Source organism: Glaciimonas sp. OK215 (assembly GCF_057787885.1).
On record NZ_CM173544.1, the window covers coordinates 5,287,481 to 5,344,834 of the forward strand.

The 57,354-nt window shown below is 55.8% G+C and carries 55 protein-coding genes and 1 tRNA gene (2 of these 56 only partly in view); 24 read left to right on the top strand and 32 right to left on the bottom strand.

Features of this window, described 5'->3' with window-relative positions; all coding sequences use genetic code 11:
- Positions 1–399 carry the 5' portion of a hypothetical protein gene (locus AC3CHX_RS24315; RefSeq protein ID WP_488630535.1) on the bottom strand. Its footprint begins 27 nt before the window's first position, so only the first 399 of its 426 coding nucleotides appear in the window; its start codon is at positions 397–399; its stop codon lies beyond the left edge, outside the window.
- A 536-nt stretch (positions 400–935) separates the two neighbouring features.
- Positions 936–1,244, bottom strand: a complete 309-nt coding sequence (locus tag AC3CHX_RS24320; RefSeq protein ID WP_488644922.1) for a hypothetical protein — start codon at positions 1,242–1,244, stop codon at positions 936–938.
- A 569-nt stretch (positions 1,245–1,813) separates the two neighbouring features.
- On the opposite strand from AC3CHX_RS24320, the gene AC3CHX_RS24325 reads away from it, so the two are divergent.
- The 3 genes from AC3CHX_RS24325 to AC3CHX_RS24335 all read left to right on the top strand — a co-directional run bounded on the left by AC3CHX_RS24325 (position 1,814) and on the right by AC3CHX_RS24335 (position 3,032).
- Positions 1,814–1,957 carry a hypothetical protein gene (locus AC3CHX_RS24325; RefSeq protein ID WP_488630536.1) on the top strand — a complete coding sequence of 48 codons (144 nt, stop codon included), beginning with the start codon at positions 1,814–1,816 and terminating at the stop codon, positions 1,955–1,957.
- Positions 1,958–2,029: 72 nt separating this feature from the next.
- The gene (locus AC3CHX_RS24330; RefSeq protein WP_488630537.1) at positions 2,030–2,632 is read left to right on the top strand and encodes a nucleotidyltransferase domain-containing protein; all 603 of its coding nucleotides are present in this window, start codon (positions 2,030–2,032) and stop codon (positions 2,630–2,632) included.
- A 58-nt stretch (positions 2,633–2,690) separates the two neighbouring features.
- Positions 2,691–3,032, top strand: a complete 342-nt coding sequence (locus tag AC3CHX_RS24335; RefSeq protein WP_488630538.1) for a hypothetical protein — start codon at positions 2,691–2,693, stop codon at positions 3,030–3,032.
- A 669-nt stretch (positions 3,033–3,701) separates the two neighbouring features.
- On the opposite strand, the gene AC3CHX_RS24340 is transcribed toward AC3CHX_RS24335, so the two are convergent.
- From AC3CHX_RS24340 to petA, 6 genes are all read right to left on the bottom strand, one after another.
- Positions 3,702–3,777, bottom strand: a tRNA-Thr gene (locus AC3CHX_RS24340).
- Positions 3,778–3,802: 25 nt separating this feature from the next.
- Complete coding sequence (locus AC3CHX_RS24345; RefSeq protein WP_488644923.1) at positions 3,803–4,312, bottom strand: ClpXP protease specificity-enhancing factor; 510 nt, start codon at positions 4,310–4,312, stop codon at positions 3,803–3,805.
- Positions 4,313–4,478: 166 nt separating this feature from the next.
- Positions 4,479–5,090 carry a glutathione S-transferase N-terminal domain-containing protein gene (locus tag AC3CHX_RS24350; protein WP_488630539.1) on the bottom strand — a complete coding sequence of 204 codons (612 nt, stop codon included), beginning with the start codon at positions 5,088–5,090 and terminating at the stop codon, positions 4,479–4,481.
- 84 nt (positions 5,091–5,174) lie between these two features.
- Entirely contained in the window at positions 5,175–5,939 is a 765-nt protein-coding gene (locus AC3CHX_RS24355; protein ID WP_488630540.1) for a cytochrome c1, read from the bottom strand.
- A 20-nt stretch (positions 5,940–5,959) separates the two neighbouring features.
- Positions 5,960–7,366 carry a cytochrome b gene (locus AC3CHX_RS24360; protein WP_488644924.1) on the bottom strand — a complete coding sequence of 469 codons (1,407 nt, stop codon included), beginning with the start codon at positions 7,364–7,366 and terminating at the stop codon, positions 5,960–5,962.
- Positions 7,366–7,986, bottom strand: coding sequence for a ubiquinol-cytochrome c reductase iron-sulfur subunit (gene petA / locus AC3CHX_RS24365; RefSeq protein WP_488630541.1), 621 nt, complete (start codon positions 7,984–7,986; stop codon positions 7,366–7,368). Before petA ends, AC3CHX_RS24360 begins: the two co-directional genes overlap by 1 nt.
- A gap of 299 nt (positions 7,987–8,285) precedes the next feature.
- On the opposite strand from petA, the gene mscL reads away from it, so the two are divergent.
- The 3 genes from mscL to AC3CHX_RS24380 all read left to right on the top strand — a co-directional run bounded on the left by mscL (position 8,286) and on the right by AC3CHX_RS24380 (position 10,258).
- Positions 8,286–8,693: a large conductance mechanosensitive channel protein MscL gene (mscL, locus tag AC3CHX_RS24370; RefSeq protein ID WP_488630542.1), complete on the top strand. Its 408-nt coding sequence runs from the start codon at positions 8,286–8,288 to the stop codon at positions 8,691–8,693.
- A gap of 261 nt (positions 8,694–8,954) precedes the next feature.
- The gene (locus AC3CHX_RS24375) at positions 8,955–9,542 is read left to right on the top strand and encodes an RNA polymerase sigma factor (RefSeq protein ID WP_488630543.1); all 588 of its coding nucleotides are present in this window, start codon (positions 8,955–8,957) and stop codon (positions 9,540–9,542) included.
- Positions 9,539–10,258, top strand: coding sequence for an anti-sigma factor (locus AC3CHX_RS24380; protein ID WP_488630544.1), 720 nt, complete (start codon positions 9,539–9,541; stop codon positions 10,256–10,258). The genes AC3CHX_RS24375 and AC3CHX_RS24380 overlap by 4 nt, the downstream gene beginning before the upstream one ends.
- Positions 10,259–10,350: 92 nt before the next feature.
- On the opposite strand, the gene AC3CHX_RS24385 is transcribed toward AC3CHX_RS24380, so the two are convergent.
- The 11 genes from AC3CHX_RS24385 to ubiE form a co-directional block, all read right to left on the bottom strand.
- Positions 10,351–11,514, bottom strand: coding sequence for a phospholipase D-like domain-containing protein (locus tag AC3CHX_RS24385; protein ID WP_488630545.1), 1,164 nt, complete (start codon positions 11,512–11,514; stop codon positions 10,351–10,353).
- A gap of 87 nt (positions 11,515–11,601) precedes the next feature.
- Positions 11,602–12,420 carry an endonuclease/exonuclease/phosphatase family protein gene (locus AC3CHX_RS24390; protein ID WP_488630546.1) on the bottom strand — a complete coding sequence of 273 codons (819 nt, stop codon included), beginning with the start codon at positions 12,418–12,420 and terminating at the stop codon, positions 11,602–11,604.
- Positions 12,421–12,469: 49 nt separating this feature from the next.
- Positions 12,470–12,937, bottom strand: a complete 468-nt coding sequence (gene nudB / locus AC3CHX_RS24395; protein ID WP_488630547.1) for a dihydroneopterin triphosphate diphosphatase — start codon at positions 12,935–12,937, stop codon at positions 12,470–12,472.
- Positions 12,938–13,070: 133 nt separating this feature from the next.
- Complete coding sequence (gene aspS, locus AC3CHX_RS24400; RefSeq protein ID WP_488630548.1) at positions 13,071–14,876, bottom strand: aspartate--tRNA ligase; 1,806 nt, start codon at positions 14,874–14,876, stop codon at positions 13,071–13,073.
- A 90-nt stretch (positions 14,877–14,966) separates the two neighbouring features.
- Complete coding sequence (locus tag AC3CHX_RS24405) at positions 14,967–15,602, bottom strand: DUF502 domain-containing protein (protein WP_488630549.1); 636 nt, start codon at positions 15,600–15,602, stop codon at positions 14,967–14,969.
- Between the two features lie 78 nt (positions 15,603–15,680).
- Positions 15,681–16,016, bottom strand: a complete 336-nt coding sequence (locus tag AC3CHX_RS24410; protein WP_488630550.1) for an FmdB family zinc ribbon protein — start codon at positions 16,014–16,016, stop codon at positions 15,681–15,683.
- Positions 16,017–16,101: 85 nt separating this feature from the next.
- Entirely contained in the window at positions 16,102–16,746 is a 645-nt protein-coding gene (locus tag AC3CHX_RS24415; RefSeq protein WP_488630551.1) for a methyltransferase domain-containing protein, read from the bottom strand.
- A gap of 50 nt (positions 16,747–16,796) precedes the next feature.
- On the bottom strand, positions 16,797–18,377 hold the full coding sequence (gene ubiB, locus AC3CHX_RS24420) for a ubiquinone biosynthesis regulatory protein kinase UbiB (protein WP_488630552.1): 1,581 nt from the start codon (positions 18,375–18,377) through the stop codon (positions 16,797–16,799).
- Positions 18,374–18,985, bottom strand: a complete 612-nt coding sequence (locus AC3CHX_RS24425; RefSeq protein ID WP_488630553.1) for a ubiquinone biosynthesis accessory factor UbiJ — start codon at positions 18,983–18,985, stop codon at positions 18,374–18,376. The genes ubiB and AC3CHX_RS24425 overlap by 4 nt, the downstream gene beginning before the upstream one ends.
- A 126-nt stretch (positions 18,986–19,111) precedes the next feature.
- Entirely contained in the window at positions 19,112–20,056 is a 945-nt protein-coding gene (locus tag AC3CHX_RS24430) for a Tim44 domain-containing protein (RefSeq protein WP_488630554.1), read from the bottom strand.
- 20 nt (positions 20,057–20,076) lie between these two features.
- Positions 20,077–20,811 carry a bifunctional demethylmenaquinone methyltransferase/2-methoxy-6-polyprenyl-1,4-benzoquinol methylase UbiE gene (gene ubiE, locus AC3CHX_RS24435; protein WP_488630555.1) on the bottom strand — a complete coding sequence of 245 codons (735 nt, stop codon included), beginning with the start codon at positions 20,809–20,811 and terminating at the stop codon, positions 20,077–20,079.
- A gap of 94 nt (positions 20,812–20,905) precedes the next feature.
- Here ubiE and AC3CHX_RS24440 point away from each other — a divergent pair, with 94 nt between their 5' ends.
- Positions 20,906–21,628, top strand: coding sequence for a hypothetical protein (locus AC3CHX_RS24440; RefSeq protein WP_488630556.1), 723 nt, complete (start codon positions 20,906–20,908; stop codon positions 21,626–21,628).
- Here AC3CHX_RS24440 and AC3CHX_RS24445 read toward each other — a convergent pair whose 3' ends face one another.
- The 5 genes from AC3CHX_RS24445 to AC3CHX_RS24465 all read right to left on the bottom strand — a co-directional run bounded on the left by AC3CHX_RS24445 (position 21,629) and on the right by AC3CHX_RS24465 (position 27,155).
- Positions 21,629–23,017: an FAD-dependent oxidoreductase gene (locus AC3CHX_RS24445; protein ID WP_488630557.1), complete on the bottom strand. Its 1,389-nt coding sequence runs from the start codon at positions 23,015–23,017 to the stop codon at positions 21,629–21,631.
- Between the two features lie 72 nt (positions 23,018–23,089).
- Positions 23,090–23,641, bottom strand: coding sequence for a phosphonate degradation HD-domain oxygenase (locus tag AC3CHX_RS24450; protein ID WP_488630558.1), 552 nt, complete (start codon positions 23,639–23,641; stop codon positions 23,090–23,092).
- Between the two features lie 4 nt (positions 23,642–23,645).
- Complete coding sequence (gene phnY, locus AC3CHX_RS24455) at positions 23,646–25,103, bottom strand: phosphonoacetaldehyde dehydrogenase (RefSeq protein ID WP_488644925.1); 1,458 nt, start codon at positions 25,101–25,103, stop codon at positions 23,646–23,648.
- A 97-nt stretch (positions 25,104–25,200) separates the two neighbouring features.
- Positions 25,201–26,430, bottom strand: coding sequence for a phosphonoacetate hydrolase (phnA, locus tag AC3CHX_RS24460; RefSeq protein WP_488630559.1), 1,230 nt, complete (start codon positions 26,428–26,430; stop codon positions 25,201–25,203).
- Positions 26,430–27,155, bottom strand: coding sequence for a phosphonate utilization associated transcriptional regulator (locus AC3CHX_RS24465; RefSeq protein ID WP_488630560.1), 726 nt, complete (start codon positions 27,153–27,155; stop codon positions 26,430–26,432). The genes phnA and AC3CHX_RS24465 overlap by 1 nt, the downstream gene beginning before the upstream one ends.
- Positions 27,156–27,466: 311 nt before the next feature.
- Between AC3CHX_RS24465 and AC3CHX_RS24470 the strand changes: the two genes are divergently transcribed.
- The 4 genes from AC3CHX_RS24470 (at position 27,467) to AC3CHX_RS24485 (ending at position 32,665) form a co-directional block, all read left to right on the top strand.
- Positions 27,467–28,525, top strand: a complete 1,059-nt coding sequence (locus tag AC3CHX_RS24470; protein ID WP_488630561.1) for a putative 2-aminoethylphosphonate ABC transporter substrate-binding protein — start codon at positions 27,467–27,469, stop codon at positions 28,523–28,525.
- A gap of 88 nt (positions 28,526–28,613) precedes the next feature.
- Positions 28,614–29,741: a putative 2-aminoethylphosphonate ABC transporter ATP-binding protein gene (locus AC3CHX_RS24475; RefSeq protein WP_488630562.1), complete on the top strand. Its 1,128-nt coding sequence runs from the start codon at positions 28,614–28,616 to the stop codon at positions 29,739–29,741.
- Positions 29,738–31,474, top strand: a complete 1,737-nt coding sequence (locus AC3CHX_RS24480; protein WP_488630563.1) for a putative 2-aminoethylphosphonate ABC transporter permease subunit — start codon at positions 29,738–29,740, stop codon at positions 31,472–31,474. The genes AC3CHX_RS24475 and AC3CHX_RS24480 overlap by 4 nt, the downstream gene beginning before the upstream one ends.
- Before the next feature lie 60 nt (positions 31,475–31,534).
- The gene (locus AC3CHX_RS24485) at positions 31,535–32,665 is read left to right on the top strand and encodes a 2-aminoethylphosphonate--pyruvate transaminase (RefSeq protein WP_488630564.1); all 1,131 of its coding nucleotides are present in this window, start codon (positions 31,535–31,537) and stop codon (positions 32,663–32,665) included.
- 71 nt (positions 32,666–32,736) lie between these two features.
- Here AC3CHX_RS24485 and AC3CHX_RS24490 read toward each other — a convergent pair whose 3' ends face one another.
- On the bottom strand, positions 32,737–33,876 hold the full coding sequence (locus AC3CHX_RS24490; RefSeq protein WP_488630565.1) for a sugar-binding domain-containing protein: 1,140 nt from the start codon (positions 33,874–33,876) through the stop codon (positions 32,737–32,739).
- 250 nt (positions 33,877–34,126) lie between these two features.
- Here AC3CHX_RS24490 and AC3CHX_RS24495 point away from each other — a divergent pair, with 250 nt between their 5' ends.
- The 5 genes from AC3CHX_RS24495 to AC3CHX_RS24515 all read left to right on the top strand — a co-directional run bounded on the left by AC3CHX_RS24495 (position 34,127) and on the right by AC3CHX_RS24515 (position 40,040).
- Positions 34,127–35,185 (top strand): sugar ABC transporter substrate-binding protein, encoded by a 1,059-nt coding sequence (locus tag AC3CHX_RS24495; RefSeq protein ID WP_488630566.1) that lies wholly within the window; start codon positions 34,127–34,129, stop codon positions 35,183–35,185.
- A gap of 144 nt (positions 35,186–35,329) precedes the next feature.
- Positions 35,330–36,874 (top strand): sugar ABC transporter ATP-binding protein, encoded by a 1,545-nt coding sequence (locus AC3CHX_RS24500; RefSeq protein WP_488630567.1) that lies wholly within the window; start codon positions 35,330–35,332, stop codon positions 36,872–36,874.
- A 6-nt stretch (positions 36,875–36,880) separates the two neighbouring features.
- Positions 36,881–38,002, top strand: coding sequence for a sugar ABC transporter permease (locus AC3CHX_RS24505; RefSeq protein WP_488630568.1), 1,122 nt, complete (start codon positions 36,881–36,883; stop codon positions 38,000–38,002).
- 190 nt (positions 38,003–38,192) lie between these two features.
- Positions 38,193–39,176, top strand: a complete 984-nt coding sequence (locus AC3CHX_RS24510) for a carbohydrate kinase family protein (protein WP_488630569.1) — start codon at positions 38,193–38,195, stop codon at positions 39,174–39,176.
- A gap of 171 nt (positions 39,177–39,347) precedes the next feature.
- The gene (locus AC3CHX_RS24515) at positions 39,348–40,040 is read left to right on the top strand and encodes an HAD family hydrolase (RefSeq protein ID WP_488630570.1); all 693 of its coding nucleotides are present in this window, start codon (positions 39,348–39,350) and stop codon (positions 40,038–40,040) included.
- 25 nt (positions 40,041–40,065) lie between these two features.
- Here AC3CHX_RS24515 and AC3CHX_RS24520 read toward each other — a convergent pair whose 3' ends face one another.
- From AC3CHX_RS24520 to AC3CHX_RS24535, 4 genes are all read right to left on the bottom strand, one after another.
- On the bottom strand, positions 40,066–40,497 hold the full coding sequence (locus AC3CHX_RS24520) for a gamma-butyrobetaine hydroxylase family protein (RefSeq protein ID WP_488630571.1): 432 nt from the start codon (positions 40,495–40,497) through the stop codon (positions 40,066–40,068).
- A 155-nt stretch (positions 40,498–40,652) separates the two neighbouring features.
- A complete protein-coding gene (locus tag AC3CHX_RS24525) occupies positions 40,653–41,078 on the bottom strand; it encodes an HIT family protein (RefSeq protein WP_488630572.1) in 426 nt (141 codons plus the stop codon).
- Between the two features lie 2 nt (positions 41,079–41,080).
- Positions 41,081–45,097, bottom strand: coding sequence for a DUF3683 domain-containing protein (locus tag AC3CHX_RS24530; RefSeq protein ID WP_488630573.1), 4,017 nt, complete (start codon positions 45,095–45,097; stop codon positions 41,081–41,083).
- 321 nt (positions 45,098–45,418) lie between these two features.
- A complete protein-coding gene (locus AC3CHX_RS24535) occupies positions 45,419–45,910 on the bottom strand; it encodes a YqaA family protein (protein ID WP_488630574.1) in 492 nt (163 codons plus the stop codon).
- Positions 45,911–46,139: 229 nt separating this feature from the next.
- Between AC3CHX_RS24535 and ilvA the strand changes: the two genes are divergently transcribed.
- The 7 genes from ilvA (at position 46,140) to AC3CHX_RS24570 (ending at position 52,695) form a co-directional block, all read left to right on the top strand.
- Entirely contained in the window at positions 46,140–47,666 is a 1,527-nt protein-coding gene (gene ilvA, locus AC3CHX_RS24540) for a threonine ammonia-lyase, biosynthetic (RefSeq protein ID WP_488630575.1), read from the top strand.
- A gap of 108 nt (positions 47,667–47,774) precedes the next feature.
- Complete coding sequence (gene queF / locus AC3CHX_RS24545; protein ID WP_488630576.1) at positions 47,775–48,611, top strand: NADPH-dependent 7-cyano-7-deazaguanine reductase QueF; 837 nt, start codon at positions 47,775–47,777, stop codon at positions 48,609–48,611.
- 159 nt (positions 48,612–48,770) lie between these two features.
- Entirely contained in the window at positions 48,771–49,349 is a 579-nt protein-coding gene (locus AC3CHX_RS24550) for a hypothetical protein (RefSeq protein WP_488630577.1), read from the top strand.
- Between the two features lie 117 nt (positions 49,350–49,466).
- Complete coding sequence (locus tag AC3CHX_RS24555) at positions 49,467–49,943, top strand: PTS sugar transporter subunit IIA (protein ID WP_488630578.1); 477 nt, start codon at positions 49,467–49,469, stop codon at positions 49,941–49,943.
- A gap of 135 nt (positions 49,944–50,078) precedes the next feature.
- Positions 50,079–51,029: an HPr(Ser) kinase/phosphatase gene (gene hprK / locus AC3CHX_RS24560; protein ID WP_488630579.1), complete on the top strand. Its 951-nt coding sequence runs from the start codon at positions 50,079–50,081 to the stop codon at positions 51,027–51,029.
- A 131-nt stretch (positions 51,030–51,160) separates the two neighbouring features.
- Complete coding sequence (gene rapZ, locus AC3CHX_RS24565; RefSeq protein WP_488630580.1) at positions 51,161–52,024, top strand: RNase adapter RapZ; 864 nt, start codon at positions 51,161–51,163, stop codon at positions 52,022–52,024.
- A 44-nt stretch (positions 52,025–52,068) separates the two neighbouring features.
- On the top strand, positions 52,069–52,695 hold the full coding sequence (locus tag AC3CHX_RS24570; protein WP_488630581.1) for an LON peptidase substrate-binding domain-containing protein: 627 nt from the start codon (positions 52,069–52,071) through the stop codon (positions 52,693–52,695).
- 33 nt (positions 52,696–52,728) lie between these two features.
- On the opposite strand, the gene mutY is transcribed toward AC3CHX_RS24570, so the two are convergent.
- Genes mutY through mutM form a run of 3 tightly spaced genes read right to left on the bottom strand, consistent with a single transcriptional unit; the run spans position 52,729 to position 56,680 of the window.
- Entirely contained in the window at positions 52,729–53,862 is a 1,134-nt protein-coding gene (mutY, locus tag AC3CHX_RS24575) for an A/G-specific adenine glycosylase (RefSeq protein ID WP_488630582.1), read from the bottom strand.
- Positions 53,863–55,800, bottom strand: coding sequence for a dynamin family protein (locus AC3CHX_RS24580; RefSeq protein ID WP_488630583.1), 1,938 nt, complete (start codon positions 55,798–55,800; stop codon positions 53,863–53,865).
- Positions 55,801–55,858: 58 nt separating this feature from the next.
- On the bottom strand, positions 55,859–56,680 hold the full coding sequence (mutM, locus tag AC3CHX_RS24585; RefSeq protein WP_488630584.1) for a bifunctional DNA-formamidopyrimidine glycosylase/DNA-(apurinic or apyrimidinic site) lyase: 822 nt from the start codon (positions 56,678–56,680) through the stop codon (positions 55,859–55,861).
- A gap of 208 nt (positions 56,681–56,888) precedes the next feature.
- Here mutM and AC3CHX_RS24590 point away from each other — a divergent pair, with 208 nt between their 5' ends.
- On the top strand, positions 56,889–57,354 hold the start of the coding sequence (locus AC3CHX_RS24590) for a tetratricopeptide repeat protein (protein WP_488630585.1). Its footprint extends 1,322 nt past the window's final position; 466 of the gene's 1,788 nt are visible here — the first part of the coding sequence; it begins with the start codon at positions 56,889–56,891; its stop codon lies off the right edge, out of view.

The window sequence follows — 57,354 nt, forward strand, 5'->3', positions numbered from 1 at the left end:
CCGCGATTGCTGATCAGCTGCCGCCGTGGCCGCCATGCTTTCGCAATACAATTTCAAGGCCATGATCTCCCGCGACACTTCCACAGGAAAACCTTTGCGCGTCCCTCTTTGATCCAGCAAGAGTTCGACGAACAACTTCTCGCAGACCGAAGGTCTCATCCAGACTTCAGCAAAATGGTTGGCGATACGCGGAAAATTTTTCACTAGCCACAGGGGCCAGACCTCGGTCGGCAACGTCAGCAGCCAGTTATAGGTTGCCTCCTCCAATTTCAAATCGGAGGGACCTACCAAACGACGCAGGTGCTCCCAGTTTTTTTCTTGTCTGGCACGTAGGTCATCTTCATCGAGTACGGCTCTTGCTTCCCATATCGCGACTTTTTCGAATGGAATTAAGTCCATAGTGCCTCCCCAAAAATTGTGGGCGGTCGAGCCGGATGTGGCGCACCTGACGCAACAATAAGTCGCGAGGCATCCCATTCAGCACACTCGACCACCGCTGAGATTGTATTGCCCTACGGAATCATATTTTACACCGGTCTAGTTGCCCTACGTCGACCGAATCCGTTGGTTTGCATTTTCATCGCATGGTCCATTTGCGGCTCCCCAATTTATGCGTACCGAGCAGAAAACCCAGACTATCATCTCGGCACTCTTGGCACCCCATTTTCTCAGTAGCCGCCAAGACATAAGTTTGCTGCAGAAAAGGCGATGTGAGTGCCAATCAATGACGGCCTGCCTCAGTTTTCAGGGCAAGCATTGTTTCAGCAACCACCACGAGCGGTGACATATAAGCTGAATTCCACTAACTTCGGCAGACACTTCTGACCGACTTGGGGCCGATTTGAGGCATTCGCAATCGGACATATCCGGCCCTAAAACCGAGGGCGTGGTTAGCGTCCTCGTTGTAGCTCTCATGCCAACTATAGGGTGTCGATTTATTTGCCGATTTGCTTACTGACGGCGTTTTCCTGCTGGTTCAAAGTCCGTTGTTCCTGTTTTGTGATGTGTCCGCCGTTTTGCGCCGCCATGTCGCGTTCTTCCTGGCGAATCCGCTTATCGTCTTTATGCAATGTCTTCGCTTGGCCAGGGGTCAACTCCCCTTCCTTTACTTCGTTGTGAATGCGCTTGTTCTGATTTTGAAGACGATTGTTGACCTGCTCACGGCGCGGATACTTTTTTTGCCAGGCAGTATCAGCGAAGCTGCTGGTAGTGGCTGTGGCCAATACACCCAACACGGCGATCATGGCGGCGGCTTTACTCAGATCTTTTGTATTCAACATGATTATTTCCCTAATTTTAAATGGCGATGGTTGCATGGCTCTGATTTGACTGGTGCCATGGTTCCCTTAGCGTTCAAATCCGATGACAAGTTGACGCATTAGATGTGTCAACTGTATCGAATTGTTTCAGCTTTCCAATCCTCGCATCGCGGGTATATCTGCAACTTAACCAAAATCGGATTACCAAATTTGTTTAATTTAACCGAAAGACTTAGCGGCGTGCCGTAGCGCCTCCCGGTTCACGTCCAGACCGCGTCCACGTCGCACATATTTGGCCAGCGCGCGATCCCCAGTGGCAGCGTCACATCGATGCAACTGGTCGTACGGCGAAGGGCATTTGTTGAATAGTTCTGCGATGTAAAAAAGAAGGGAGGCATTGCCCAGACGGCGCGTCTTGAAAGACTCTGCAAGGGTTTCCCCGGATTCCGTATGTTCGGAAATTTTGTTTTTTGCCGGCGATGCATTCCGCTTAATTCGCGCCAGCGTGGGCCAATTCCGCACATAACACCATCCGTTTTCCGATTGGCGTTCTAATGCAATACGACAGCGACGCCCACGGCATCACCATGCGCAAAGTAAAGAGATTGCAGCAGCACAGGGACAAGCTAGTTAAACCAACGATGAACTTTGATGAGACGCAATGGAAATTTACTATTGATAAACACATTGCTCAATAATAAATTTGTGTGTCATCTACTTCACGGATGATTGGTTTGACAATACCTATAGTGGGTATTAATATACCCGTTATGGGTATTTATGCAGACGCACTATTTACGAAGACGCAACAGCGGGTGCTGGCCGTGCTATTTGGCCAGTCGCAGCGGTCGTTTTATGCCAATGAAATTATTGGGTTGGCGGCGTCGGGTTCTGGTGCAGTGCAGCGGGAGCTAGCGCGGCTGGAAGCGTCGGCCCTGGTGACCGTGCGGCGGGTAGGAAATCAAAAGCATTACCAGGCCAACCACGAAGCACCGATATTTGAAGAGCTGCGCGGTATTGTTCTGAAAACGTTCGGTGTGGCCGATGTATTGCGCGCAGCACTTCACTCACTGTGGCCGCTGGTGGATCTGGCGTTTGTCTACGGTTCGCTGGCCAAGGGCACCGAGCATGCCGGAAGTGACGTTGATTTGATGGTGATTGGAGCAGTGCCATCGAATGCGGAATTACTTGAAGCGCTATTGCCAGCTCAGGCGCAGCTGGGACGCGTGGTGAACCCGACGCTCTACACACCGGACGAGTTTACGCAACGCGTGCGCGATGGCAAGTCTTTCATCGTCAGGGTGCTAGAGCAGCCTAAAATCTTTGTCAAAGGATCCGAACAGGACATTACCCGACTCGGCAGCGCTGGCTAATTTAGCGCGCATTGGTAAGCTCAAGGCGGAACCGCCTGATGCACGGGAGCGGGCTGGCTTGTTGCGCTCTGCCAGCGTGCGACTGCAGGATGCCAGACAACCCATCCTTTCATTGGAAAGCCGTTTTGATCTTGCCTACAATGCCGCACATGCTGCCGCGTTGTCTGCCCTGCGTGTCCATGGCTACCGCAGCGAAAACCGTTACCTAGTCTTCCAGTGTCTCGAGCATACGCTGGGATTCAAGCCGGAGCAGTGGTTGTTGCTTAATCAGGCGCACAAAAAACACAACCTGCCCGAATATGAAGGTAACCTCGATGTCACAGAGAGCTTCGTCGAGGAGCTGATCGAGCATGTCGCATACTTGATTGTTGCAGCGCAGGCGCTGGAGACTACATCATGATGGAAAACGCATCATCCCAGTCGGTAGCCGTGGATAGACTTACTAAGATTTTTCCCGCAACAAGGTGACAAGTGAGGACCGCAATTTCGTCATGACGAAATGAGGACCGGTTAAGGTGGGCCACCTTGACTACGCTCGTCTATCCTGCATTAGCTACAACGTACTCCAATTTTTTCGTCATGACGAAAAAACGCACCCACTTCTACGGAAAACAAATATTCAGAGGGGGCACTTTTAGCGGCCAATTTATATTGGAATTTTACGCACTGTATCGGTACGTAAGCGGTCCCGGCGGCACACAACATGCATGACCCTGTTGATGTGGCTATGTTTTTTTATTCAATTCCACATTTCCAGATCTTGTTGCCGGCGCTGGTACGAATTGACCGCTGCGCCGGTTCTGGCTGACCTTCTGTGCAGGCCCGCGCGGACCTATCCTGATGGCATTGACCTCACGGTTCGTGAATGACCGACTGAACCGTGTCTCGACAGGCAGCAAATGTTAAGGGTTGTACGATGGCCGATAGCAGGCTGTTTACGAGCGGCCAAAACCGCAATTTGTCGAAGTGGTATTCGGAGGAAATTCTAATGCTAATAGCGAATTGCGGAGCAAAACCTAGATTGCGGAGCACAAGAAAAAGGCCCACAGAACTGTGGGCCTTTTAGAATTGGTGCTGGCTGCAGGACTTGAACCCGCCACCCCCTGATTACAAGTCAGGTGCTCTACCAGATGAGCTAAGCCAGCAAAACTGCGAGAACAGAATTATACATTACTTAATTCGCGTTAGGGTAGGTCTTCCACCTTTTTTTGGTGGTTCCGGATCTTTTTCTGGATCCGCACCACTTCCTTTATCCCCCGCATTCGCGCCTGGCGATGGTACCGAGGTCAAGGTTGGTACTGCGGCAATCGCTGGCCCCTTGGTCGGCGCACTTTGCTCGTCAACGTCAGCGGACTCTGCTTCAGCATGCTTCGACACTTCGAATGCCATACCCTGGCCATTTTCACGCGCGTAAATTGCGATGACGTTTTCTACCGGCACCGAGATTTCACGTGAGACACCGCCAAAACGTGCGTTGAAATTGACAAATTCATTGTCCATTTTTAGACCGCTGGTCGCTTCGAAACTGATGTTCAGCACGATCTCGCCATTTTTGACGAACTGCTGAGGCACCCGCGTGTGCGCATCTACCTGGGCCGCCAGATAAGGAGTGAAGCCGTTGTCGGTACACCATTCGTAAATGGCGCGTAACAAATAGGGTTTGGTAGAAGTTTCAGACATCATCAATACGAAGGAAATGCAAATGTGAGCTTGAGGTTTGGTGTGCGCATGAAGCCGCATGCGTGGCTTGCAATACTGAGACACAGCAAATCGCGGTAAAACCTGAACAATACACGCTATACAAAATCGTGCAGCTGCTTACCCAGCAACTGCACGCTACAAACGATTAACGACGCATGACCTTTTCGGATGGCGTCAGCGCTTCGATGTAGGCTGGACGCGAGAAAATACGTTCAGCATATTTCATCAATGGTGCGGCAGTCTTTGACAGCTCGATGCCATAGTGATCCAGACGCCACAACAACGGTGCAATGGCGACATCCAGCATCGAGAATTCGTCACCCAGCATATATTTGTTCTTCAGGAACAAAGGTGCCAGAGTCGTCAAACGATCACGAATTTCTGCACGCGCGGCTTGATGACTTTTTTCTGCGCTCTTGGTTTTTTCATTTTCCAGGACGTGCACGTGAACAAACAATTCTTTTTCGAAATTGAATAGCATCAGACGCGCACGTGCGCGCATCAGCGGATCTGCCGGCATCAATTGCGGATGCGGGAAGCGCTCGTCGATGTATTCGTTGATGATGTTCGATTCATACAAAATCAGATCGCGCTCAACCAGAATCGGCACCTGGCCGTATGGGTTCATGGTTGAGATATCTTCCGGCTTGTTGAACAAATCGACATCACGGATTTCAAAGTCCATGCCTTTCTCGAACAAAACGAGACGGCAACGTTGCGAAAATGGGCAGGTTGTACCTGAATAGAGAACCATCATTTTATAGTTCCTTAAAAACAAAAGGGTGAGGCTCGATACGGCTCACCCTGAAACGCATGCCCGCAAAGACGCGGGCATGAAATATTATTTGACGTCTTTCCAGTACGACGCATTCAAGCGCCATGCCAAAACGAAGAACAGACCGAGGAACAGCAGAACCCACACCCCCAAACGCTTACGGGTATTTTGTGTTGGCTCGCCCATCCACTCCAAGTAAGACACCAGATTTGCAACAGCAGTCTCGTACTCCAATGGCGTCATTTTTCCTGGCGTCACTTGTTCGAATTTGACAAATTTATGCTCCACTTTGTCTTCTTCGTGCGGATCCTTGACGTCTTCAAACTTGGCAGTACGAACACCTTCCAGCTCCCACAACACATGCGGCATGCCTACGTTCGGGAATACCAAGTTGTTCCAACCAGTCGGACGGGTGTCATCCTTGTAGAAGGTACGGAGATAAGTATACAGCCAATCAGGACCTGAGCCAGCCTCGGACGCTTTGGCACGGGCGATCACCGACAGATCCGGTGGTGCTGCGCCAAACCAGGCTTTGGCATCCTTCGGCGACATCGCGACGTGCATCAAATCGCCCACTTTATCACTGGAGAACAACAGGTTGGCTTTGATCTGGTCTTCAGTCAAACCGATGTCCCGTAGACGGTTGTAACGCATCGACGCCGCCGAGTGGCAGTTCAAGCAATAGTTAACAAACAGCCTGGCGCCACTTTGCAAAGCCGACAGGTCTTTCGTGCGATCCGGTGCATGATCCAGCGGAAAACCACCTTCACTCGCAAAAACAAGCGCTGGCAGCAGTACAAGAGTCGCAATCAAACTTTTTAGCAATTTCATGTTTATGTCCTCTTCGCGGCTTAATGCGGGTGATAAGTAACGCGATCAGGCACTTGCTTGAACGTGCCCATTGCGCTCCACCATGGCATCAACAAGAAGAAGCCAAAGTAAATGAAAGTGCACACCTTCGAGACGATCCCGCCGATAGCCGATGGCGGTTGCACGCCCAGATATCCGAGAATCACGAAAGTGATCCCAAACAAAATGTAGACGTATTTGTGCCAGCTTGGGCGATAGCGAATCGACTTCACTTTAGAGTGATCCAACCATGGCAAGCCTGCCAGGATCATGACGGAAACACCCATCATTACCACACCAAAGAACTTCGCATCAAACACAAACATCGCCGCAATAATGACCAGACCGACAACTGTTGCAATCATTTTCACAAAAGCACTCAGGTTGGATTTCAACCACAGCAGTGCAACAAAAGCGGCAACAGCGGCTTGCAAATAGATAATGAAGTCCGACGTTACAGCACGCAAAATCGAGTAGTACGGTGTGAAGTACCAAACCGGCGCGATATGCGGAGGCGTTTTCAGCGAGTCAGCTGGAATAAAGTTGTTGTACTCAAGGAAGTAACCGCCCATTTCCGGGCCGAAGAACAGCACTGCACTGAACACGATCAGGAACACGGCAACCGCCATGACATCATGTACCGAGTAGTAAGGATGGAAAGGTACGCCATCCAGCGGAACGCCCTTGGCATCCAGCTTTTCTTTGATTTCAATGCCGTCAGGGTTGTTCGAACCGACTTCATGCAACGCGACGATGTGCGCTACAACCAGGCCGATCAATACCAGCGGAACGGCGATCACGTGGAATGAGAAGAAGCGGTTCAAGGTTGCATCGGACACAACATAGTCACCACGAATCCACAGCGACAGATCAGGACCGATGAAAGGAATCGCGCCAAACAGGTTGACGATAACTTGTGCGCCCCAATATGACATTTGGCCCCATGGCAACAAATAGCCCATGAACGCTTCGCCCATCAGGCACAAGAAAATGCCGACGCCGAACAGCCAGACCAGTTCACGCGGTTTGCGGTAAGAGCCGTACAACAGGCCACGCACCATGTGCAGATAGACCACGATGAAGAATGCCGATGCGCCGGTCGAGTGCATATAACGCACCAGCCAGCCCCAAGGCACATCACGCATGATGTATTCAACCGACGCGAATGCCAGCGTTGCTTCCGGCTTGTAATGCATGACCAGGAAAATACCGGTAACGATCTGAATCACCAACACCAGCAGCGCCAGCGAACCGAACGCGTACCAGAAGTTGAAATTCTTCGGTGCGTAGTATTCGGAAAGGTGTGCCTTCCAGGTGGAAGTCAGCGGGAAACGGGCATCGACCCAGTTCAGCGCTTTATCGGCCATCGGCGCATTGGCCGGCAGCTTCTTTTCTTGGAATGCCATGATTAAGCCTCACCTTTCTCGTCTTTACCAAGCAGAATCCTGGTGTCCGACAAGTACATATAACGCGGAACATCAAGATTGTTTGGTGCAGGCTTGTTCTTGAAAACACGACCGGCCAGATCGAAAGTCGAGCCATGGCATGGGCACAGGAAACCGCCTTCCCAGTCATCCGGCAAAGAAGGTTGCGGGCCGGGCGTAAACTTCGACGATGGCGAGCAGCCCAGATGCGGGCAAATACCAACCAGCACCAGCGTTTCCTCGTGGCCTACGTGGCCACGGTTATTCGACTTGTTCTTGCAATAGTCAGGAAGATCCATGGTGTATGGCTTGAGCGACTCCGGATCGGCGACTTCGGAAGCGGTATGCTCCAGTCCCTTCAATTGCTCCGACGTACGTTTCATGATCCATACTGGCTTACCGCGCCATTCAAAGACCTGCATTTCTCCGGGTTTAATGCCGGAAATATCCACTTCCACTGGCGCTCCCGCAGCTTTTGCGCGCTCGGACGGCTGGAAGGTAGACACAAAGGCCCCCGCTGTGGCCAATCCGGCCACGCCACCCGCCGCACACGTAGCGACGAGCAAACCACGTCGACCTGAATCGACCTGCTTTTCGATACTCATACCAACCCCAATCAGTCAAAATACGAAACCTGCGTGAAACTTCTAGCAACCCTAGATTATATCGAAGCTGCACGCTGTTTTAAAGGAAATAGATACTCTCCTGCTTAAAATCGCGGAGTTTTTTGGCCGAAGCGTCCAGAAATTGGAACAATCAAGCGATTTTTCTCCTATCCCGGCCATAAATCTTGACGGCACCCCGGTTTCAGCATATATAAAAAACCACATCGCAATCTCCATATCAATCAAGGCGCGATATAAAATAATGTTTTATTGACACATTCACCTGGAGAAAACCCATCATGAGCATGCTGAACGAATTCAAGACCTTTGCGACCAAAGGAAACGTCATTGATCTCGCCGTCGGCGTAATCATTGGCGCTGCCTTCGGTAAAATCGTCGACTCCCTGGTGCAAGACATCATCATGCCGATTGTCGGCAGGGTTTTTGGCGGCCTTGATTTCTCGAATCACTACTTTGCGCTAAATGGGCAAGCTACGACATTAACCCTGGTCGAGGCGAAAAAAGCCGGTGCGGTATTGGCATACGGCAACTTCCTCACCATTTTGCTGAATTTCCTGATCCTGGCCTTCATCATTTTTCAGATGGTGCGCCTGGTCAACAAATTCAGAACTGCGGCAGCACCAGCTGCAGATCCTGAAAGCACTGTGTTGTTGCGTGAAATTCGCGACTCCCTGAAAAATAAGTAACCGGCGACAAAGCTTTCACATTCGTCAAAGCCCGTTTCGATAACGGGCTTTTTGTTTGGTCGGCATAAAGAATGCGGCAGGTAAAATCGATAGTAAAAAGTTGCCCCAACAACAAGCATGCGTTAATCTGTTCTTGTGTAGCATTCAGCAACACCTGCGCCAAAACCTGCTTGCTCCGTACGTGCCATCCATGACTGCAGGCGACCGCCCGGATGTTAAGCAAGTGTTGAATCACTCGGCACCCACGCGAAGGAGATTGAATTGTCTTCCTCTGATCTGCAACCGGCACAACTGAAAATCTGGCTTGCCGCGGTTGCCCACAAAGACACCAGTGCCTTTCGTGCCCTCTATGACGCCACATCGTCGAAACTGTTTGGCTTCGCGCTGCGTATATTGGTTAAACGCGAGGCGGCCGAAGAGGCCTTGCAGGAAAGTTTCATCAATATCTGGAACAACGCGGGCAGTTATCAGGCTAGCCTTGCGGCGCCGATGACCTGGATGACCACGATCGTGCGCAACAAGGCATTCGACATCCTGCGTCGCACCGACCATGATGTTGAGATCGATGCCGACACTTTTGACAAGGAGGTCGTGAGCGCCATGGAAAGCGCCGATCCGACACCATTGGAAGCATTACAGTTGAGCGCAGATTCGAAGGCACTCGCGACCTGCCTGGCGCGGCTGGAAGGCTTGCATCGACAAGCCATAGCATTGTCTTTTTATCACGACCTGTCTCACAGCGAAGTCGCAGATCAAATGAAACTCCCCATCGGCACCATCAAAACATGGATCCGGCGCGGATTAGAGCGATTACGGACCTGCCTAGGCAAGCTGGAGCGAATTTCATGAATATTCTTCACAACCAGGCATTGATGGACAAACTGGCAGCAGAGTATGTGCTTGGCACGCTGCGTGGCGGCGCTCGCCGGCGTTTTGACAACTATCTGCTCCAAAGCGCAGCACTGCGCCTGACTGTCGCTGAATGGCAGGATCGCTTGCATCCGATGGCTGAACTGGCGCCCGTTGCCCAACCATCTGTCGCTGTCTGGCAGGCCATCGAAAAACGTCTGGACTTGCAGATCATTGCAGCGCGACACCGCAAAGCTGCGTTCTGGCTGTCGTTACGCGAAGACCTGAGTTTCTGGCGTGGGCTGGGCCTGGTATCAACAACGGCGGCTTTGATTTTGGTATCGCTGCTACTGACCAAACAATTGGCTCCGATCCCGGTCGCCCCTGCTTACATCGCCATGTTAAGTGACGACAAAGCAACACCTGTCGCGGTCGTCACCGCTGCACAAGATGGCCGCATGGTCGTAAAAGTCGTGGCGCCGCAACAGGTGGCGGCCGACAAGAGCCTCGAATTGTGGGCAGTACCGAAAGATGGCCCGCCGCGCTCCTTGGGCCTGCTTGTTGCAAATGGCAGCGTGACCTTACCTTTGCCGGCTAACGCCACACCGCAATCAATACCGTTACTGGCGGTAACGCTGGAGCCAAAAGGCGGTTCGCCGAATCCAAATGGACCAACCGGACCGATAGTATTCAAGGGCGCCTGGGTGCAAATTTAGCTTGCGTGTTGCCGCACGCAGCGTGCCGGTGCGTCGCGGCTTGCCAAGTTCCCTGGCGTGCCGCCTGCAGAATGCACAGGCTCCCGGATAGCTTAATGGTGATTGCCCATCGTAATAATCCGCATCGCAAATCGATAGATGAAAAAAGCCAAGCCGTACCAAAGCCGTCGGCGCCACGGGATATTGACGAATTCCTCCGACTGCACCTCTACGCCATCGGCAATTCCCGCTTCGATTTTCCGGCGCAGCGCCTGGGAAAATCCCGCATCCCGGATCACCACGTTCGCCTCCTGATTCATCAACAGGCTCAAACCATCGTAGTTACTGGAGCCGACCGTGGCCCACTCCTCATCCACCACTGCTACTTTGGCATGCAACGCGGTCTTGCGATATTCGACGATTCTGATCCCGGCCCTGAGCAGCTTAGGATAATAGGAATGCGTAACAGCGTCCTGCAGACGGTAATGCCCGACCCCAAGCAGCAAGGTGACCTTGACGCCACGCTGAGCGGCGGATACCAGCGCCTGGCGTAATTTGCGGCCCGGCGCAAAATACGGATTCGCCAGCAACGCACTTTCACGGGCATGCCCCAGTGCTTGCATGTAAGCACGCTGGATCGTCCGCCGATTGCGCAAATTGTCGCGGATCACCAGACCCGCCAACGCCGGCCCGTGTACTGCGATGAGGACACCAAAACGCGCACGTTTGAATGCACGCCAACGGGCCCGTAATTTCATCCCGCCCATGCGCATCCACTGGGCCTCCAGCTCGGCATGCACTAGCGGCGCCAACGGTCCGGTAATGCGTACCGCGAAATCCCAGCGCGGCGCCGGCAATGGCAGATGCAGGCCGTCATCGGTGAACATGTCGTCGTTAATGTTGATACCGCCGACAAAAGCTATTTGCCGATCCACCACACACATCTTGCGATGCGTGCGTACCATGCCGCGGCGGAACCAGGGATTGAAGACCCGATGCCTGATGGGCGTATGAAGAAATTCCTGACCCAGCAATGTGGAATGGGCGCGGCCGGTGCCAAGCCAGTCGGTCACCACTCTGACGGCCACCCCCCTTTTCGCAGCACTCTTAAGTGCTTCCTTAACCTGTAAGGCGGTCTCATCGGCGGCAAAAATATAGGTTTCCAGATACACCTCATCGCGCGCTGCATCGATGGCGGCAATCAACGCCGGGAAAAACTCTGCGCCGTTTTGCAATAGAGCGATGTGGTTGTCGGCGCTAAAGCTTACCGGGCGCATAGGCGCAACAAAAGACGGATCGTCATTGGAAAAATCGGTTAGGGGTTAGCGCCTGGAGCGCCACTGTATGGCGTAGCGGCGCGTTAGCTATTTCAGCTGCAAGGTTGCCACGATCGGGGCGTGATCCGATAACTTGGCCCACGCAGGACCGTGTAATACCTCGGCTGATTCTACCGCAAAGCCGCGCAGATAAATCCGATCCAGACGCAGCCACGGCAACGCGGCAGGAAATGTGCGCGCAGGTTTGATGCTGGGCGACAGATTCGCTTTGGTACCCGGTTCACGCCCCATCAGCTTGCGCAAATAATACCCAAGACCATGTATCGCAATCCGCTCGTCAAAAATTTCGGCGACACCCAGTCGCTCCCGCAATAATTCACTAAGGCGATTTCCCCAGTCGTTGAAGTCGCCGGCGATAATCAGCGGAGCATCCGGTGGCGACGAACTGCGCACCGCTTCGATCAGCGCCGCCGTTTGCCGCCGCCGGCCGCCACCGAACAAACCCAGATGGACCACATAACAATGCACCTCCGCCTCGGGTGTTTGCAGCACGCAGTGCAAAATACCCCGCGCCTCATAAGAGTGATCCGAGACATCCTGGTTGGTCTGCGAGGCAATCGCAAAGCGGCTCAGCAACGCATTACCATGATGACCATGGTCGTACACCGCGTTCATGCCGTACGCCACATGATGCGAATCACCGGCAAGAAAGTCCTGCTGCGACTGCTCCGGCCAATGCGCCGAATGACGTGCCGCCATCAAATCATGGCGCCCTTGCACTTCTTGTAAAAAAAACACATCCGCTTCCATCAGCGCCAGCGCCTGCTTCAACGCATGCACGCGCGGACGACTACCGAAGGAAGAGACGCCTTTGTGAATGTTGTAGGTCGCAATGCGTAGCTTCATGGGTTCTGCTCTGAATGGAATAACAGCGCTGTCCCTGAGGAATGATCAACTAAGTCTTCAGGTCACGCAAATAATGTGGGAGTTGCAAAATCGCTTCAGCATTCGACGGCGAGAAACATAGATCCGCCGCCGCCCGGTGGGGCAACCAGCGATATTGCACATGTTCACGCGGCGCCAATACGATGCGGGTGTCCGCCAGCACCAGCAAACTGAATACATGCTCGGTGTTTTTGGTTACTCCCGGCGCATACCGATGACGCCACGTGGGATAGATGTCGTAGACGTTGGAAAGTTGCCAGTCATGCAGATTCGACAACGGCACCTGGTCATCGCTGACAACGATGCCGGTTTCTTCTGCCACTTCACGGATCGCAGTCTGTATCAGGGGCTCATCCGGGTAGTCTTTGGAGCCGGTGACGGATTGCCAAAAATCGGCTCTATCGGCACGCTCAATCAATAAGACCTGCAAATCAGCGGTATGGATGACGACGAGAACGGATTCGGGAATTTTATACATGCACAGGCTAAGCGAATATCGACTATCTGGTTAGAAATAAGGCTGGCAGCCAACTGCCCTCAACTATAAACCGATTTCTCGCCGCAATAAAAAAGCGCGGTTTCCCGCGCTCTTTTTGATGTCGGCCGCTACATTACGACACGACTTTAGCTTCTGGCATACGCAGGCGAATATGCAATTCTTTCAACTGCTTTTCGTCGACTACCGATGGCGCCTGGGTCAACAAACATTGCGCACGCTGGGTTTTCGGGAAGGCGATCACGTCACGAATCGACTCCGCACCAGTCATCATCGTCACGATACGATCCAGACCGAAGGCCAGGCCACCGTGCGGCGGCGCGCCGTATTGCAATGCGTCCAGCAGGAAACCGAACTTGAGCTGCGCTTCTTCAGCATCGATCTTCAACGCACGGAATACCTTGCTTTGGACTTCAGCGCGGTGGATACGGACTGATCCGCCGCCCAGCTCCCAACCATTCAACACCATGTCGTAAGCTTTGGCGATGCACTTGCCTGGATCGGTTTCCAGGTAGTCTTCATGACCGTCCTTTGGTGCGGTGAATGGATGATGACAAGCATTCCAGCGCGCGCCGTCTTCGTCGTATTCGAACATCGGGAAGTCAACCACCCAAAGCGGACGCCAGGTATCGTCGAACAAGCCAGCTTGCTTGCCGAACTCGCTGTGGCCGATCTTGACGCGCAATGCGCCGATGGCATCGTTGACAACTTTAGCTTTGTCGGCACCGAAGAAAATCAGGTCGCCGTCTTGCGCGCCGGTTTGTTCGATGATTTGCGCCAATGCTGCATCGTGCAGATTCTTGACGATGGGCGATTGCAAGCCGTCACGGCCCTTGGCCTTTTCGTTAACCTTGATGTAAGCCAGGCCGCGCGCGCCGTAGATCGCGACGAACTGGGTGTAAGCATCAATTTCGGAGCGTGGCATCGCGCTGCCGCCCGGGACGCGCAGACCGACCACGCGGCCGTTTTCCATGTTCGCGGCACCCGAGAACACCTTGAAATCGACATCCTTCATCACTGCGGTCAGATCGGTGAATTCAAGCTTGACGCGCATGTCCGGTTTGTCGGAACCGTACATTGCCATCGCCGTTGCGAAGTCCATCACCGGGAACGGATTCGGCAAGTCGATATCGAGTGCATTCTTGAACACCAGACGAATCATGCCTTCAAACATGTCGCGGATTTCCTGTTCCGACATGAACGATGTTTCGCAATCGATCTGGGTAAATTCCGGCTGGCGATCAGCACGCAAATCTTCGTCGCGGAAGCATTTGGTGATTTGATAATAACGATCGAAGTTGGCCACCATCAGCAATTGCTTGAATAATTGCGGCGATTGCGGCAGCGCGAAGAAATGACCGGCGTTGACACGCGAGGGCACCAGATAATCGCGCGCACCTTCTGGCGTCGACTTGGTCAGCATCGGCGTTTCGATATCGATGAAGCCGTTGGCATCTAGGAATTTACGCACTTCCATCGTTACCTTGTAACGCAAACGCAGATTGTTTTGCATCTGCGGACGACGCAGGTCCAGCACGCGATGGGTCAGACGTGTGGTTTCCGAGAGATTGTCGTCATCCAGCTGGAACGGTGGCGTCACCGATGGGTTCAGCACTTCCAGTTCGTGCGCCAGCACTTCGATCTTGCCGGATTTCAGATTATTGTTGACGGTACCGTCCGGACGGCTGCGCACCACGCCGGTGATACGCAGACAGAATTCGTTTCGCACCACTTCGGCATTCTTGAAGACGTCAACACGATCCGGATCGCAGACCACCTGCACCAGACCTTCACGGTCACGCAGGTCGATAAAAATCACACCGCCATGGTCGCGACGACGATGTACCCAACCACACAGGCTGACGGTCTGGTCGAGAAGTGCCTCAGTGATGAGGCCGCAATATTGGGTTCGCATGGACATATTCAGTTCTTCCGAAGTTCAGGTGTTAAGTTCAATGAGTCTATAAATTTGTCTGTTCGTTGCTAGCGGCTCGCTTATGCATAGGCAAGGCTAGCGTGTTGTCTGAACAGGATCGGTAACGAGTTTTTTATCCAGACGCTCGGGTGGCGCCACGACACCCATCGATATGATGTATTTCAATGCTTCATCGACACTCATGTCGAGTTCCACCGTATCCGCGCGCGCCACCATCAGAAAAAATCCCGAGGTCGGATTCGGCGTCGTCGGCACATACACGCTGACGTAATCGCCCAGCAGATGATTGGTCACATCACCACCGGGAACACCGGTCAAAAACGCGATCGTCCATGATCCCTGACGCGGATATTCCACCAGCAACGCTTTCCGGAAGGCATTGCCAGACGATGAAAACAACGTGTCAGACACTTGCTTGACGCTGGAATAGATCGAATTGACTACCGGAATGCGCGTCACCAACGCTTCCCACAGCAACACCACCTGGCGACCGATGAGATTGTGTGATGCCAATCCTGTAAAGAAAATGATCAACAAAGTCAAAATGGTGCCGAGACCCGGGATATCAAACCCGACCAGCGCTTTTGGCCGCCATTGCACAGGGAGGAACAACAACGACTGATCCATCGTGCCAATGATCAGATTAAGAACCCATAGCGTAATCGCCAGAGGAACCAGAACCAGTAGACCGGTGATGAAATATTTACGCATGGCTTTCTTTATCGGGTGCGGCTGGCAATGCCAGCCTTGCCCACGATGGTTTGGGTTACGTAACTTAGCGCAGCGCTGTCAGGTTGCTGCGGCAGAAGTCGTGGTACTGGGCGCGCTCGCGGTGCTCGGCGCCGCTGGTGTGCTCGCCGTCGTGGTTGCTGCGCCAGCGCTCTCGGCGGCAGGCGCAGGCGCAGCATCCGTCGCGCCTGCCGGCGGTACTGTAGCGCCGGCACCGCCACGGAAATCGGTGACGTACCAGCCGGTTCCCTTGAGTTGAAAACCGGCGGCAGTCAATTGCTTCTTGAAGGTATCTTTATGGCACGTCGGGCACACTGTCAGCTGCGCGTCGGACATCTTTTGCAATACATCTTTAGCGAAGCCACAGGCTTCACAGCGATATGCATAAATTGGCATGGTAAAACTCCGCGAAAAGCGTACAAAACCCTGAATTATAAAGGTTTTTTCGGAAGTTACATCGTAGCGGCTGCGACGTCCGCAGTCAGTCTTCGGAAAGAAGGCGCCTGCGCCACACTTGCCAACGCTCGTTACCGGCAAATACTGGAATCGAATCGCTCACAGGCTGATCCTCAAGCAATTCAAAATACGGTCGCAATAACTGTTCCAACGCAGATCGCTCGATGCCGAACGGCGGCCCTTTCGGATCCGCGCCGAAAAAGAAAAATCCAGCCAGCGTCGCCCCCGGCGCCAATAGCGCGGCCCAGCGCTGAACGATGGCCGGGCGCATTGCCGGTGGTAACGCACACAGGAATGCCCGTTCGTAAATCAAGCCGAGCGGCCTGGCCGGCACAAACGTGAAGAAATCAGCCTGCTGCACCCGCGCCGCCCATGGTCCCAGGGCAGCCTGTGCCGCGCTGACCGCAGCCGCAGAAAAATCAATCGCTGTCACATCCCAACCGGCATTCGCCAGATAGGCCACTTCGTGACCGGCCCCGCATCCGGGAATCAAGGTCACGGCAGGCGCACTACGATTGATATAGTCCTGCAACGCCAGCGGCACACCACCCTGATCCCAAGGGGTAAAAGCCTGCTCGAAGCGTTCGTTCCAAAAGTCGGGCTTGACCGGATCGCGCGTCGAAAACGACGGTATCGGCGTGGCTGCCGGGTCAGGTATTGGTGCAGTCATGATGAGATAGAGTGCCTAAGATCAATCAAGAACACGCGCTGCGGATATTCTTATCCGCCGGAAAACAGGTAGCCCCAACGCTGAAAAATCAGCGTCAGCAACACCCCGCCCAATAATCCACCGCCAAAATACACCAGCACGCCGAGCAAATGATTGGTCCTCTTTTGCTCCGCAATCGCACGCAACATCAGTTCGCCCTGCTGATTCTGAGGACCCTCGACGACTTGCGTCAGGACCTGATGCACCAGACGCGGCAACTGCGGCAGCAATTTGCTGTAACGCGGCGCTTCGATTTTCAGATGCTGTATCAATCCACGCCAGCCAATCTGTTCGCTCATCCAGCGTTCCAGATACGGCTTCGCGGTTTTCCATAGATCCAGTTCGGGGTCCAGCTGGCGGCCCAGGCCTTCGACATTGAGCAGGGTCTTTTGCAGTAATACCAGTTGCGGCTGCACTTCCACATTGAAGCGGCGCGAAGTCTGGAACAGCCGCAGCAGCACCTGACCGAAGGAAATATCTTTCAGGGGGCGATCAAAAATCGGCTCGCAACAAGCGCGCACTGCCGATTCGAGTTCGTCCACGCGCGTCTCTTTCGGCGCCCAGCCAGACTCGATATGCGCTTCAGCGACGCGCTTGTAATCGCGCTGAAAAAAAGCCAGGAAGTTTTGCGACAGATAGTCTTTATCAAAGTCATTCAAGGTGCCGACGATACCGAAATCCAGAGCGATATAGCGGCCAAACGTGGCAGGCGCGACCGACACCAGGATGTTCCCCGGGTGCATATCGGCGTGAAAGAATCCATCCCGGAATACCTGGGTGAAGAAAATCTCGACACCGTCCCGCGACAGCTTCTCCAGATCGACGCCGGCAGCGCGCAAACGCTCCAGATGCGAAATCGGAATCCCATGCATGCGCTCCATCACGATCACCGACGATGAGCAATAGTCCCAGAACATTTCCGGCACCAGCAACAATTCGGAGTCGAGGAAATTACGGCGTAGCTGGCTGCCGTTGGCAGCCTCGCGCATCAGATCGAGTTCGTCATGCAGATATTTATCAAACTCGCCGACCACCTCCCGCGCCTTCAAGCGTTTGCCCTCAGCCCATATTTTTTCGATCAGCCTGGCGGCAAAATGCATCAACGCAACATCTTCGTCGATCGATTTTTTCATGCCGGGACGCAGCACCTTGACCGCCACTTCCCGGCCGTTTTTCAGCATCGCAAAATGGACCTGCGCAATCGAAGCCGAGGCCACCGGCTCGCGCTCAAAGCTGGCGAATAGCTGATCCGGATGCGCTTTCAGCGATTTCTGAATTTGCGCGATGGCAAGGTCCGAACTGAATGGCGGCACGCGGTCTTGCAGATTCGCCAGCTCGTCGACGATATCGCCCGGCACCAGGTCGCGCCGGGTCGATAGCACCTGGCCGAATTTAACGAAAATCGGGCCCAGCTCTTCCAGCGCCTTGCGCAAACGCTGACCACGCGGAGCCGTAAGATCGCGCCAGAAAAACAGCCAATTGATCAACTTCGAAATGCGTGGCTTGTCCAGCCCGGACACCACAATATCGTCCAAACCGTAGCGTACTGCGACGCGCACGATTTTCAGAACCCGCAGGAATTTCAGAATCATTGGTGCCCGGCTTTCATTGCATTTTTTGTGCGTTCGATGCGCTCTATACGCTTGGAGAGCCGTTCCAGGTCATCGCGCAATTTCGTTACGTCATTGGTGAAATCGGAAACCTCGTGCGGTCGTACCAGCAACGGCTGTTCCTCGAGAAAATATTCGGCGAGATTTTCCGCCAGCTTCTGATGCGTGGTTTGCAGCGCCGCCACGGTCGCCTTGGCTCCCGCGACCAGCCGGGTAGCGGCAATATCGCCGACCAGCTTGCTCAAATCGTGTTCCGCATCCCAGCGCAAGCCCTGCCCGACTTGCGAAATCGCATTCGCCAGATCGGCATCGCCCTCGATTTTGACGTAGGAAAACGCCCGCTCACGGTCCTGCGCCATCAATGGCAGATCGACTAACTTGAGCCGTATCGTGACATTCGGTTCGGTCTCGGCCGGCGCGGCCTGCAGCATGCCGTCAACGGTGATTTGCCATTTCAGGACCATGGCACCGCCGTCAATGCAGGCGATCTTGCCCGCATGGACGTCCAGCTTGCGCTGTGCCCACGGCTCTTGTGCCAGTAGGTGGTTGACGGCAGCGGTGATAGGTATGAAATTGAATGGAGGAGTCATGGTCACAAAACAAAACCGCCCGTGACAATTCACGGGCGGTCCAAGTTTATCAGAAGCGGTTTAAAACTTATGGCGCATCTGCAGGCAGATAGCGCCGCCGGCTGGAAACACTTACGCAAAACACATTTAATTGACTTGCTGAATCCCTGCGAGGATCCAGCCACCCGGCCCGGATACCGGCTTGGACAGATTCCACACCTCGGTAAATGGCTCGGCCGACGCTTCCGGCACTTCCTTGATCAGGCCGCTGAATTTAACGCTGGCGAGATAATTGGTACCAACCGTTTCGATGCCCATCAATTCGCCGTCGAGTTGCACCACATCGGTATTGTTGGCGGTAGCGCCGCGCTCCTGCAATTGCATTTTCAGTTCGCCAAACATTTCCGGCGTGGTGAATTCCCGAATATCGTTGGTGTCAGCCCGGTCCCACGCCGCTTGCAGCCGAATGAAATAGGTTTTCGCTGTGCGTACAAAACCCGGAACATCGAAATCCGCCGGAATGCCCCATGGCGCACTAACGTGATCAGCCAGTGCCGGCTGTTCAGTTTGCAATGTGGCAGGCCGTGCAGCGTCGAGACGAGAGCCGATTTCCGGCGTAAATCCAGAGTGACTGTTGCTCACCGGGTCGTTCACCGCATTGCCGGAGTAAGCGCTCGGGAAAGGGCCGGCAGGCGCAGCACTATTCTTGCGCATCAGCATCCGCACCACGAAAATCGCCGCAAATGCCAGCAACGCGATCATCAGGAACGATCCGGCAGCACCGCCGAAACCGAAGTGCGACATCAACGCTCCCAGGCCCAGACCAAGCAAAGCGCCGCCGAGGAGACCCTTCAACGGACTGGCCGGTTTGGGCGGTACGCCGGGTGCGGCGGCCGGCGCGGCCGGACGCGCCTGATTTGCAGTCGGGCCTGGTTGCATCGGACTAGTCGGACTAGTCGGCACCGAGCGGGAAATGCCGGAAGACTGCTTGCCGAATGAGCCGCCACCGCCCAGGCGTCGTGCTTCCGCGTTCGAAAGGGTGAGCGCCAACGCGCTCATGACCAACATCAGTACGACAAATATTTTCTTCATACCGCCTCCTGGCAGGGTACTTACAGTTTGATCCCGGTGTGCAACGCCGCCACACCAGCAGTTAAATTAAAGTACTGCACGCGCTCAAGCCCGGCTTCCTGCATCATCTGTTTCAGGGTTTCCTGATCAGGATGCATGCGGATTGACTCAGCCAGATAGCGGTAGCTTTCGGCGTCGTTGGCAATTTTCTTGCCCAACCATGGCAATACCGAAAACGAATACACGTCATATGGCTTCTTGAGCTGCGCACAGACTTTGGAAAATTCCAGCACCAACAGCTTGCCGCCCGGCTTCAGGACACGGCGCATTTCAGACAGCGCCACATCCTTATGGGTCATATTGCGCAAACCGAAGGCGACCGACACCCGATCGAAATAATTATCGGGAAACGGCAATTTTTCAGCGTCACATAGCAAAGTGGGGGTGGACAAGCCAGTATTCAAGACGCGGTCGCGCCCGACCCGCAGCATCGATTCATTGATATCGGTCAGCCACACCTCGCCAGTCGGCCCGGCGCGCTTGGCAAAAGCCTTGGCCAGATCGCCGGTGCCGCCGGCAATATCGAGCACTTTGAAACCGGGACGTATCCCAGCCTGGGCAATCGTGAAGGCTTTCCACAGGCGGTGCATGCCAGCCGACATCAGGTCGTTCATGACGTCGTATTTGGAGGCGACCGAATGAAAAACCTCGGCGACTTTATGTACCTTGTCTTCTTCCGAGACAGTTTTGTAACCGAAATGGGTGGTATTGGTCATGTTGGCAACCTTGTTAGAGCAGGGATGCATTATACAAGCCCGTCTCCTGATCTTGTTGCCATGCACAAAATAGAAGGCAGCGACAAAACCGGCCGTGCACGGCAAGATCAAGGCGCGTGCCGATATGCGGCGATGCCGGTTGAAAAAAGGACCGGCATCAACTGCCGTTTTGGCATATTCTGGAATCCCCCCGCACCGCCTCTCTACAGAGCGCTTAACGATGCGAAATTTGCTATTTTTGTTTGTACTGTCGTCACAAATCGCTTTGGCGCAAGACAGCGCACTGCCAACAGGCGTGCTGCAGCAAATACCGGCCGGATATGAAGTATTGAAGTTCCAGGGTGGATTGCTGAATAACGACAACCGCGTCGATTATCTGGTGGTCCTGAAAAGCAAGAAAGAACAACAGGTTTTTGATACAAGCCGAGAAGGCAGCAAGCGCCCCTTATTGATTTTTATCCAGAATAAAAATGGCGCGTTCGACCTTGCCAAAAGAAATGACAATATTGTATTGACCATTGCAGATGGCGGTCAGTGCGATCCGTTTGACAAGACCAACGCCGGCCTGGTTATCAAAAACCATTTTTTTACCGTCGAGAACGCAGTTGCCTGCGGTCAGCACTGGATCGACTACGTAACGTTCAAATATGACAGCAAAGCAAACGACTGGCTATTTCACAAGGAAGTGATCCAGTCCTGGCGCCTGAATCGGAACCAGGCGGCCGATGCTGACGCATTGGTGTCAAATGGCACAACGGTCAAGACCGCTGAAAAATCGGGACCCATACCATTTGATAAATGGTCGCATGGTTCCTGATCAGGCTTTATCAGCTTTGCCCGCCGCATTCGCCAGCTTGCTCAGCATCCGATCCAGCAGCCAGGGCTGGCGCTCCAGATCTTCGGCCCGTTCCTTGCGGCGGATCGCATTGCGCACTACCAGCGATCCCAGATAACGGATCGGTTCTGGCGGAAAGCTGCCGCGCGGGCCATCGGCCAGCGGGCTGCGACTCCATGCATTGTCGAGTCCAAGCACCAGCGACGACAATAACTGGCCGCCCATGTAAGTCGGTCCGACGCCGTTCCCCGAATAACCGAAACCATAGAAAATATTCGGATGATTATCGAGTTTCCCGAAGAAAGGGAAACCGGTGACCGAACGATCCGACGGCCCGTTCCAGCTGGCGGTAATCGGCACCTCGGCCAGCGCCGGGAAGAATGCATGCAAACTTTGCTTGAGTTGATCTTCGTAAGGCGAACGCTGATCAAAGACCGGCAGAATCCGGCCGCGCCAGGCAAAAGTGTTGCCGCCCTTGCCCAACATCAGACGGCCGTCTTCAGTCGTCCGGTAATAGAACACAAAAGTACGTGAATCAAGTACCGAAACGCCGTCCTTGAGGCCGATCTGCCGCAGCAGTTCAGGACATTTTTCGGTTATCACCATATCGCTGGAAACCACTGCCAGCGTGCGTTCAAATTGAGGGAAGCGGCTTGCCATCCAGGCATTCATGGCCAACACCATCTGGCCGACTTGCAGGGTGCCCGCTGGCGTTTGTATCGTTACTTGCCGACCGGGCGCAAATGTCAGCATCGGCGTTCTCTCATAAATCCGGATGCCCATTTCCAGCGCCACCCGGCGCAAGCCGCGCACCAGTTTGCCGGGATGCACAGTGGCCGCCAGTGGCGAATACACGCCGGCCAGATTCCGCGCCGAACCTGAGCGCCGCTGCACTTCGGCAGTTGACAGCGGCTGATACGAATTGATTCCGTGTTTGTCCAGCTCCTTTAACACCGGGTCCAGCACGCCCATCTGGGCCTGCGTGGTCGCGGTGTACAAGGTGCCATCCTGACGAAATTCGGCATCGATCCGATGCTTGCGACAGAACTCGGCAATATGCGTTACCGCCGCTTCGGACGCTTGCGCCAGGCGTATCGCTTCGGCCTCTCCAAACAAACGGCGCAGCGTAAAGAACTTGGTGGTCCAGGTCAGCAAGCAACCGCCATTGCGGCCGCTGGCGCCGGCGCCGCACAGATCGCTTTCGATAATCGCAATATCCAGCGCCGGATTCTGCTGCTTCAGTTGCAAGGCGGTCCAGAGGCCGGTAAAGCCGCCGCCGACAATGCCAACGTCGGCGCGCTGAGCGCCTTGTAATGCAGGCGTCAATTCTCCGTCAATCGACAGTGCGTGTTCCAGCCAGAATGGGCGCATGGGAAGCTATCCTCAAGAGTGAAAAAGTGCAACGGAGACCACTGATGTAAAGCGATGATTCGATGAGTGGCGCTACGCGCCGACCGTCCCGCAGCGCGCCATCAACGCAGCGAAATACGGTAGTCCCGGAGTGACCATGCCGGGATCTTTCGCCAGGTCGTCCCAGCGCCGCAAACGTAGCGCATCCGCGGCGTAAGGCCGGACGATGAATGCTGCGGCAGCTTCGGCAGAAAACACGCCACCTTGCAATGCAAGGCTGCGCCTGGAGTCTTCCGACAGCTTGTCAAAATAGGCGGCATCGGTCGCACACAAATAGCGCTTGGCATCCACGTGCAAGCGAATCGGCTCCAGGACTGCCGAACCAAACACACCACGCAGATACGGGATCGCAAAATACTGATGCGTATCGTCAATGCCGCGCGCCGACGGCGTTTCACCCTGCGGGTTCAGCAGGTGCCCGAGGTCATGCAGCAATGCGGCGCAGATCAGTTCCGGCGTGGCCCCGGCCTGCTCGGCCAGCGTTGCCGCTTGCAGGGCATGCTGGCGTTGCGTGACCGGTTCGCCGGCATACATGGCATCCCCGCCAGCCTCGAACAACGCGCAGATTTCTGGAATGGATAACATCGGATCAGTTCCAGGGCAGCGAATAGGTTTTCGTGTTGGAGAAGCTTTTCATGGCTTCCAGCACGCCTTCCTTGTAGCCGAGACCCGAGTCTTTGATGCCGCCAAATGGCGTCAGCTCCAGACGATAGCCTGGCACCTCTCGCACATTCACGCTCCCGACTTCCAGTTCGCGCACAAAGCGGGTGATGTAGTCCATGCGGTTGGTACATACCGACGACGACAAGCCGTAAGGCGTCGAGTTGGAAATCCGGATCGCATCGGCAATATCGGTACAGCGAATGACGGGCGACACCGGCCCGAACGTTTCTTCGGCGACCAGCTTGCAATCGGCCGGCACGTGGTCCAGCACGGTCGGCGAGTACAACGCACCGGCGCGGATATTGCCATATAACAGTCTGGCGCCGTGGCGCTCGGCATCCTTCACCTTGGCTTCGAACTCGATCGCCGCACGTTCATCGATCACCGTTCCCATATCGTTGTCGGGGTCCATCGGATCGCCGAACTTTAGCAACCGCGTCTTGGCCACCAGCCGCTCGACAAATTCATCAGCGACCGCCCGATGCACGATCATGCGTTTGATCGCGGTACAGCGCTGGCCGGAATTCTTGTACGAGCCGGACACCGCCAGGGTCGCCGCTTCTTCGATATCGGCATCTTCCATCACGATGATCGGATCGTTGCCGCCCAACTCCAGGACCTGACGCTTGTAGACGGCCTTGCCGGCGATATATTTTCCGATCGGCACGCCGCCGGTGAAGGTGACCAGATCGACATCGGGATTGGTCAGCATTTCGTCGGCGATTTCCTTTGGATCGCCGGTCACTACCGAGAACATTTCCGGCGGCAATCCGGCTTCGTACAAAATATCGGCCAACAGCAACGCAGAAAACGGGGTCTTCTCGGTGGGCTTTAACACCATCCGGTTATTCGTCGCGATCGACGGCGCGACTTTGTGCGCGACCTGATTGAGCGGATGATTGAACGGCGTAATGGCCGAAATCGCGCCGAGCAACGGCTCTTTCATCGTGTAGACCTTGCGCTGCTTGCCATGCGGCGTCAGGTCACAGGAAAACACCTGACCGTCATCGACCAGCGCCTGATTGGCGGCAAACACAAAGACATCGCAGGCACGGCCGACTTCATACAGCGAGTCTTTCTTGCACAGTCCCGATTCGGCTGTGATCAAATCGGAAATGGCATCGGTATTGGCACGCAATATTTCCGACGCCCGCAACATGATCCTGGAGCGCTCGTAACGCGTCAGCGCCGACTTGAACTGACGGGCGATGCGAAAGGCGTCGCGGATGTCGCCGACAGTCGCCTTTGGAATCGTCCCGACCAGCGCACCGCTGTAGGGATTCAGCACTTCGATCCGACGTTCATTCCCGACCAGTTTTCCGGCAATCCGCATCTTCTGATGCAAGGGTTCACCTTCTTTGAGTTTGCGCAATTCGCTTAGCATCGACATTTCATCTCCCGATTAATTGACTATCCATAAAGCAACAAGGACGCACTGCTGTTGGACATCCTTCATCCGCCCAAGTGCCGCAATACCAACATCAGACCGCGGCATGCATCGCCAGGTAAAACACGTCGAAATTACGCAGCCGATGATCGGACGGAATCGGCCCCAGCTGACGGTTGAACATCAGCGGCACCCGTTGTTCCGATATCCCGCCATGCGAACGCAATGGCAGTTTCAGTTCAGACAAATCATGCCGTGTGGTGGAGGTACCGATCACCGTCAGGCGTTCGCTGACCACCACCAGGTCGCCGATACGGTCCGCCGGCAACTCAAAGCGGGCAGCGGCATCGGCGCGCGTCAACACCAGCTCGATGCCGGGAAGCGCGCCGATCTGCCTGGAAACGCTCTCCAGATCCGTCCCCGCGTTCAGATACACGGTGGCGTAAGAACCCAGGGCGCCGTGGTGCACGACATACGGATCGGTAATCGGCAAAATCACCCGCGTTTTTCCGCTTCCTGCCTTGGCGTCCAGCATGTCCTGCAGATAAATGACGTTTGGCCGCCCTGCACTGTCGGTCTTGGCGTTCATGCCGTGATCGGCGGTCAGGCCGATCACCGCGCCCAGCGCATCGAGTTGGGTCAGGTAGTGATCCATCATGGCGTAAAAAGCATTGGCACCGGGTGTGCCGGGCGCAAATTTATGCTGGATGTAATCGGTGGTCGACAGGTACATGATGTCTGGACGCTGGGTCGCCAGGAGCTTGACGCCGGCGGCAAACACGAACTCCGACAATTCGGCGCTATACACGGACGGCAGCGGCATGCCGACCAGTTCCAGCAAATTGTCGATGCCGTTTTGTTCCAGCGTGGCCTGATCGGCCGTCTCGGCCGAGAAGCAAATACCGCGCATCTTGTGACCGAGCAAACTGCGCAATTTATCCTTGGCTGTGACGACCGCGACCCTGGCCCCAGCGTCAGCGAAGGCCGCCAGTATGGTGCCGGCGCGCAGGTATTTGGCATCATTCATCATGACTTCCTGATTCGCTTCGCGGTCCAGAAAATAATTCCCGCAAATGCCATGTACCGAAGGCGGGACCCCGGTGACTATCGACAGATTGTTCGGGTTGGTAAAACTGGGCACCACGCAGTCGCCGCTGAGTACGGTTCCCTGTGCCACCATTTTTTTCAAGAACGGCGTCACACCGGCCTGTATCGCCTGATTGATATATTCCTGTTCACAACCGTCAACACACACAACGACGACCGGTTGCTTCATCCACGGATAGCTGCGGCCATTGACCTGCAGGGTTTTGGTGCTGGACATTAGTTAGCCTTTCGGTTTGAGAGGGAGGCGGAGGGATTAGCTGCAACTGCAGCCGCATGCGCCCGGTGCATGCGGTGACGACCGGCCATCGCATGCTCGCGCATGATGTGGCCGGCCTCTTGAGGATTGCCGGTAGCAATCGCATCAACGATTCGGTGGTGTTCGGCGGTCGAGGTTGGCAGACTGCCGCTCTGCGCCAGCGCCGAGCGCCGGTACAGATTCAACTCGTTCACCAGACGGCGATAGGTGTGTATCAGTTTGTGGTTGTTGCTCATGTTCAACAGCAAATCATGGAATTCCAGATTCATCCGTGAATAGCCATCGACGTCACCGCCGGCAGCGACGCTATCCATACGATCCAGAAGCGCACGCAACTCCAGGACCTGAGCAGCGCTGACCGTGCTGGCCAGCTTGCGCCCGATCAGTTCATCCAGAGCGCCGCGCACTTCATAAATGTCGTCGGCTTCCTCCAGTGAAATCTGGCGGACAAAAACACCGCAATTTTTTTCCTGCTGCACCAGGCCGACCTCTTCCAGTGCGCGAAAAGCCTCCCGTACCGGCCCGCGTGAGACACCCAGCATTTCTGCCAGCGTGACCTCGTTAAGCTTGTCGCCCGCCACCAGATCGCCGGCCAGAATCATGCGTTCAAGTTCTTTCTGCACCAGCGAAGGCAAGGAATTTTTCTGGATCAGGGCGATGGTGCTCATAGTGCGGCTGGTAGTCATGGGGATCTTTTTATCTAACGAGTGATTGCACTTTAATTCAACAAGGTGTAGATTGTCAACAAAATACAAGAGACATAATGCAATCTGCAGAAAGTTGCAAAAATGCTGCGAATTGATGGGACGGTTGGCACAAAGTGGGAGATTTGCGATGGCGAGCGGGCGCAAACAGCGAACCGTCAATTAGAACAAGCTTTTGTGACCGGCCGATGAAGCAAGGAAGGCGTTGAGATGGATCAAGTAGGTGAGTGCAGGTGAATTACAGCGAACGACGGATTACAGCGTTTTGACACTGATTGATGACCCCACAGGAGATGACAATGAGCATAAAAATAAAGCCGCAATTTTTACAACTGTTGCACAAGGCAGCAATCATCACGACCCTGGCGCTGGCAGCCGGGACGACCCAAGCCCAGCCAAAAACCGCGCTGCTGGTTTACACGGCCATCGAAAGCGATGCCATGAAGGCCTACAAGGATGGCTTTGAAAAAGCCCATCCGGATGTGGAGATTCGCTGGGTGCGCGACTCTACCGGCGTCATCACCGCCAAGTTGCTGGCCGAAAAGAATAATCCGCAAGCGGATGTGGTGCTCGGCGTCGCCGCCAGCAGCCTGGCATTGCTGAGCCAGGACGGCATGTTGACGCCCTATGCGCCGACCGGCCTGAAAGACCTGAATCCGGCCTATTCCGATCGCGCCCGGCCGCCGGCCTGGGTCGGCATGGATGTCTGGGGTGCGACGGTCTGCTTCAACACCATCGAAGCCAAGAAGCTGAATCTGCCCAAACCGACCAGCTGGAAAGATCTGACCAAGCCTATCTATAAGGGCCAGATCGTCATGCCGCATCCGGCCTCCAGTGGCACCGGCTATCTGGACGTCACTGCCTGGCTGCAAATGTTCGGTGAGGCCGACGGCTGGAAATACATGGATGCGCTGCATCAAAACATTGCGCAATACACCCATTCCGGCTCCAAGCCTTGCACCATGGCCGGCACTGGCGAATTCCCGATCGGCATTTCATTTGAATTCCGGGCGCATCAAGTCAAGGGCAGCGGCGCGCCGGTCGAGCTGATTTTCCCGCAAGAAGGCTTGGGTTGGGATATCGAAGCCAGCGGTATCATGAAGGGCACGAAAAATCTGGAAGCGGCCAAGAAACTGGTCGATTGGATGAGCACCAAAGAAGCTAACCAGATCAGCGCCACCTGGTGGGCTATCGTGGCCTACCCCGGGATCGCCAAAAAAGTGGAAGGCATCCCCGAAAATTACGAAAAATTGCTGGTAACAAATAACGACTTCAACTGGTCCGCCAAGAATCGCGCCCGCATTCTTGCCGAATGGGGCGACCGGTATAACGCCAAAGCAGAAAAGAAGTAAATCCCCCGGCGCTAAAATTTGCCATTCAGCGGGTTGAGCGGCAACTTTTTAGCTCTGGCGTAAGGACATTATCAAGAGAGGATTTGCCATGCCCAAGCAGAATCAGTATCTGGTACTTGAAAACATCTCGAAGTCTTTCGGTAACTTCCACGCCTTGCGCGACATCAATCTGACCATTGCAGAAGGCGAGTTTGTCTGCTTTCTGGGCCCCTCCGGCTGTGGAAAGACCACGCTGTTGCGCATCATCGCAGGCCTCGAAAGTCAGGATCAGGGGCGCATCAGCCAAGCCGGGAAAGATATTTCGTGGCTGCCGCCGATCAAGCGCGACTATGGCATCGTGTTTCAGTCGTACGCGCTGTTCCCGAATCTGAGCATTGCCGAAAATGTCGCCTACGGACTGGTTAACCGCGGGCAATCGCGGGCCAGCACCACGACCCGCGTCGAAGAATTGCTGACACTGGCAGGCTTGCCGACCAGCGGCAACAAATTCCCGGGTCAGCTATCCGGCGGCCAGCAACAGCGCATTGCACTGGCACGCGCCCTGGCCACCGCGCCCGGCCTGCTGTTGCTGGACGAGCCGTTATCGGCACTGGACGCACTGGAACGGGTGCGCCTGCGCGGTGAAATCCGCCAGTTGCAGCAACGGTTGGGCGTCACCACCATCATGGTCACGCATGACCAGGAAGAAGCGCTGACGATGGCCGACCGCATCGTGGTCATGAATCAGGGCGAGATCGAACAGATCGGCACGCCGCAACAGATCTATTTGCAGCCGGGTTCGCCGTTTGTCGCCGCGTTCGTCGGCAAAGTGAATATCCTGCGCGGCACCTCGCTCGGCGACGGCCGCTTCCGCATCGGCAATCTGGATTTCCACTGCGAATCGCGGGTCGATCATGTGCCGGCCGGCGATCCGGTCAAGGTGTATTTGCGGCCCGAAGATTTTGTCGCCCGCGATGCAGAAAACCGGACCCGCAACAACGCCATGGCGCAGGTGCTGAAAATCGAATTCCTGGGGGCCTTCAGTTACCTGACGGTGGCACTCGAGGGCATGGAGCAACAACCGGTGCTTGCTTCCATGTCGCTGAATCTGTTGAAAGAGTTGCGCCTGAGCGTCGGCAGTAAAGTGCTGTATGGATTGCTGCCCGAACGGATACGGGTGTATCCCGATCAGGACGGCGACCGCCGTGCCATGCCCGCGGTGGCGGAGGCAGCATGAGCAGGTCCGCCAACGCGTTGTCGATGACAGCCGCGCCAGCCTTCAAATCGTGCAGAGGCCGGGGCCGCCAGCAAAGCCATTGGCACGACCGCATCGGCCACTTGCTGTTGCTGTGCGTCTGCATCGGGCTGGCCATCTTCCTGCTGATGCCGGTGCTGATGATTTTGATCCAAAGCGTGCAGGATCAGGATGGCCGTTACGTCGGCCTGCGCCAATTCGTCGAATACATGTCGACCCCGGCGCTACGCCAATCGGTCGCCAATACGCTGATGATTGCAACCTCGGTCACGCTGCTGGTGATCCCGACCGCGTTCACCTTTGCATACGCACTGACGCGCAGCATGATGCCGTGCAAGCGCTTGTTTCGCACCCTGTCGCTGATTCCGATTTTAGCGCCGTCGCTGCTGGCGGCGATCTCCTTCATCCAGTGGTTCGGCACCCAGGGCGTACTCAAAGGCCTGCTCGGCGGCAGCACGATTTACGGTCCGCTCGGCATCATCATCAGCGAAACCTACGGCGTGTTCCCGCATGCACTGATGATCATCATCACCGCACTGACACTGGCCGATGGCCGCTTGTACGAAGTGGCTGAATCGCTGGGTACCAGCACCATGCGCAAGTTCTGGACGATCACGCTGCCAGGCGCCAAGTACGGTTTGATTAGCGCGGCGCTGGTGGTGTTCACCTTCACCGTCAACGATTTCGGCGTCCCGAAAGTGATCGGCGGCGAGTTCAATGTGCTGGCGATGGATGTTTATCAGCAAGTCATCGGCCAGCAGAACTTCAACAAAGGCGCGGTCGTCAGTCTGCTGCTGTTGTTGCCGGCACTCATGGCTTTCGTCATCGATTTCACGATCCGGCGCAAGCTGCAATCGCAATTATCGGCGCGTGCAGTGCCTTACGTACCCAAGAAAAGTCGCGGCTTCGATGCATTGATGCTGCTCTATTGCGCGATCATCTGCGCGTTGATGCTGGCGGTGCTGGGCATGGCCATTTTTACGTCGTTCATCAAACTCTGGCCCTACAACCTGTCGCTGAGTTTCGACCATTACTATTTCGGCCTGGTTGAAGGCGGCATCCTGGAATCGTATTTGAACAGCCTGAAACTGGCGCTGTATGTGGTCATCTTCGGTACCACGCTGATCTTCAGCAGCGCTTATCTGGTCGAAAAGACCCGCGGCCTGAATGGCGTGCGCCCCGTGATCAGGATGCTGGCGTTGTTGCCTATGGGCGTGCCGGGACTGGTGCTGGGTCTGGGCTACATCATGTTCTTCAATCATCCTTCCAACCCGTTGAGCTTTCTGTATCACGGCATGCTGATTCTGGTGCTGTCGACCGTGGTGCATTACTTCACCTCCAGCTATCTGACGGCTGTGACGGCGCTGAAAGCCATCGATAACGAGTTCGAAGCAGTATCCGCCTCGCTCAAGGTGCCGTTCTACAAAACCTTCTTGCGCGTCACCGTGCCGGTCTGCCTGCCGGCGGTGCTGGATATCGGTCGTTACCTGTTCATCAACGCCATGACCACCATCTCGACCGTGGTGTTTCTGTACGCGCCGGATACCACGCTGGCGTCGGTCGCGATCCTGAATCTGGAAGCCGAAGGGAAGATCGGGCCAGCCACCGCGATGGCGACGCTGATCGTACTGACTTCGGCGCTGGTATGCGGCCTGTATGCGCTGACTACCCGCGTGTTGCTGAAAAAAGCGCAGCGCTGGCGCCGCACCGTTTGAGCTGGTTGCCGCTATTCATTAAAGTTAATATTTCTCCTGTCCCCAACCAAAGGAAATGCCATGAGCCTCGTTAGCCGCGATCCCATCCTTCTCACTCCAGGACCATTGACCACCTCCCTCGCCACCAAGACCGCCATGCTGCGTGACTGGGGTTCGTGGGATGCCTCGTTCAACGCCATCACCGCTGAAGTCCGCAAGCAATTGCTGGATATCGCGAATGCGCACGAACACCACGTCTGCGTACCGATGCAAGGCAGCGGCACGTTCTCGATTGAAGCGGCGGTGAATACGCTGCTGCCACGCGACGGCCACATGCTGGTGCTGATCAACGGCGCTTACGGCAAACGCATGGCCCGGCTGGTGGAGATGATGGGACGCAAGGTCTCGGTATTTGAAACAGCGGAAGATGTACCGACCACGGCGGCCGATGTCGAGCATCTGCTCAGCGCTGACCTCAGCATCACCCACGTCGGCCTGATCCATTGCGAAACCAGTACCGGCATCCTGAATCCGCTGCAGGAGATCGCCGACGTTGTCGTCCGCCATCAACGCAGCCTGATCATTGACGCGATGAGCTCATTCGGCGCACTCGCAGTCGATGCTGCCAAGCTGCCTTTCGACGCGTTGATTGCCGCCAGCGGCAAATGCATTGAAGGGCCACCGGGAATGGGCTTTGTGCTGGTCCGCAAAAGCGTGCTGGAAAAAGCCGCAGGCAACGCGACTTCGCTATCGCTGGATCTGTACGATCAGTGGAGCTACATGGAGAAAACCACACAGTGGCGTTTCACGCCGCCAACCCATATCGTGGCGGCATTTCATCAGGCCCTGAAGCAGTTTGTCGCGGAAGGCGGTCAGCCGGCCCGGCTGGCGCGCTATCGGAAAAATTATGAAGCACTGATGGCTGGCATGCAGGAACTCGGACTGAAGTCATTTCTCGATCCGCAGATCCAGGCGCCGATCATCGTGACGATCCATGCGCCCGACAGCAGCAATTACGAATTCAAGCGTTTCTATAACCAGGTGCGCGACAAAGGATTCGTGCTGTATCCAGGCAAACTGACACAGGCGGAAACCTTCCGCATCGGTTGTATCGGTGCGATTGGCGCAGATGAAATGCGGCAGGCGGTACACGCAATCGGCGATGCATTCCGGGAGATGGGGATCAAGACGAGGAATGCGATGAACTCTTAAAACCCGCTTTAGCTGGTCTAGGATAAATTAGTTTACGCATTGCTGGCCACCCTGACACGATGAAACCCGAATCACAACGCTTCATTAAGCGCGCTTTCCAGATCGCGGTCGATGATCAGTTCGTTGACTAGACCCATCCGGATCGCCTGGACCAGGCTTTCGAGTTTGTCGCGACCGAAGGCGACGACGATGTTGCCGCCACGGCCGCGGCCGCCAACCGCCCGTTTGGCGATAGCGGCCAGCCGATCCAGGCTGAGTCCAGTCCACATTCCGTTGATTTCATCGACCAGGTGTTTCCTTGCCGGCGTCAGCGTCGGCTTCGGGATCAGGATGCCCCCGATGTCCCCGACGACCAGTTCCCGCAGCGTGTCTGCGTCGATTTCCGCCGCCATCAATAGTTCCGCCGTACTGCCCCGGACCGGCGCGCTTGCCGATCCGACGCTCGTGATCAGCGTGTCCATCCGGTCCACAAAGGAGTTCGGACCGATGAATATCTTTTCATAGGATGCCGTCTCGCAAATGTATTCGCGAATGGCGCGCGCCTTTGCTTCGCCGTACCGCTTGGGGATGAAAGCGGGAATGCCGGTCATTTGCAGTCTCATCCCATGATCGCCGTTGAAGATCTGATTGAGGCGAGCGGCCAGCCAGGATGATGAAAAGTCGGGAACGTCGAGCGCCACGAGTTCCGCGCAGATTGGGACGAATTGCACGACCGCCCGGGCCGAGCGCGTCGCGATCGGCGGCAAGCCGTCGATCAGGAAGTTCAGGGTGCTACCCCAGGCCACACCTACCACGCTCGCGCCTGAGACGAGTTCGGCCAGCCGGCCGCTCGCCGCGCGGCCGAAGCGGCGGCCCTGATCGCGCACGGCCGCAGGCGTGTCGCCCTGTTCGCCGCTGTCGAAGACGCTCAGCCTTGGACCGATACCGCCCGTCTTGCGTGCGAACTTTTCGAGCGAGATCGAGAGCTCCTGCGATTCGAGAACGCGGCGAACCTCGTTCATCCGCTCGACCGGCACCATTTCTTCAACGAATCGTTGCTCGGTGACGAGCAAGCCGATCTCCTGCGCACGCGCCAGGAGCCGGGAGACATGCGACTGCGATATGCCGCCCAGTCGCCGGGCGATCTCTTCTTGAGACATACCATGCCGCGCATACAGATACGCGGCTTGCTGAGTGCGCAGTTCGCGCAAGAGCGGTTCGTTATTTGCCACGACATCCCCCAAAAAAAGATTGCTCGCGCAAGCCGCGCGCCATGCAACGCGACCTCGCTGTTCATGCGGCCGCGAAGGCAGTTATGCATATATATGCCGGCATAAGTATGCCAGATGGTTATTTTTATTGCAACGCGTGTTCAAGCACCGTAGGATCACTTCCCAAGAGTTCCGCTACTGGGCAATCCAGAAGCCAACCAAGAACGATCTGTCCAACGCGGATCGACAATAACTTCCTAAAAGGAGACACATGATGAAGTTCCATCGCAGAGCCGTGGTCATCGGAATGGCGTGCCTGTTGGCCGCACCCTTTGGCTTGTCCGCCATTCCCGCCCAAGCCGCCGACAAGATCAAGATCGGCTTCCTTCTCAAGACCATGCAAGAGGAGCGCTATCAGCGCGACAAAGCGGCATTCATTGCCAAGGCCAAGGCGCTCGGCGCCGACGTCATCTTCGACTCGGCCAACAACGACGAGCAAACCCAGTTGGCGGCCTTCGAGAACATGGTGTCGAAGGGTGCGCAAGTCATCGTCATGCAGCCGGTCAACAGCGGCACCGCCGGCAGCATGGTCAAGTCCGCGCACCAACGCGGCGTCAAGGTCGTCGGCTACGACTCGATGCTGGTCAACGGCCCACTCGACGCCATGGTCATGCAGGACAGTTGGGCCGTCGGCCGAGCCCAGGCGAAAGCCATGGTCGATTGGCTCAAGCTCAAGAACGGCGCGGTCAAGGGCAACGTGGCGCTGATCAGGGGACAACCCGGGGATTCCAACGCCAATGCAATGAGCAGCGGCGTACTGGAAGTCCTGAAGGCCAACCCCGGTCTCAAGCTGATTGCCGACCAGGCGCACGAAGGATGGTCGCCTGACAAAGCGATGGCGACCACCGAGAACCTGCTCACGAAATACCACAACAAGGTCGACGCCATCATCTGCAACAACAGCGGCATGGCGCGCGGCGTGATCGCCGCCCTGGATGCCCAAGGCCTGGCTAGCGCCGACAAGGTGTTCGTCGCCGGCTCCGACGCCGACCTGGTCAACATGCAATACATCGCCAAAGGCAAGGAAGCGGCCGAGGTCTGGAAGAAAATCGCGCCGCTCGCCGAGACGGCCGCCGAAGTGGCCGTGAAACTCGCGCAAAACCCCGGCAAGGATCCGAAGACCATCCTGAAGGTCGACAAGATGATCAACAACGGTGCGGTCGACGTGCCCACAATCGTCACACCGGTCGTGCTGGTTGACCGGAAGAACCTGGACAGCACGATCATCGCCGAGGGGTTCTACTCCCACAAGCAGGTCTACGGCAACTAACCAGACGCGTTCGCATGCGCCCGCAGCCCCGCCAATCGGAGCGCGCGGTTGCGCCCGTCCTAAAGCTTACCGGCATCACCGGGAGAGCTGAAATCCTGTGTCCTGGTCACAGCAGGGATACCCATACAATCAAGGTGTAAGCCAATGTCTGAAGTCATTTTGAAGATGGAGCGCATTGTTAAGGAGTTTCCCGGCGTCAAAGCGCTGGACAACGTGAATTTCGAAGCGCGATCCGGGGAGCTTCTCGCTCTGATGGGCGAGAACGGCGCCGGAAAATCCACGTTGATGAAAGTTCTCAGCGGTGTGTGGCCTTGCTCTACTTATCAGGGCGACATTTACATAAAAGGCGAGAGAAAAAGATTTCACAACACCCGCGAAGCCGAAGAGGCCGGGGTGGCGATCATCTATCAGGAATTGAACCTGATTCCCGAGATGACCGTTGCCGAAAACATCTTCCTCGACCGCCAATCCACGAACGCTGTCGGCGCCATCGATTGGCAGAAGCTGAATGCGGAGACGCAGGCTCTCCTCGATGAGCTGGGCATCAAGGATTTCAAGCCAACCGACCTGGTCAAGAGCATCACCGTCGGCAAACAGCAGATGGTAGAGATTGCGAAGGCGCTTTCCAAGCGTGCGCGGATTCTTGTGCTGGACGAGCCCACTTCCGCGCTGACCGAAAAGGAAGTGGCCGATCTGTTCAGGATCATCCGGAAGCTGAAAAAAGACGGCGTCTGCATGTGCTACATCTCCCACAAAATGGAGGAGATACAGCAGATCGCCGACCGCATCGTCGTGCTGCGCGACGGCCAGACCATCGGCGCCGTTACGCCGATTGCCGAGATTACGCTCGACCAGATCATTGCCAGAATGGTCGGCCGCGACATCAAGGACATGTTCCCCAAGCGAGAGCAGATTCGCGGCGAAAAATTCCTGGAAGTCAGGAACCTGGAAGTCGATCATCCCGACCTGCCAGGCGAGAAGAAGGTCAAGAACGCATCGTTCTCGTCCTATCGCGGCGAAATCCTGGGCATTTGCGGACTCATGGGCGCCGGACGGACTGAACTGGTCTCCGGCATATTCGGCGCGTTTCCGGGAGCTACCCGCGGTGAGGTCTTCATCGACGGCAAGCAGGTCGCAATCCGCTCGCCCCGCGACGCGATCAGCCACGGCATCGCGCTGCTCACCGAGGACCGGAAAGCGCTCGGCCTGTTCCTCGGCGAATCGATCACCTTCAACACGACGATCAGCTCGCTGAAGACAATCAGCAGCAAGCTTCTCGGCGTCATCGATGCCGGCAAGGAACGCGTGCTGGTCAACCAATATGTCAAGCAACTCGGCGTGAAAACGGCCAGCATCGAGACGGTCATCGGCACGCTCAGCGGCGGCAACCAGCAGAAGGTCATCCTGGGCAAGTGGCTCAACTCGTGCCCGAAGCTTTTCATCCTCGACGAGCCAACGCGCGGCATCGACATCGGCGCCAAGGTCGAAATCTACAAACTGCTGACCAAACTGGCGGAAGAAGGCGTCGCCATCATCATCATTTCGTCCGAGTTGCCGGAGGTGCTCGGCATGAGCGACAGGATACTGGTCATGGCCGAGGGCAGCATCGTCGCTGAATTCACGCGCAACAGCGCCGACCGAGAAACCATCATGGAATACGCGACCGGCGCACGCCGGCCGGGAAAGTGAACTGCAATGCAAAAAAATCATCTGCTCCATTTCATCAAGACTAACGCAACACTGATTGCGCTTGTCGTCCTGACCGTCGGGCTGGCTTTTGCCGACGACTCGTTTTTCACCGCGCGCAATCTCAGCAACCTGGCGCGGCAAGTCACCATCGTCGGCATTATCGCAGTCGGCATGACCGCAGTGATCCTGACCGCCGGCATCGATCTGTCGGTCGGCTCGGTTGTCGGTGTGGCCGCGGTTGCCGTGACGCTGCTCATGCAATATGGATTAAGCGTCTGGCTGGCAGTGCCGCTCACGCTGGTCATCGTCGGCGGCTTCATCGGCGTCTGGAACGGTTTCTGGATCGCGCATTACAAGATACCGCCGTTCATCATCACGCTGGGTATGCTGACCATCGCCCGCGGTGCGGCGTTGACCTTGACCGGCGGCAGTTCGGTCCCGGTTTCCGACCCGTCGTTCGCGAACATTGGCGGCGCCTATATTCCGCCCACGGCGGCCCTGGTGATCCTGGCGATCGTCGCGGCGCTGTATGCCTACTCGCTCGTCAGGGGCCTGGCGCAAAGCAAGAAATACGGCGCGGCCGTGGCGGTCGACAAGCTGGTAACGAACGTCATCGTGGCCGCCATCGGCTTGGCGCTCGCCGTCTTCATCTTCGGGCGCGATGACGGTCTGCCGGTTCCGGTTGCCATCTTTGCCGTCATCGCCGGCATCGCAATCTTTATCCTCAAGAACACTCGCGTCGGCCGACGGCTCTACGCCATGGGCGGCAACGAGGAAGCGGCCCGCTTGTCCGGCATCAACACTTTCCAGACCAAGATGATCGTATACGTGTCGGTTTCGGTACTGTCGGCGCTGGCGGGCATCTTGCTGGCCTCACGACTGAACGGCGCCTCGCCCAATCTCGGCACCATGTTCGAACTGGATGCGATCGCCGCCGTGGTGATCGGCGGCACCAGCCTGGCCGGCGGCTCCGGCACGATCGGCGGCACCATCATCGGCGCGCTGATCATCGGCGTGCTCAACAACGGCATGAGCCTGCTTGGCGTGTCGACCTTCTACCAGCTCATCATCAAGGGATTGATCATCATCCTGGCGGTCTGGTTCGACGTCCTCCAGAAGCGGAAATAGCCCGTCGTCGCCGGCCTTTACACCATGGCACAAATTAATGGAAACTAGGCGTAAGCGCGCCGCCTCGCCCCTCCCACGGCCGGCGGCGTTCCATCGATCCCGGGAATGCCTTGCGATGTCTGCGATCTTACGGCGCGATCCGGTACGCGCAAGACGTCGAAGGACGCCCTGCCTTAAGCAAAGCAAGCCAATGAAAATCAGTGTACTCGGCCCTATCCCGAGAGATATGGTTGCAACCCACAAGGGTGACGTGTTCGAAAAATACGGCTGCGTCATCTACACGACGGCGGCGCTGTCGATGCTCGTCGGCAAGGAGGATCGCATCGTACCGGTCACGCATGTGAGCGAGAGCGACGCGCCGAAGGTTCGAGACATCTTGTCAGCATTTCCATCCGTCGATCTGCAGCATGTCTCCTCGAGCGCGGACGGCGGGGATATCGTCTCGCTGACCTATCTCGACCAGAACACGCGGCTCGAACGGCAGACCGGTTTCATGGCGCCGATCGTGCCGGGCGATGTCGCCGGTCTCCTCGACAGCGACGCGTTCATCTGCCTGCCGATCTCCGACTACGAGGTGCCGTGCGCCACCCTGGCCTATATCAAGCAGAACAGTGCGGGGATCGTGATTCTCGATGCGCATGGACCGACCAACGCGATCACGCGCAATGGCGAGCGCGTCCACAAGTTCTGGTTCGAGCGCGATCTGTGGCTGCCCTATATCGACATCCTCAAGATGAACTTGCAGGAGGCCGGCTGCAGCTGGTTCAAGTCGGCTTATACGTTCGAGGCGCTGCAGGATGGGTCGGACATCGGCCTCGACGAACTGCCGAAATTCGCTACTCACTGCATCGAGCTCGGCGTCAAGGCCGTCTGCGTGACGCTGGATCAGCATGGCTGCGTCGTCTATTTCCGTGACGCAAGCGGCAAGATCCAGGAGCATTTCGTCCAGCGCGTGCAGGTCAAACACGTGGTCGACACCACCGGCTGCGGCGACTCCTTCGCCGCCGGGCTGGCGTTCGGCTACCTCAAGACAGGCGACTACGTAAAGGCCTGCCAATACGGCAACGCGATCGGTGCCCAGCGATGTGCCGGAAGCGCGCTCGCCATCTACGAAAGCCTCGAAGGCACCGAGCGCCAGATCGCTATAACCTACGGTGAAGCCGCATCCCGCTGACGCCTGCCATGCGGCTCGACTTTGCCTTTCCCGGAACCGAATGACGAATCATGCAACAGGCACCAATGAACGACTTATCGCTAAATCTCCAGGCGGCACGGCCCAAGGCCGATTGCCGTCTTCGATCAACTCTGCCAGTGCTGCACCCAGCCACGCCATCGGAATGCGGATATGAACAAGTTCGGTGATCGCCCCGCGCTACGCGGTTTCATTTTCGACCTGGACGGCGTGCTCGTCGACACGGTGCCCGCGCATATCCAGGCATGGGGCCGGACGTTCCAGGAATTCGGCTATCCGTTCACGAACGAACTGTACGAGCGGGAAATCGACGGCCGCCCGCGCCTCGACGCGCTACGGGCCGTCATGACCGACGCCGATCCGCAACGGCTCGCGCTGGCCGCTGAGATCAAGAATAATTACTTTATTGACAATATAGAAAACGGCCTTTACAGCAGGTTCGATTCGTCGAATCGTTTCATTGGCCGGTGGCGCCAAAGGGACATCCGCATGGCTGTTGCCTCAAGCAGCACCAACGTGAAGTCCATCCTGGAGAAAATAGGCTTGCTCGATGCGATCGATGCCGTCATCGGCGGCGACGATGTCGAGTTCGGCAAGCCGCACCCCGAAGCCTTTCTCAAGGCCGCGCGTGACATGGGCCTGGCGGTGGACGATTGCGTTGTATTCGAAGACGCCGCGGTCGGCGTGCAGGCCGCCAAGCGCGGCGGGTTCTTCTGTGTCGGCATTCATCGCTATGGCGACGTTGCCCGGTTGGCGGGCGCGGACCTGATCGTGACGGATCTCGACGAGTTGGACGATGAAGTGATGATGTCATTGCGCCTCAGGACATCCTCCAAAGCAATTTAGGGGCCGGGGAGAAAGGGAACAGTGATCAGCCGCAACCATGACCGCCGGCAGTCTTGGCCGTCATCGACAAATCCCGCCCGGCCTCGCGTCCATGCCCCGCCGCATCCAGGCGCTGCAAATAATCTTCCCACAGCGCATCCTGCTCGCGGCCTAATTTGTACAGGTAATTCCAGGTAAAAATACCGCTTTCGTGGCCATCGGAAAAGGTCGGTTTGACGGCGTAATTTCCAACTGGATCCAGGGCCGCCAACGTGACGTTACGCTTGCCTGTTTGCAACGTCTGCTGACCTTCGCCGTGCCCTTGCACTTCGGCTGACGGCGAATACACGCGCAGCAGTTCAAACGGCAGCGAGAAAGCGGCGCCGTCGTCAAAAACGATTTCCAGCACGCGCGATTGCTGCCGCGCGGTGAACGATACGGGGATCGGAGTTGGAGCAGATTGTTTGGAGCCGAGCATGATTTATCCGTGGGTAAAAATCGATGGGGAATTTGGTGATGCGTTACGTAGATAGGTAACAAGCATACTACGCAATTGTAGGGCGGATGAGGGTAGCCGCTTTTGCAACAGATCGCGCCGGTATCGCTACGCTCTACCCAACCAGCAAAACCCAGTCAAGGATGCGACAGCGCTGCACGCAATGCCGGCAGCAACGCATGACGCGCAGCAAGGGCCGCTTCAGGCGCCGCTTGCTGAACGGCACCCCAGACCGGATTGGGGAAATGCACATCGTCCAGATAACGTGGAATCACATGCCAATGCAAATGCGGCGTCATGTTGCCGAAACAAGCCAGATTGATTTTTTCCGGCTGCATCACCGCACGCAGTGTCGATTCAACCTGCCACACGGCGCGCATGAATTCCTCTCGGTCTGCAACCGGCAAGTCGGTCATTTCCTTGACATGCTGCTGCCAGATGACCCGGCAAAAACCGGGGTACTGGGCATCATCGACCAGCACCACGCGATATTTGTCGGTACGGTAGAGAAGTTCTCCACCGTCAGCGGCGCACAACTCACAACCCGCGGAGTTGGCCGCCATGGTTACACCAGAACCCGCTCGATACCGCCGTTGTTGGCGCGGGCGACGTAGTCCGGCAACCAGTTTTCACCGAGCAGATGCTTGGCCATTTCGACCACGATGTAATCCGCAGTGGTGCCGGAATCATCGTTGTAGCGCGACAGGCCTTGCAGGCAGGATGGGCAGGAAGTCAGAATCTTGACTTCGCCGGTGAAGCCATCGGCGCGCATTTTATCTGCGCCCTTCACCATTTCTTCTTCCTTGCGGAAGCGGACCTGGGTCGCGATATCCGGACGGCTGACACCGAAAGTACCCGACTCGCCACAGCAGCGCTCATTCTTCTCGATCTTCTGATGGTCGATCGTGGAAATCAGCGCATTCACTGTTTTCAACGGATCCTGCAACTTCATCGGCGTGTGGCAAGGGTCGTGATACATGTAACGCGTGCCGTTGACGCCTTCCAGCTTGAGATTCTTTTCGAGCAGATATTCGTGGATATCGATGATGCGGCAGCCGGGGAAAATCTTCTCGAACTCGTACCCTTGCAGCTGATCGTAACAAGTCCCGCAAGACACCACGACGGTCTTGATGTCGAGGTAGTTCAGGGTGTTCGCCATGCGATGGAACAGCACCCGATTGTCGGTGATGATCTTCTCGGCCTTGTCGTAGTCTCCCGAACCGCGTTGCGGATAGCCGCAGCACAGATAGCCAGGCGGCAGCACGGTTTGTACGCCGACATGCCACAACATTGCCTGGGTCGCCAAACCGACCTGCGAGAACAAGCGCTCCGAGCCGCAACCGGGGAAGTAAAACACCGCTTCGGTTTCCGCCGTCGTGGTGTGCGGATCGCGGATGATCGGGACGACTTTATCGTCTTCGATATCCAGCAAGGCGCGCGCCGTCTTCTTCGGCAGATTACCCGGCATCTTCTTGTTGATGAAGTGAATTACCTGCTCTTTAACCGGTGCTTTACCGATCGTCGACGGCGGTGCCTTGGTCTGCTTTTTGGCAAACTTTTTCAGCACATCATGACCCAGCCGTTGCGCCTTGAAGCCCCAGTCGGTCATGACCTTGCGGGTCATGTTGATCGTCGCCGGATCTTTGGCATTCAGGAAGAACATCGCCGCTGTGGTGCCGGGATTGAACGATTTCTTGTTCATCTTGCGCAGCAGATTGCGCATGTTCATCGACACGTCGCCGAAGTCGATATCGACCGGGCACGGCGTCAGACACTTGTGACACACGGTGCAATGGTCGGCGACGTCTTCGAACTCCTCCCAATGCTTGATCGAAATACCGCGCCGCGTCTGCTCTTCATACAGGAAGGCTTCGACCAGCAACGAAGTCGCCAGAATCTTGTTACGCGGCGAGTACAGCAAATTCGCGCGCGGCACGTGGGTTGCGCAGACCGGCTTGCATTTGCCGCAACGCAAGCAATCCTTGATGCTATTCGCAATCGCGCCGATATCGCTTTGTTGCATGATCAGCGATTCGTGCCCCATCAAGCCAAACGACGGCGTGTAGGCGTTGCTCAAATCGGCATCCAGGCCCGGCAGGTTCAGCAACTTGCCTTTGTTGAAGCGCCCCTCCGGATCGACTCTTATTTTGTAATCGCGGAAATCCTTGATTTCGTCTTCGGTCAAGAATTCCAGTTTAGTAATACCGATACCGTGTTCGCCCGAAATCACGCCATCCAGCGAACGCGCCAGTTTCATGATGCGGGCCACCGCCACATGGGCATCCTGCAGCATTTCGTAGTGATCGGAATTGACCGGCAAATTGGTGTGGACGTTGCCGTCGCCGGCGTGCATGTGCAAGGCCACGAAGACCCGGCCGCGCAATATTTTTTTGTGGATCGCCGTGCATTCATCCAGAATCAGCTTGAACGCGCCGCCATTGAAAATCTGGCGCAATTGGGCGCGTACTTCCAGTTTCCAGGAAATTTGCACGGTGCGATCCTGCACCACGTCAAACAGCCGCGCGTCCGGTTGCTGAATCAGCCGCTGTTCAAACGTCGCGCTCAACCGGTCCAGCCCCAGCACCGCCAATTCTGCCTTGGCATCTGCCAGCGGCAGATCCAGCTGCGTCAGCAAGTAGGTCCAGCGTGCCTTTACCTTTTGCAGCAAATCTTCGGCCTGGTGGACCCGGTCTTCCAGCAATTCGGCCGCAGGAATATCATCGCCATCCGCGTCTTCGCTCTTGCCCAGAGGCAGATTGCCATTGCCAATGAAGACCAGCAGTTCATCCAGTAATTGCAGCTTGTTTTTAACCGACAACTCGATATTGATGCGCTCGATACCGTCGGTGTACTCACCCATGCGGTTGAGCGGAATCACCACGTCTTCATTGATCTTGAAGGCGTTGGTATGCTTGGAAATCGCTGCGGTACGCGCACGGTCCAGCCAGAATTTTTTACGTGCTTCCGGGCTGACTGCAACAAAACCTTCACCGACGCGATTGTTCGCCAGACGCACGACTTCCGAAGCCGCGTGCGCAACGGCGTTTTCATCATCGCCCACGATGTCGCCGAACAAAGCCATCTTCGGCAACACGCCGCGTTTGGACTTGGTGGTGTAACCGACTGCGCGCAAATAACGCTCATCCAGATGTTCCAGACCAGCCAGGCGGATTGACGTAAAGCCTGCGCCTTTGGCCGGCAAGCTATCGAGATAGTCCTTGATTTCAACAATCGACGGAATCGCATCGCGTGCGTGGCCGAAAAACTCCAGGCAGACCGTACGGGTGAATTTCGGCATCTTGTGCAAAATCCACACGCCTGACGTGATCAGGCCATCGCAACCTTCTTTCTGGATGCCGGGCAAACCCGCCAGAAATTTATCGGTGACGTCCTTGCCCAAACCTTCCTTACGGAAAGTGCGGCCGGGAATTTCCAGGATTTCGGTCTTGAACACCGCCTCTGCCGGATGCCCTTTGGCCGCCGGATGACGCCATTCCAGCTTGAACCGCGCCAATGGCGTGTCGTGGATCTTGCCAAGGTTGTGATCCAGACGCGTGACGTCGAGCCAGTCGCCGTTTGGATCGACCATCCGCCAGCTTGCCAGGTTGTCGAGCGCGGTGCCCCACAACAGGGCCTTCTTGCCGCCCGCGTTCATCGCAATATTGCCGCCGATGCACGAGGCGGAAGCCGAAGTCGGGTCGACGGCAAACACGAAACCTGCTTTTTCAGCCGCATCGGCGACGCGCTTGGTGACCACGCCCGCACCCGAGAAAATGGTCGCATACTCGGTGTCGAGACCAGGCAGCACGGCCATTTCGACTTCGCCCAACTGCTCCAGCTTTTCGGTGTTGATGACGGCTGAAAACGGCGTCAGCGGAATCGCACCGCCGGTATAACCGGTGCCGCCGCCGCGTGGAATGATGGTCAGACCGAGTTCGATACAGCCTTTGACCAGGCCAGCCATCTCATCTTCGCTGTCCGGCGTCAGCACCACGAACGGATACTCAACGCGCCAGTCGGTGGCGTCAGTCACATGCGAGACACGCGACAGGCCGTCGAACTTGATGTTGTCCTTGGCAGTGTAGCGACCCAGAATTTTATTGGTGCGCTTACGCAGATCGTAAGTCTGGCGGAATTCGTCGGAGAACTTGCTGATCGCCAGACGCGCAGCCTGCAGCAGCGCCTCGACCTGAGCGCTGCGACGATGCGAATCGTCATCGCTGCCTTCGGCTTGCGCGACATCCAGCCGGCGCTTGTCGACTTCCGCCAAGCGATGGTTCAGCGCATCAATCAGCGCTTGCCGACGCTTCGGATTGTCGAGCATATCATCCTGCAAATACGGATTGCGCCGCACTACCCAGATATCGCCCAGGACTTCATACAGCATACGTGCCGAACGGCCGGTCTGGCGTTTGCTGCGTAATTCGTCGAGCAAAGCCCACGACTCTTCGCCGAGTAGGCGAATCACGATTTCACGATCTGAAAACGAGGTGTAGTTGTAAGGAATTTCGCGTAAGCGCGTAGGAGTGGCGCCATTCGGCGCATCTGACAGTAGGGCTTGGATTTGTACGGGGGCGTTCATGTGTATAGGAGAGTGGGCTGCCGCTGAGTAGGCATTTTAGCCTATCGCGCAGAGTCGCGACGGCAAGCTTGTGTTTGTACGACATTACATTTACCGGCGACGACATGTTAATGCGATTGAAACAAGCAATTTCATCCACCAAAACAATCAATTTATTGAAATCAATAGCTACAAGCTAAACATTCAACACCATTTAATTCTTCCGGGGGACAACCATGTGGCGCCAACCGATAATTGAGATGATTAACAACATCGCCATCACGCTAGCCGAATATGTCGACTGCAAAGGCTAGCCAGCATCGCCTTAAGCGGTTTCGCTACCTAAAACAGCCAATGCGCGACCTGCCGCCAGAATGCATTCGGCACGTTCAGCAGCAGCCATGTCATCGCTATATAGCGTAAAAATTTCCCGATTGCCATATACATCACGCTGGGCCAGAACGGCAGATGCAACCAGCCTGCCAGCGTACAAATCGGGTCGCCGATACCGGGCAGCCAGCTCAACAGCATGGTTTTCGGACCGTAACGCTCCAGCCAATGGAACCAGCGACTCTTGCGCTCGCGTGAAAAAGCCTGCTTGGCGGTGTAACCCATCCAGTAATCCACCGCGCCACCCAGGGTATTACCGACGGTCGCCACCAAAATCACCGGCCAGAGTAGCGTGCCGTTGGCTTTGATGACGGCAAACACGGCCGGCTCGGAACCCATCGGCAACAAGGTCGCCGACACGAAACTGACGATGAACACTGACCACAAGCCTATGGTCGGTACCGCCAACACCCCTAGCACCCATACAACAGCGGATTCGATCATGGAAAATTCAAAAGCAATCAGTTATAAAAATCGCATGCATTCGTGAAACTATGTCATGCCGATACGCAAAGCGCTCCATTATAATGATCGGCTGTCTTCGCACTCGGTCAGTCCGGTTAAATTAGCCGGTTTGACTACTAGCCCTTGTACTAGCCCTTGTACTAGCCCTTGAAACCTGACCTGACGCTAGCGACCTTGATCCGCCGCAGCGCGCTAATTTGACCTGACCATGACTACAGATTATTTGCAGAAAATCTTGACCGCCCGCGTCTACGACGTCGCGCTGGAAACGCCATTCGAGCTAGCGCCTACGCTGTCGCAGAAAATTGAGAACCAGATTTTTTTCAAGCGCGAAGATATGCAAAGCGTGTTTAGTTTCAAGCTGCGCGGTGCGTACAACAAGATGGCAAGCCTGACGCCGGCGCAACTCAAGCGCGGTGTGATTTGCGCCTCCGCAGGCAACCATGCGCAAGGGCTGGCGCTATCGGCGGCCAAGCTCGGTTGCCGCGCCGTGATCGTGATGCCGACCACAACACCCTTGGTCAAGGTCGATGCGGTGCGGGCGCGCGGCGGCGAAGTCGTGCTGTTCGGGGAGTCTTACACCGATGCTTACAACCATGCATTGACGCTGGAAAAGAAACTCAAGCTGACGTTTGTGCATCCGTTCGATGATCCCCATGTAATCGCCGGTCAGGGCACTGTCGGCATGGAAATTTTGCGTCAACATGCCGGCCCGATTCATGCAATCTTCGTTCCTATCGGCGGCGGCGGCCTGATCGCCGGGATCGCTGCCTACGTCAAAGCGGTGCGTCCGGAAATCAAGATCATCGGCGTCCAGACTGTCGATTCGGATGCGATGGCACGCAGCCTGCAAGCCGGTCGCCGCATCACGCTGGCCGATGTTGGTCTGTTTGCCGACGGCACCGCCGTCAAGCTGGTGGGCGAAGAAACTTTCCGTCTGGCCAAGCTGTATGTCGATGAAGTGATTCTGGTCGATACCGCTGCCGTCTGCACCGCGATCAAGGATGTATTCCAGGACACCCGCAGCATTCTGGAACCCTCCGGCGCCTTGTCGGTCGCAGGCGCCAAAGCCTATGTCGAACGCGCCAAAGGCACCCGCAAGCCGGTCAAGAATCAAACCCTGGTCGCCATTGCCTCCGGTGCCAACATGAATTTTGACCGGTTAAGCTTCGTGTCGGAGATGGCCGATGTCGGCCAATCGCGCGAAGCCGTATTTGCGGTCACCATCCCGGAAGAACGCGGCAGCTTCCGCCGCTTCTGCGAATTGGTCGGCGACCGCAACGTCACCGAATTCAACTATCGCATCAGCGATGATCAGGCGGCGCACGTATTTGTCGGTGTGCAAATAGCGACCCGTGACGAGTCCGGACAGATCGCCAAAAATTTCGAGAAGCATGGCTTCAGCGCACTCGACCTGACCCACGACGAACTGGCCAAGGTGCACATCCGCCATCTGGTCGGTGGCAAGAGTCCGTTGGCGCACGACGAGTTGCTGTACCGCTTCGAGTTTCCCGAGCGTCCCGGCGCATTGATGCGCTTCCTGGACTCCATGGCGCCGAACTGGAATATCAGCCTGTTCCACTACCGTAGCCAGGGCGGCGATGTCGGTCGTATCCTGATTGGCCTGCAAGTACCGAAAAAGGAAATGAAAACGTTCCGCAACTTCCTTGCCAGCCTCGGCTATCGCTATTGGGACGAGAGCGAAAATCCGGTCTACAAGCTGTTTTTGGGATAAATCCCATCGGTGGTGAGCAACATTGCTCACCACTTGTTGTCATCGCACCTCCCGCACTTGCGTCCTGTAAATCTGGCAAAATGCTTGCTTTAAGCAACGCCACAGACCATGACCGCTCCCAACACGCCAGAATTCTCGCCGCTCGGCAAACCTGCCGCCTACCAGGCCGAATACGATCCATCGCTGCTGTTTCCCATTGCGCGCCTGGGCAAGCGGGAGGAAATCGGTATTCGCGGCACACTGCCGTTTTTTGGTGTCGACATATGGAATGCGTACGAAGTATCGTGGCTCAATCTGCGCGGCAAACCGCAAGTGGCGATCGCCACCATCACTGCACCGGCCGACTCTCCCAATATCATCGAATCGAAGTCGTTCAAGCTGTATCTGAACTCCTTCAATCAAACTAAACTGGCCGGCACCGATGCGCTGCTGGAATTATTGCGCGCGGATCTATCGGCCGGCTTCGGTGCGCCGGTGCATGTGGTACTGACCACTGCAGACGCATTTTCCGGCCAGACCATCAAAGAGCCGCAAGGTCTGCTGCTGGATCGCCTGGATATCGAAGTCACCGAATATCAGCCAAATCCGGCTTTATTGAAAACTGACCGGAATGCCGTCCCCGTGGACGAAACGCTGCTGTCGCACTTGCTGAAATCGAATTGCCTGGTAACTGGTCAACCAGACTGGGGCAGTGTCCAAATTCATTATGTCGGCACGCCAATTGATCAGGAAGGCTTACTCAAATACCTGATCAGCTTCCGCGACCATAATGAGTTTCATGAGCAATGCGTTGAACGCATTTTCATGGACATCATGCAACGTTGCGCACCACAAAAACTGTCTGTGTATGCACGTTACACCCGTCGCGGCGGGCTCGACATCAATCCTTGGCGCTGCAACTTTTCCGGACCACCGCCGTCAAATCTGCGCCAAGCGCGCCAGTAACACCTTTTGCGGCGCCGTATTTTTGTGCCGATAGTTGTAAGAATGCACAAAAATTACCAAAATCGTTGACGCTAGGTGGCTCTGCGACTACCGTACGACATTGCTATACGGAAATGTTGTACGTTTAATACTTTTATTTTAAAGTCTGACAAGTCCTACATGATTCGAAACTTTTTTTCATCCTGCGTAATAGCGATTGCCGCGCTGCTGCTGTCGTCAACCGCCTATGCACAAGAAAGTACCGATAGCCTCGGCTGGTGGCAACAAACCAAAGACCGGCTCGGGAATATCGCCGACAACGGGGCCCAGGAAGTCTACCTGTCCGGTTACGCCTATCACGGCCGCCACACCTATACATCTGAACGCATCAAGGAACTGAATGAAAAGGCCTGGGGCCTCGGGGGTGGCCGTACACTCCGGAATGCCGACGGGAATGATGAGTCGCTGTTTTTCCTGGCCATCCGCGACTCCCATTTCAAACCGCAATTGATGGGTGGTTACGCTTACGAATGGGTCTTCAATGTCCCCAAGACCCCGGTCGAATTCAGCGCCGGCTATACCGCGATGCTGGTCAGCCGTCAGGATTACTTTGGCGGCATCCCCTTCCCGCTGCCATTACCGATCGCTGGTATCGGTACCAAAAAAAACAAACTGATGATGTCTTACGTCCCGCGTCTATCCAGCAATAAAGGTAACGGCGACGTTCTGCTGTTGTTCGCACGCTTCGAAGTCGAATAATGCAAGCGCCGGCATGGGGAGTTTGCTTTAACCATTCAGGTAACTAGGTGTTGCGTACGAGAATCAGGCCTATAATTCTGCACAACATCCCTACGATGCAGAAAACCGATTTGTAAAATGACTAATCTTGCAAAAATCCTGACGGCACAAAATGTCGCACTGGATCTGGAAGTTTCCAGTAAAAAACGTGCTTTCGAGCAAGCCGGACTGCTTTTCGAAAACAATTGCGGCATTGCCCGCTCTACCGTCTCCGATAATCTGTTTGCGCGTGAGCGACTGGGCTCCACCGGCCTTGGCCATGGCGTAGCCGTACCACATGGGCGCGTCAAGGGCCTGAAGGCGCCACTGGCTGCTTTTGTCCGTCTGGCGCAGCCTATCCCGTTTGAATCACCTGATGGCGAACCGGTCAGTTTGCTGGTGTTTTTGCTGGTTCCTGACCATGTCACCCAGCAACATCTGGAAATTCTGTCGGAAGTCGCCGAAATGTTTTCCAGCGACTCCTTCCGCGAAATTCTGAATACCGATCCCGATCCCCTTTCAGTACACGCCAGGCTTGTTGCATGGCAGCCGGCGAACACCGAAAATGCAAGCTGAAACAATGCAAAACAAGCCATAATCGGCACAACTTCTGACGTGCACAGCGAAGTTATGCCCGCGGTTTTGCAGAGGCCACGCGGCGACAATACTGATTAATCTCTAACGACCATCAACGCGCCGAACGCACCTACCATGCCATCAAGTACACCGCTCTCGATTCAACAGCTCTATGAAGACAACCGCGAATCGCTGCAACTAGGCTGGTTTGCCGGCTTTCCCGGTGGCGAGCGCCTGATTTCCGGCGATGCGGCATCCGCAGCGGATCAAGTCGGCCATTTGAATTTAATCCATCCCGGACGGATTCAGGTTTTCGGTCATCAGGAAACCCAATACTACAAACGCCTGTCAGAGACCTCGCGCGCCTATCAAACCACGGAGCTGGTCGCCGGCGAGCCACCCGCATTCATCATTGCGCAAGGACTGGCAACGCCGCCGGACATTCTGGATGTCTGCGACGAAAAGAATATCCCTTTATTTTCGACGCCTTTACCCGCTGCGCAAGTGATCGATTATTTGCGCGTGTATTTGTCTAAAAAACTGGCGCAGCGCATCACCATGCATGGCGTCTTCATGGACGTACTCGGCGTCGGCGTGCTGATTACCGGCGAATCCGGTCTCGGCAAAAGCGAACTTGGGCTGGAATTGATCTCGCGTAGCCACGGCCTGGTGGCTGATGATGCGGTCGAGTTTGCGCGGATTGCCCCCAACATGATCGAAGGCCGCTGCCCGCCGCTGTTACAGAACTTGCTGGAAGTACGCGGCCTCGGCCTGCTCGATATCAAGACCATCTTCGGCGAAACCGCAGTCCGTCGCAAAATGCGCCTGAAGCTGATCGTCCATCTGGTGCGGCGCGCCACGCTGGAGGAAAATTACGAACGTCTGCCACTCGACGCCCATTACGACGACGTGTTGGGATTACCGGTCCGCAAAGTCATCATCCCGGTCGCAGCCGGCCGCAATATCGCGGTTCTGCTCGAAGCAGCGGTACGTAACACCATCCTGCAATTGCGCGGGATCGATACTCTCAAGGACTTCATTGCGCGCCAACGCGCAGTGATGGATAACGAAAGCGATATCTACTGATAGTTACGCACCGGGGGGTTGACGTTGCGCCAACGTTACAGTGCATCGACCAAGGCCGATTCAACGAATGCAAACGCCGTCTCTCGCGTCGACATCATCCCCCCAAACAGCTGTTACGGTATCATCAGCGTATGCGCATAATTCTCATCACCGGAATTTCCGGCTCAGGCAAATCGGTCACCCTACGGGTTCTTGAAGACGCCGGCTATTTTTGCGTCGACAATCTTCCACCGACACTATTACGCGAACTGGTCGCGACGCGTATCAACGAGGGCGTACAGATGCTGGCGGTGGCAACCGATGCGCGCAGTGCCGATTCGCTGGCTGGCCTGCCTTCCGATATTCAGCGGCTAAAAGCCGAAGGTCACGACGTCAAGGTCATCTTCCTGACCGCCAAGACGGAAGCGCTGATCGCGCGCTTTTCCGAAACCCGTCGCAGTCACCCGCTATCGCATCGCTTGCGCCCAGGCCAAAATCCATCCGACCGTCTGACGCTAACTGAGTGCATCGTCAACGAACGTGAGTTGCTGGTAGAAATCGAAGGTCTCGGTCATACCATCGACACCTCCGATTTGAGCACCAACAAATTACGTAGCTGGATCAAAGGGCTGGTCGATACCGAACACGCACCGCTGACGTTGCTGTTTGAATCGTTTGCCTTCAAGCACGGCGTTCCGCTTGACGCCGACCTGGTGTTCGACGTCCGCATGCTGCCTAATCCATATTACGACCTGGCGCTACGCCCACTGACCGGACGCGATCAACCGGTGATCGACTTCCTCGACGAATTGCCACAGGTAGCCGAGCTGCTCAACGACATCGCCGGCTTCATTGCCAAGTGGCTGCCATCTTTCAAACAGGACAATCGCAGCTACTTGACTGTCGCCATCGGCTGTACCGGCGGCCAACACCGTTCGGTGTACATGGTCGAGCACCTGGCAAGACATTTTGAAATGGCTGAACGTGTGGTACGGCGCCATCGCCAGCTTGGTTAATGCCCCACAACAAGCAGCCTGGATTCTGAAAACGCGTCAACGAGATGCCCGAAAATTCCGACTTCGTTCCTCTATTTCCGCTAAACACGGTCCTATTCCCTGACGGAATATTGCCGCTCAAGGTGTTCGAGGCACGTTACATTGACATGGTGCGCGACTGCATGATGCAGCAACGCCCGTTTGGCGTGGTGCTAATCAAGTCAGGTGCCGAAGTTGGTCGCGCGGCACAGCCGGAAGCGGTTGGTTGCCTGGCCGACATAATTCAATGGGATATGTACGATCTCGGCCTGCTGCTGCTGCGCACGCAAGGTGGTCAGCGCTTTCGCATTCTGCAACAACGGGTGTTGGCAGATCAGCGCCTCGAAGCGCAAATCGAAATGATAGCGTCCGATGTGCAGGCCAAACCGGATGCCACTCATGTCAGCTGCGCAGCGACTTTAAAAATGCTGATTGCCGACGTTAACCAAAAGGGTCGCAGCGAATATGGCGACGAATACACCAGTCCTTTTTCGTCTCCACTGCAACTGGACAACGCCGGCTGGGTGGCGAATCGATGGTGTGAAATTTTGCCTTTGCCATTGAAAGCGCGTCAGCGGCTAATGGAAATGACCGATGGACAGGCCCGCCTGGCGTTGATCCATCAGTATCTGCAACAACATCAGATCATTTAACTCCCGATCTCTGCCCGCAACATGGCTGAGCGATCAGGCAAACAAATCGGCTTCGCGAAATACCGCCAGCAATAATTTCTTGACCGGTGCCGGCAACGGGGCATCCGCCAGCTTGTCGGCTGAGTACCAGACATGCGACGATTGCGCCGCCAAATCCAGACGGCGCTCAAGCTTGATCTCGAACGGGGAAATTTGCAATTTAAAATGCGTGAAGACATGCATGAACGATTGCAACGCTTCGCATGATGCGATAGTGCCGAACGGCGCTGTCGCACGCATCACCGACGACTCAAAATCCTGCGCCATGTCAACTTCCGGCAACGACAACAAGCCACCCCAAATGCCGTTATCCGGGCGCTGCTCCAGCAGCACCTGAGCGCGATCTACGATCACCAGCATGCCGGTTTGTTTTTCCGGAATCGCCTTCCTGGGCTTGCGCACTGGCAGTTGCGCCACACGATCGGTTGCCAACGCGACGCAGCGCTGTGCCAGCGGACAACTGGTGCAGGAAGGCTTGCTGCGCGTACACAGGGTCGCGCCCAAATCCATCAATCCCTGGGTATAAGATTCAACGCCTTGCTCGGGCAACAAGGCCACCGCACGACGCCACATCGGCTCCTCAACCTGCCTGGCGCCGGGATAGCCGTCGATGCCGAATACGCGAGCGAAGACCCGCTTGACGTTGCCATCCAGAATCGCTGCCCGCACGCCATACGAAAATGCGGCGATAGCCGCAGCGGTGGATCGCCCTATTCCAGGGAGTTCTTCGAGTAACATCGGATCGCACGGAAATACGCCGGCATATTCCGTCACCACGCGCTGGGCGCAACGATGCAGATTGCGCGCGCGGGTGTAATAGCCGAGCCCGCTCCAATGCGCCATCACGTCTTCGCCAGCCGCTTCTGCCAAGCTTTGTACGTCCGGGAAGCGCGCTATAAACTTTTGATAATAAGGAATGACCGCCGTCACCTGCGTCTGTTGCAGCATGATTTCAGAGAGCCAGACACGATACGGGTCACGCGTGTTTTGCCACGGCAAAGCGTGCCGCCCATACTTTTTCTGCCAGCCAATCACGGCGCCCGAAAAAGAGGGATCGGCAAACAGCTGCGCCGCATGATCTGCGGGTCCATCAGTCTGATTAACAGCATTGCTAACGACACGTTTCATTTATGCAGCTACTTTCAACAATGCCGGCTCGGGTCCGAGCGCACTTTTCAATTCTTCTTCATGCGCTTCCAGCAGCGCTCTTTGCTCATCCAGCGCGTTGTGCAAGACCTCGATAGACTGGATTTTTTCTTCCAGGCTGTCAATCGCGACATGCACGCGCGCTATCGATTCCAGTCGTTGCTTGAGCTGTAATTTGTGCGCGCGAATCTGCTCCTCCAGCGGTGCCATCACTACTTTCAGCCAGGCATCAACGTCCCGATTGGCTTGCAAAAAACTCATCTTGACACGTGATGCAATCGAGTCGAAGAACTTTTTCATCAACACTACCTGACTGGTTTTAAGCAAAGTGATCGCGCCAAACTGCCGGTGGTAAGCGGTTTCAATGACGCTGATTTCCTGACGATATTTATCCAGCGAAAACGGCATCGGCGTCGACAGCGCCAATCCGTGCTCGGTCGAAAATTTACGGTACATGACCGTCATCATTTCGGCGATTTCATCGGTTTTGCGGCCGGACTCAATCAGATTGGACTGCGCTTGATCAAAGAACGTTTTTACGGCGGCGCGAAAGCCTGCGGTAAACATGCTGTTTTCCATCGCTTCGCGGGTCAGCCGAATTTCTTCTTTCAGCAAGCCCATGCCCAGAGTCGTAAACACACCGGAAGACAGGTGCGCAAACACCGTCCGCGTTCCCTGCAATTTCAGCAGGCTTTCATCAAATTCCTTTTTCTCGATGTCGATGCGTTTCATCATATGGCTGATGATGCTTTTATTCTTGCCACGCAGACTCTTCAGTTCCAGCAGTTGCTCAACCGTATTGCGCATGCGCGCAGCCATCAGACCTTGTTTTGCCAGCATCAATTCGTGTAGGTCGGCGATTAATTGAGAACGGATAATGCTGCGTTTGGCCGGAATCAATTCATGCGACAACGCGTTCTCCAGCGCTGGCAGGCGACTCTTTTCGAGTAGCTCGCGTTGGGCATTTATCTTGCCCACCAAACCTTTTTGTGCGGAAACCGGATACACCTGCTTGCTCGACAATCCGAGCGTGCGCGCCACCGTAGCAATCTGCTGCTCAATTTGGCTCTCCACTTCTGCCGGCGAGCGCAGCTCATCCCACATGCTGTCAATTTTATTCAATACCACCATGCGGCCAGCGCCGTTACCGATGTGATGGCGCCAGACTTCGATATCGCTCTTGGTCACGCCAGTGTCGGCGGCGAGGATGAACAACACCGCATGCGCATTCGGAATCAGATTCAGTGTCAGTTCCGGCTCGGTCCCGATAGCGTTCAATCCCGGCGTATCGATGATGACCAACCCTTCTTTTAACAACGGATGGGGAAAATTGACGATCGCATGGCGCCATTGCGAGATTTGCACCCGGCCATGCGCATCCACTCCGAGCGCCGCGTCGGGATCGGTTTCGTCATACAGGCCATAGCGCCTGGCTTCTTCCAGCGGTACCCATTTGGTCAGGCTGACCTGTTTAAAAGCTTCCAGCATGCCATCGGCAGATGCGATGTCGAGTGGCAGCACGGTCCAGACGTGGTGTGCCACTTTATAGTCGCTGGTCGATAGCGCTTCGGCACGGGTTTCTATCGGCAGCAAGCGGATACAGGCAGGAAATGAAGCGTCATATAACAATTCGGTTGGACACATGGTGGTGCGCCCAGCCGACGACGGCAACATGCGCTGGCCGTAATCGGCGAAGAAGATCGCATTGATCAGTTCCGACTTGCCACGCGAAAATTCGGCAACAAACGCAATCGACAATTTATCATCCGCCAAGCGCGACAATGCCCGGGCGATGCGCTGGTCGCCGGCACCATCAGCCAAATTCGCGCCGACGGTCCACGCCTGATAGCGCTTTAACGCATCGGCCACCGTGGTACGCCAATCGCTATATTCCTGGAATTTCTGAATTAGATTGCTCACCGGTTTCCCCAACTCTCAATTTGTAGTTTCAACTACACTCAAATACCGCTACTAATTATTATTTTTGACACGTTTTACAGTAAAAAGTCGAACGCTGCCCCTGTTTTATCTGTTCTATCGGCGACCCGCAGACCCGACATGGCTGTCCTGCACGATCATAGACGAAATAGCTCTGCTGGAAGTAACCGGACTGGCCATCGGCACCAATAAAATCGCGCAAGGTGCTGCCACCCTGTTCGATCGCCCGCGCCAGAATGTCGCGAATGGCGGCCGCCAATTTAGCATACCGGGCCAATCCGATACGATGCGCCGCAGTCTTCGGATTGATGCCCGCCTGAAACAGGCTTTCACAGGCATAAATATTCCCAACGCCAACCACGATATCGCCAGCCAGCAAGACCTGCTTGATCGGGGCGCTACGATGGCGCGTTTGTTGATACAGGATTTCCCCCGAAAAAACATCTTCCAACGGTTCCAGGCCGAGTCCCGCCAACAGCGCGTGCTGCGCAACCGGCCCATCCTCCGCCGCATGCCAAAGCACCGCCCCAAAACGACGCGGGTCGGTCATCCGCATCAACTGCTGACCGACCACCAGATCGAAGTGATCATGTTTTTTCGGCAGCGTCTCCAACGGCATAATCCGTAAATTACCCGACATGCCCAGATGTACGATCAAGGTGCCGTGATCAAAATGAATCAACAAATATTTGCCGCGCCGACCGGTACCGCGTATGGTGCGGCCACTCAGGCTCCGCGACAAATCGGCTGGAAAAGGCCAACGCAGTCCGCTACGACGAAGCACCACGCCGGTGACGATTCGACCTTCGAGATGCGGGGCGACGCCGCGTCTTGTAACTTCAACTTCGGGAAGTTCTGGCATAACGCAAAGGCATTCAAAAAATGTTGAACGGTAGTCAAACGACAGATATCTTTCTCAGATACCGCGTAAACCGGCAAAAACCAGCGTGCGCTGTCGCACATTACCCTCTGGTTGGGCGTAAAATCAAAATTACCTCTAAAAATCCCTGGTTCAGCCACGCTGAGCCAAAACACGCCCTAACCTCCGCTTTGCTAGTCAGGATAATGCCTTGAAAAAAGCTCTTGCCATTGTAACGCTCTCGACCTTGTTGTCTGCATGTGCAGGCCTGGCGCCAACCAATAGCACCAGTGACTCCAAAAATACGAGCACCGGCACGACAGCCGCAACAAAATCGGATGATGCCGAAACCATAGCATCCAGCAAGGCTCCCGATGAGCACTTGCCGTCGGTCAACTTGAATCCCGAAATTCTATTCAAAATCGTTAGTTCCGAGATCGCTTTTCAACGCGGCAAATGGCAGTCCGGTTACGTCACGCTCTTAGGCCTTGCGCAGCAGACCCGCGATCCCCGCGTGGCACGCCGTGCTGCCGAAATGGCACTCAGCGCCAAACAGGCGGGCGAAGCATTGGTCGCGATTCGCCTGTGGCGTGAACTCGCCCCTGATTCGGAAGAGGCAAGCCAGTATTATCTTGGTTTTATCATGTTGAGCAACAATCTGGCAGAAGCACAGCCGA

What these genes read in the sequence shown, in the direction of transcription:
- AC3CHX_RS24320 (WP_488644922.1), bottom strand. Translation starts at nt 1,244, where the DNA reads ATGATCGCCGTGTTGGGTGTATTGGCCACAGCCACTACCAGCAGCTTC.
- AC3CHX_RS24325 (WP_488630536.1), top strand. Translation starts at nt 1,814, where the DNA reads ATGCAATACGACAGCGACGCCCACGGCATCACCATGCGCAAAGTAAAG.
- AC3CHX_RS24330 (WP_488630537.1), top strand. Translation starts at nt 2,030, where the DNA reads ATGGGTATTTATGCAGACGCACTATTTACGAAGACGCAACAGCGGGTG.
- AC3CHX_RS24345 (WP_488644923.1), bottom strand. Translation starts at nt 4,312, where the DNA reads ATGTCTGAAACTTCTACCAAACCCTATTTGTTACGCGCCATTTACGAA.
- AC3CHX_RS24350 (WP_488630539.1), bottom strand. Translation starts at nt 5,090, where the DNA reads ATGATGGTTCTCTATTCAGGTACAACCTGCCCATTTTCGCAACGTTGC.
- AC3CHX_RS24355 (WP_488630540.1), bottom strand. Translation starts at nt 5,939, where the DNA reads ATGAAATTGCTAAAAAGTTTGATTGCGACTCTTGTACTGCTGCCAGCG.
- petA (WP_488630541.1), bottom strand. Translation starts at nt 7,986, where the DNA reads ATGAGTATCGAAAAGCAGGTCGATTCAGGTCGACGTGGTTTGCTCGTC.
- mscL (WP_488630542.1), top strand. Translation starts at nt 8,286, where the DNA reads ATGAGCATGCTGAACGAATTCAAGACCTTTGCGACCAAAGGAAACGTC.
- AC3CHX_RS24380 (WP_488630544.1), top strand. Translation starts at nt 9,539, where the DNA reads ATGAATATTCTTCACAACCAGGCATTGATGGACAAACTGGCAGCAGAG.
- AC3CHX_RS24385 (WP_488630545.1), bottom strand. Translation starts at nt 11,514, where the DNA reads ATGCGCCCGGTAAGCTTTAGCGCCGACAACCACATCGCTCTATTGCAA.
- AC3CHX_RS24390 (WP_488630546.1), bottom strand. Translation starts at nt 12,420, where the DNA reads ATGAAGCTACGCATTGCGACCTACAACATTCACAAAGGCGTCTCTTCC.
- nudB (WP_488630547.1), bottom strand. Translation starts at nt 12,937, where the DNA reads ATGTATAAAATTCCCGAATCCGTTCTCGTCGTCATCCATACCGCTGAT.
- aspS (WP_488630548.1), bottom strand. Translation starts at nt 14,876, where the DNA reads ATGTCCATGCGAACCCAATATTGCGGCCTCATCACTGAGGCACTTCTC.
- AC3CHX_RS24405 (WP_488630549.1), bottom strand. Translation starts at nt 15,602, where the DNA reads ATGCGTAAATATTTCATCACCGGTCTACTGGTTCTGGTTCCTCTGGCG.
- AC3CHX_RS24410 (WP_488630550.1), bottom strand. Translation starts at nt 16,016, where the DNA reads ATGCCAATTTATGCATATCGCTGTGAAGCCTGTGGCTTCGCTAAAGAT.
- AC3CHX_RS24415 (WP_488630551.1), bottom strand. Translation starts at nt 16,746, where the DNA reads ATGACTGCACCAATACCTGACCCGGCAGCCACGCCGATACCGTCGTTT.
- ubiB (WP_488630552.1), bottom strand. Translation starts at nt 18,377, where the DNA reads ATGATTCTGAAATTCCTGCGGGTTCTGAAAATCGTGCGCGTCGCAGTA.
- AC3CHX_RS24425 (WP_488630553.1), bottom strand. Translation starts at nt 18,985, where the DNA reads ATGACTCCTCCATTCAATTTCATACCTATCACCGCTGCCGTCAACCAC.
- AC3CHX_RS24430 (WP_488630554.1), bottom strand. Translation starts at nt 20,056, where the DNA reads ATGAAGAAAATATTTGTCGTACTGATGTTGGTCATGAGCGCGTTGGCG.
- ubiE (WP_488630555.1), bottom strand. Translation starts at nt 20,811, where the DNA reads ATGACCAATACCACCCATTTCGGTTACAAAACTGTCTCGGAAGAAGAC.
- AC3CHX_RS24445 (WP_488630557.1), bottom strand. Translation starts at nt 23,017, where the DNA reads ATGCGCCCATTCTGGCTGGAACACGCACTGTCGATTGACGGAGAATTG.
- AC3CHX_RS24450 (WP_488630558.1), bottom strand. Translation starts at nt 23,641, where the DNA reads ATGTTATCCATTCCAGAAATCTGCGCGTTGTTCGAGGCTGGCGGGGAT.
- phnY (WP_488644925.1), bottom strand. Translation starts at nt 25,103, where the DNA reads ATGCTAAGCGAATTGCGCAAACTCAAAGAAGGTGAACCCTTGCATCAG.
- phnA (WP_488630559.1), bottom strand. Translation starts at nt 26,430, where the DNA reads ATGTCCAGCACCAAAACCCTGCAGGTCAATGGCCGCAGCTATCCGTGG.
- AC3CHX_RS24465 (WP_488630560.1), bottom strand. Translation starts at nt 27,155, where the DNA reads ATGACTACCAGCCGCACTATGAGCACCATCGCCCTGATCCAGAAAAAT.
- AC3CHX_RS24470 (WP_488630561.1), top strand. Translation starts at nt 27,467, where the DNA reads ATGACAATGAGCATAAAAATAAAGCCGCAATTTTTACAACTGTTGCAC.
- AC3CHX_RS24475 (WP_488630562.1), top strand. Translation starts at nt 28,614, where the DNA reads ATGCCCAAGCAGAATCAGTATCTGGTACTTGAAAACATCTCGAAGTCT.
- AC3CHX_RS24480 (WP_488630563.1), top strand. Translation starts at nt 29,738, where the DNA reads ATGAGCAGGTCCGCCAACGCGTTGTCGATGACAGCCGCGCCAGCCTTC.
- AC3CHX_RS24485 (WP_488630564.1), top strand. Translation starts at nt 31,535, where the DNA reads ATGAGCCTCGTTAGCCGCGATCCCATCCTTCTCACTCCAGGACCATTG.
- AC3CHX_RS24495 (WP_488630566.1), top strand. Translation starts at nt 34,127, where the DNA reads ATGATGAAGTTCCATCGCAGAGCCGTGGTCATCGGAATGGCGTGCCTG.
- AC3CHX_RS24500 (WP_488630567.1), top strand. Translation starts at nt 35,330, where the DNA reads ATGTCTGAAGTCATTTTGAAGATGGAGCGCATTGTTAAGGAGTTTCCC.
- AC3CHX_RS24505 (WP_488630568.1), top strand. Translation starts at nt 36,881, where the DNA reads ATGCAAAAAAATCATCTGCTCCATTTCATCAAGACTAACGCAACACTG.
- AC3CHX_RS24510 (WP_488630569.1), top strand. Translation starts at nt 38,193, where the DNA reads ATGAAAATCAGTGTACTCGGCCCTATCCCGAGAGATATGGTTGCAACC.
- AC3CHX_RS24515 (WP_488630570.1), top strand. Translation starts at nt 39,348, where the DNA reads ATGAACAAGTTCGGTGATCGCCCCGCGCTACGCGGTTTCATTTTCGAC.
- AC3CHX_RS24520 (WP_488630571.1), bottom strand. Translation starts at nt 40,497, where the DNA reads ATGCTCGGCTCCAAACAATCTGCTCCAACTCCGATCCCCGTATCGTTC.
- AC3CHX_RS24525 (WP_488630572.1), bottom strand. Translation starts at nt 41,078, where the DNA reads ATGGCGGCCAACTCCGCGGGTTGTGAGTTGTGCGCCGCTGACGGTGGA.
- AC3CHX_RS24530 (WP_488630573.1), bottom strand. Translation starts at nt 45,097, where the DNA reads ATGAACGCCCCCGTACAAATCCAAGCCCTACTGTCAGATGCGCCGAAT.
- AC3CHX_RS24535 (WP_488630574.1), bottom strand. Translation starts at nt 45,910, where the DNA reads ATGATCGAATCCGCTGTTGTATGGGTGCTAGGGGTGTTGGCGGTACCG.
- ilvA (WP_488630575.1), top strand. Translation starts at nt 46,140, where the DNA reads ATGACTACAGATTATTTGCAGAAAATCTTGACCGCCCGCGTCTACGAC.
- queF (WP_488630576.1), top strand. Translation starts at nt 47,775, where the DNA reads ATGACCGCTCCCAACACGCCAGAATTCTCGCCGCTCGGCAAACCTGCC.
- AC3CHX_RS24550 (WP_488630577.1), top strand. Translation starts at nt 48,771, where the DNA reads ATGATTCGAAACTTTTTTTCATCCTGCGTAATAGCGATTGCCGCGCTG.
- AC3CHX_RS24555 (WP_488630578.1), top strand. Translation starts at nt 49,467, where the DNA reads ATGACTAATCTTGCAAAAATCCTGACGGCACAAAATGTCGCACTGGAT.
- hprK (WP_488630579.1), top strand. Translation starts at nt 50,079, where the DNA reads ATGCCATCAAGTACACCGCTCTCGATTCAACAGCTCTATGAAGACAAC.
- rapZ (WP_488630580.1), top strand. Translation starts at nt 51,161, where the DNA reads ATGCGCATAATTCTCATCACCGGAATTTCCGGCTCAGGCAAATCGGTC.
- AC3CHX_RS24570 (WP_488630581.1), top strand. Translation starts at nt 52,069, where the DNA reads ATGCCCGAAAATTCCGACTTCGTTCCTCTATTTCCGCTAAACACGGTC.
- mutY (WP_488630582.1), bottom strand. Translation starts at nt 53,862, where the DNA reads ATGAAACGTGTCGTTAGCAATGCTGTTAATCAGACTGATGGACCCGCA.
- mutM (WP_488630584.1), bottom strand. Translation starts at nt 56,680, where the DNA reads ATGCCAGAACTTCCCGAAGTTGAAGTTACAAGACGCGGCGTCGCCCCG.